This window comes from Pseudomonas sp. Kh14 (assembly GCF_900291005.1).
GTDB lineage: Bacteria > Pseudomonadota > Gammaproteobacteria > Pseudomonadales > Pseudomonadaceae > Aquipseudomonas > Aquipseudomonas alloputida.
The window spans coordinates 168,916-226,586 of sequence record NZ_OLKJ01000029.1; the positions used below are offsets into that span (position 1 = coordinate 168,916).

At 58.4% G+C, this 57,671-nt stretch carries 44 protein-coding genes and 2 pseudogenes (1 of these 46 running past the window's edge); 35 read left to right on the top strand and 11 right to left on the bottom strand.

The genetic code is table 11. The annotated features are described in order from the left end of the window. On the bottom strand, positions 1 to 672 hold the 5' portion of the coding sequence (locus FQ668_RS15575) for an AAA family ATPase (protein WP_256677204.1). The gene continues 2,007 nt to the left of window position 1, outside the view; only the first 672 of its 2,679 coding nucleotides appear in the window; its start codon is at positions 670 to 672; the stop codon falls past the left edge of the window. A gap of 309 nt (positions 673 to 981) precedes the next feature. On the opposite strand from FQ668_RS15575, the gene FQ668_RS15580 reads away from it, so the two are divergent. The 3 genes from FQ668_RS15580 (at position 982) to FQ668_RS15590 (ending at position 10,085) form a co-directional block, all read left to right on the top strand. Then, complete coding sequence (locus FQ668_RS15580; RefSeq protein ID WP_026031835.1) at positions 982 to 4,947, top strand: DUF4365 domain-containing protein; 3,966 nt, start codon at positions 982 to 984, stop codon at positions 4,945 to 4,947. 322 nt (positions 4,948 to 5,269) lie between these two features. After that, complete coding sequence (locus tag FQ668_RS15585; RefSeq protein WP_019437131.1) at positions 5,270 to 8,236, top strand: DEAD/DEAH box helicase; 2,967 nt, start codon at positions 5,270 to 5,272, stop codon at positions 8,234 to 8,236. Positions 8,237 to 8,684: 448 nt separating this feature from the next. Continuing rightward, positions 8,685 to 10,085 (top strand): hypothetical protein, encoded by a 1,401-nt coding sequence (locus FQ668_RS15590; protein WP_019437132.1) that lies wholly within the window; start codon positions 8,685 to 8,687, stop codon positions 10,083 to 10,085. 439 nt (positions 10,086 to 10,524) lie between these two features. Here FQ668_RS15590 and FQ668_RS15595 read toward each other — a convergent pair whose 3' ends face one another. Next, the gene (locus FQ668_RS15595; RefSeq protein WP_019437133.1) at positions 10,525 to 11,433 is read right to left on the bottom strand and encodes a carbohydrate kinase; all 909 of its coding nucleotides are present in this window, start codon (positions 11,431 to 11,433) and stop codon (positions 10,525 to 10,527) included. Positions 11,434 to 11,593: 160 nt separating this feature from the next. After that, positions 11,594 to 13,159 carry a carbohydrate porin gene (locus tag FQ668_RS15600; RefSeq protein ID WP_019437134.1) on the bottom strand — a complete coding sequence of 522 codons (1,566 nt, stop codon included), beginning with the start codon at positions 13,157 to 13,159 and terminating at the stop codon, positions 11,594 to 11,596. Between the two features lie 169 nt (positions 13,160 to 13,328). On the opposite strand from FQ668_RS15600, the gene FQ668_RS15605 reads away from it, so the two are divergent. The 9 genes from FQ668_RS15605 (at position 13,329) to FQ668_RS15650 (ending at position 22,190) form a co-directional block, all read left to right on the top strand. Then, complete coding sequence (locus tag FQ668_RS15605) at positions 13,329 to 14,603, top strand: ABC transporter substrate-binding protein (RefSeq protein ID WP_019437135.1); 1,275 nt, start codon at positions 13,329 to 13,331, stop codon at positions 14,601 to 14,603. Positions 14,604 to 14,624: 21 nt separating this feature from the next. Continuing rightward, entirely contained in the window at positions 14,625 to 15,587 is a 963-nt protein-coding gene (locus FQ668_RS15610) for a carbohydrate ABC transporter permease (protein WP_014590924.1), read from the top strand. After that, positions 15,584 to 16,426 (top strand): carbohydrate ABC transporter permease, encoded by an 843-nt coding sequence (locus FQ668_RS15615; RefSeq protein ID WP_014590923.1) that lies wholly within the window; start codon positions 15,584 to 15,586, stop codon positions 16,424 to 16,426. The genes FQ668_RS15610 and FQ668_RS15615 overlap by 4 nt, the downstream gene beginning before the upstream one ends. A 27-nt stretch (positions 16,427 to 16,453) precedes the next feature. After that, positions 16,454 to 17,599 (top strand): ABC transporter ATP-binding protein, encoded by a 1,146-nt coding sequence (locus FQ668_RS15620; RefSeq protein ID WP_014590922.1) that lies wholly within the window; start codon positions 16,454 to 16,456, stop codon positions 17,597 to 17,599. Next, positions 17,596 to 19,098, top strand: a complete 1,503-nt coding sequence (locus FQ668_RS15625; protein ID WP_178095699.1) for a sucrose-6-phosphate hydrolase — start codon at positions 17,596 to 17,598, stop codon at positions 19,096 to 19,098. The genes FQ668_RS15620 and FQ668_RS15625 overlap by 4 nt, the downstream gene beginning before the upstream one ends. Before the next feature lie 75 nt (positions 19,099 to 19,173). Continuing rightward, a complete protein-coding gene (locus FQ668_RS15630; RefSeq protein WP_041166969.1) occupies positions 19,174 to 20,166 on the top strand; it encodes a LacI family DNA-binding transcriptional regulator in 993 nt (330 codons plus the stop codon). Positions 20,167 to 20,634: 468 nt separating this feature from the next. After that, on the top strand, positions 20,635 to 20,937 hold the full coding sequence (locus FQ668_RS15635) for a hypothetical protein (protein ID WP_014590919.1): 303 nt from the start codon (positions 20,635 to 20,637) through the stop codon (positions 20,935 to 20,937). Positions 20,938 to 21,049: 112 nt separating this feature from the next. Beyond that, complete coding sequence (locus tag FQ668_RS15640; protein ID WP_041166968.1) at positions 21,050 to 21,553, top strand: CinA family protein; 504 nt, start codon at positions 21,050 to 21,052, stop codon at positions 21,551 to 21,553. Positions 21,554 to 21,788: 235 nt separating this feature from the next. Then, the gene (locus FQ668_RS15650; RefSeq protein WP_076403087.1) at positions 21,789 to 22,190 is read left to right on the top strand and encodes an ACT domain-containing protein; all 402 of its coding nucleotides are present in this window, start codon (positions 21,789 to 21,791) and stop codon (positions 22,188 to 22,190) included. A gap of 45 nt (positions 22,191 to 22,235) precedes the next feature. Here FQ668_RS15650 and FQ668_RS15655 read toward each other — a convergent pair whose 3' ends face one another. Then, entirely contained in the window at positions 22,236 to 23,687 is a 1,452-nt protein-coding gene (locus tag FQ668_RS15655; RefSeq protein ID WP_019438166.1) for an efflux transporter outer membrane subunit, read from the bottom strand. 83 nt (positions 23,688 to 23,770) lie between these two features. On the opposite strand from FQ668_RS15655, the gene FQ668_RS15660 reads away from it, so the two are divergent. From FQ668_RS15660 to FQ668_RS15680, 5 genes are all read left to right on the top strand, one after another. Further along, positions 23,771 to 24,385 (top strand): TetR/AcrR family transcriptional regulator, encoded by a 615-nt coding sequence (locus FQ668_RS15660; protein ID WP_010954179.1) that lies wholly within the window; start codon positions 23,771 to 23,773, stop codon positions 24,383 to 24,385. Positions 24,386 to 24,462: 77 nt separating this feature from the next. Beyond that, positions 24,463 to 25,566, top strand: coding sequence for an efflux RND transporter periplasmic adaptor subunit (locus FQ668_RS15665; protein WP_023389487.1), 1,104 nt, complete (start codon positions 24,463 to 24,465; stop codon positions 25,564 to 25,566). After that, the gene (locus FQ668_RS15670; RefSeq protein ID WP_019438168.1) at positions 25,563 to 28,655 is read left to right on the top strand and encodes an efflux RND transporter permease subunit; all 3,093 of its coding nucleotides are present in this window, start codon (positions 25,563 to 25,565) and stop codon (positions 28,653 to 28,655) included. The genes FQ668_RS15665 and FQ668_RS15670 overlap by 4 nt, the downstream gene beginning before the upstream one ends. Before the next feature lie 72 nt (positions 28,656 to 28,727). Further along, positions 28,728 to 30,020: a beta-ketoacyl-ACP synthase II gene (fabF, locus tag FQ668_RS15675; protein ID WP_023389486.1), complete on the top strand. Its 1,293-nt coding sequence runs from the start codon at positions 28,728 to 28,730 to the stop codon at positions 30,018 to 30,020. Next, the gene (locus FQ668_RS15680) at positions 30,017 to 31,255 is read left to right on the top strand and encodes a multidrug effflux MFS transporter (protein WP_014590912.1); all 1,239 of its coding nucleotides are present in this window, start codon (positions 30,017 to 30,019) and stop codon (positions 31,253 to 31,255) included. Before fabF ends, FQ668_RS15680 begins: the two co-directional genes overlap by 4 nt. A gap of 152 nt (positions 31,256 to 31,407) precedes the next feature. Here FQ668_RS15680 and FQ668_RS15685 read toward each other — a convergent pair whose 3' ends face one another. Then, positions 31,408 to 32,391 carry a TerC family protein gene (locus FQ668_RS15685; RefSeq protein WP_019438170.1) on the bottom strand — a complete coding sequence of 328 codons (984 nt, stop codon included), beginning with the start codon at positions 32,389 to 32,391 and terminating at the stop codon, positions 31,408 to 31,410. Positions 32,392 to 33,194: 803 nt separating this feature from the next. Here FQ668_RS15685 and FQ668_RS15695 point away from each other — a divergent pair. From FQ668_RS15695 to FQ668_RS15740, 9 genes and pseudogenes are all read left to right on the top strand, one after another. Further along, the gene (locus FQ668_RS15695) at positions 33,195 to 33,575 is read left to right on the top strand and encodes a hypothetical protein (protein ID WP_014590910.1); all 381 of its coding nucleotides are present in this window, start codon (positions 33,195 to 33,197) and stop codon (positions 33,573 to 33,575) included. Between the two features lie 111 nt (positions 33,576 to 33,686). Continuing rightward, positions 33,687 to 34,214, top strand: coding sequence for a (2Fe-2S)-binding protein (locus tag FQ668_RS15700; RefSeq protein WP_014590909.1), 528 nt, complete (start codon positions 33,687 to 33,689; stop codon positions 34,212 to 34,214). Continuing rightward, positions 34,211 to 35,212, top strand: coding sequence for a xanthine dehydrogenase family protein subunit M (locus tag FQ668_RS15705; protein WP_019438171.1), 1,002 nt, complete (start codon positions 34,211 to 34,213; stop codon positions 35,210 to 35,212). Before FQ668_RS15700 ends, FQ668_RS15705 begins: the two co-directional genes overlap by 4 nt. After that, positions 35,209 to 37,407 carry a xanthine dehydrogenase family protein molybdopterin-binding subunit gene (locus tag FQ668_RS15710; RefSeq protein WP_019438172.1) on the top strand — a complete coding sequence of 733 codons (2,199 nt, stop codon included), beginning with the start codon at positions 35,209 to 35,211 and terminating at the stop codon, positions 37,405 to 37,407. The genes FQ668_RS15705 and FQ668_RS15710 overlap by 4 nt, the downstream gene beginning before the upstream one ends. 250 nt (positions 37,408 to 37,657) lie before the next feature. Continuing rightward, positions 37,658 to 38,122 carry a hemerythrin domain-containing protein gene (locus tag FQ668_RS15715; protein ID WP_019438173.1) on the top strand — a complete coding sequence of 155 codons (465 nt, stop codon included), beginning with the start codon at positions 37,658 to 37,660 and terminating at the stop codon, positions 38,120 to 38,122. A 188-nt stretch (positions 38,123 to 38,310) separates the two neighbouring features. After that, the gene (locus tag FQ668_RS15720; RefSeq protein WP_019438174.1) at positions 38,311 to 38,556 is read left to right on the top strand and encodes a hypothetical protein; all 246 of its coding nucleotides are present in this window, start codon (positions 38,311 to 38,313) and stop codon (positions 38,554 to 38,556) included. A 78-nt stretch (positions 38,557 to 38,634) separates the two neighbouring features. Continuing rightward, positions 38,635 to 38,877, top strand: a pseudogene (locus FQ668_RS15725) (hypothetical protein); the annotation flags it as partial. Positions 38,878 to 39,020: 143 nt separating this feature from the next. Then, positions 39,021 to 39,254: a PLD nuclease N-terminal domain-containing protein gene (locus FQ668_RS15735; RefSeq protein WP_019438176.1), complete on the top strand. Its 234-nt coding sequence runs from the start codon at positions 39,021 to 39,023 to the stop codon at positions 39,252 to 39,254. A 35-nt stretch (positions 39,255 to 39,289) separates the two neighbouring features. Continuing rightward, positions 39,290 to 40,618, top strand: a complete 1,329-nt coding sequence (locus FQ668_RS15740; protein WP_019438177.1) for an SDR family oxidoreductase — start codon at positions 39,290 to 39,292, stop codon at positions 40,616 to 40,618. Positions 40,619 to 40,712: 94 nt separating this feature from the next. Here the strand turns inward: FQ668_RS15740 and FQ668_RS15745 are convergent, their stop codons facing one another. Further along, the gene (locus FQ668_RS15745) at positions 40,713 to 41,420 is read right to left on the bottom strand and encodes an IclR family transcriptional regulator (RefSeq protein ID WP_019438178.1); all 708 of its coding nucleotides are present in this window, start codon (positions 41,418 to 41,420) and stop codon (positions 40,713 to 40,715) included. Positions 41,421 to 41,662: 242 nt separating this feature from the next. After that, positions 41,663 to 42,952 (bottom strand): OprD family porin, encoded by a 1,290-nt coding sequence (locus FQ668_RS15750; protein WP_230678109.1) that lies wholly within the window; start codon positions 42,950 to 42,952, stop codon positions 41,663 to 41,665. A 265-nt stretch (positions 42,953 to 43,217) separates the two neighbouring features. On the opposite strand from FQ668_RS15750, the gene FQ668_RS15755 reads away from it, so the two are divergent. Together FQ668_RS15755 and FQ668_RS15760 are read left to right on the top strand one after the other, a co-directional pair. Next, positions 43,218 to 44,138: an SMP-30/gluconolactonase/LRE family protein gene (locus FQ668_RS15755; RefSeq protein WP_019438180.1), complete on the top strand. Its 921-nt coding sequence runs from the start codon at positions 43,218 to 43,220 to the stop codon at positions 44,136 to 44,138. Positions 44,139 to 44,183: 45 nt separating this feature from the next. Beyond that, complete coding sequence (locus FQ668_RS15760) at positions 44,184 to 45,509, top strand: MFS transporter (RefSeq protein WP_019438181.1); 1,326 nt, start codon at positions 44,184 to 44,186, stop codon at positions 45,507 to 45,509. A 4-nt stretch (positions 45,510 to 45,513) separates the two neighbouring features. On the opposite strand, the gene FQ668_RS15765 is transcribed toward FQ668_RS15760, so the two are convergent. Then, positions 45,514 to 46,740 (bottom strand): MFS transporter, encoded by a 1,227-nt coding sequence (locus FQ668_RS15765; protein WP_031307340.1) that lies wholly within the window; start codon positions 46,738 to 46,740, stop codon positions 45,514 to 45,516. A gap of 86 nt (positions 46,741 to 46,826) precedes the next feature. Beyond that, complete coding sequence (locus FQ668_RS15770) at positions 46,827 to 47,504, bottom strand: RraA family protein (protein ID WP_019438183.1); 678 nt, start codon at positions 47,502 to 47,504, stop codon at positions 46,827 to 46,829. Positions 47,505 to 47,739: 235 nt separating this feature from the next. On the opposite strand from FQ668_RS15770, the gene FQ668_RS15775 reads away from it, so the two are divergent. The 6 genes and pseudogenes from FQ668_RS15775 to FQ668_RS15800 all read left to right on the top strand — a co-directional run bounded on the left by FQ668_RS15775 (position 47,740) and on the right by FQ668_RS15800 (position 54,621). Next, the gene (locus FQ668_RS15775; RefSeq protein ID WP_019438184.1) at positions 47,740 to 48,717 is read left to right on the top strand and encodes a hydroxyacid dehydrogenase; all 978 of its coding nucleotides are present in this window, start codon (positions 47,740 to 47,742) and stop codon (positions 48,715 to 48,717) included. A gap of 82 nt (positions 48,718 to 48,799) precedes the next feature. Next, positions 48,800 to 50,128 carry an MFS transporter gene (locus FQ668_RS15780; protein WP_019438185.1) on the top strand — a complete coding sequence of 443 codons (1,329 nt, stop codon included), beginning with the start codon at positions 48,800 to 48,802 and terminating at the stop codon, positions 50,126 to 50,128. A 104-nt stretch (positions 50,129 to 50,232) separates the two neighbouring features. Then, a pseudogene (locus FQ668_RS29030) lies at positions 50,233 to 50,400 on the top strand (cysteine hydrolase); the annotation flags it as partial. A 341-nt stretch (positions 50,401 to 50,741) separates the two neighbouring features. Continuing rightward, on the top strand, positions 50,742 to 51,656 hold the full coding sequence (gene folE2, locus FQ668_RS15790) for a GTP cyclohydrolase FolE2 (protein ID WP_019438187.1): 915 nt from the start codon (positions 50,742 to 50,744) through the stop codon (positions 51,654 to 51,656). Between the two features lie 137 nt (positions 51,657 to 51,793). Then, positions 51,794 to 53,884, top strand: coding sequence for a TonB-dependent siderophore receptor (locus FQ668_RS15795; protein ID WP_019438188.1), 2,091 nt, complete (start codon positions 51,794 to 51,796; stop codon positions 53,882 to 53,884). 14 nt (positions 53,885 to 53,898) lie between these two features. After that, on the top strand, positions 53,899 to 54,621 hold the full coding sequence (locus FQ668_RS15800; protein WP_019438189.1) for a DUF4198 domain-containing protein: 723 nt from the start codon (positions 53,899 to 53,901) through the stop codon (positions 54,619 to 54,621). A gap of 131 nt (positions 54,622 to 54,752) precedes the next feature. Here FQ668_RS15800 and FQ668_RS15805 read toward each other — a convergent pair whose 3' ends face one another. Further along, the gene (locus FQ668_RS15805) at positions 54,753 to 56,069 is read right to left on the bottom strand and encodes a cation:dicarboxylate symporter family transporter (RefSeq protein WP_019438190.1); all 1,317 of its coding nucleotides are present in this window, start codon (positions 56,067 to 56,069) and stop codon (positions 54,753 to 54,755) included. 158 nt (positions 56,070 to 56,227) lie between these two features. After that, entirely contained in the window at positions 56,228 to 56,641 is a 414-nt protein-coding gene (locus tag FQ668_RS15810; protein WP_010954206.1) for a VOC family protein, read from the bottom strand. Between the two features lie 101 nt (positions 56,642 to 56,742). On the opposite strand from FQ668_RS15810, the gene FQ668_RS15815 reads away from it, so the two are divergent. Continuing rightward, a complete protein-coding gene (locus FQ668_RS15815; protein ID WP_019438191.1) occupies positions 56,743 to 57,615 on the top strand; it encodes a LysR family transcriptional regulator in 873 nt (290 codons plus the stop codon). Positions 57,616 to 57,671 lie beyond the last annotated feature (56 nt).

Sequence of the window (57,671 nt, forward strand, 5' to 3'; positions counted from 1 at the left end):
CACCTTTGGACGAATTTCGTAATCTTGATCGGCCCTCAACCCCAAGAGTTGGCAGGTCTGCGAAATCGCAGCGTACAGATCTGTCCTGTGCTTGCTACGCAGTTGGCCAAGTTCTGTTCTAGCGCGTTCAAGGTTCGTCAGGGCCTCGGCCTGGTCGGCACGCATGAATGCCTTGAGCGTAAAGCTGTCAGGGCGAACGAAACGAGAAATGACTTCCTGAAGCTCTTCCAGGCCGAACAAGGTCGCCAACACATCACTTTCGCCACTGCCTGTGTCTTTGGAGCCCAAGAGCGAAAACTCCTGAAGGCGATTGCGATCAATAAAGCAGCTCGACCAACTGATACTGGGCGCAATTTTGAGCTTATTCGTTCCCAGGAGAGCGAGCTGGGGCTTGGTTTCCCCTCGCGCAATGTACTGCTTGAGCTTGGTCTTGCGCCTAGCGGCTTCCTTGATGTCCCCAGTGGTGCAAATTTCGATGGCTTCACAGAGCGATGATTTACCGCCGCCATTGGGTGCGTAGAAAATATTTTTCAGCTTACTGAATCGAATGAACGTGCCTTTGTCGTCGGCACCAAACTCGCCAAAGCCCCGGAAATTCCTGACGCGCAGGTAATCCAACGCCCCCAAGCCCGAGGGGGGTGTCCGATCCAATTCAGGCCTTTTATCGAGCACTTTCTTGAAACGAGCAGCGACCCGCTGGTAAAAGGTACTGACTCATTGCGCCTCCTCCCTGTTACACATCAGCGTAACCGGACTGGCATCAGGAAGCCATTACCGAGCGCTTTGGATGAGCCGGGCCTCGGAAAAACTTTGGGCAGTCTCGTACAAAACAGGCACGCACCCAACCTGACTCACACCTCCAGATACAGAGATATTGATCCCAAGTGCGGTTTGGGGGCCTGTATACTCAGGACAAATAGTGCTGCATCAGAACGCAGTTCGAGCCTCCAGCACCCATTTTGATAATACCGAGGAAGCACCATGCCAGTTGACGGGCCTCTACCTGGGACGGGTGATCAGCACGACATCAATGCCGATGCAACACGTTGCCTGATGGCTCGACATCCCAAGGATTGGCGAGTGCAAAGCCTGGAAGGGACTGACGACTATGGCTATGACTTCCAAGTGCAGACCACGCCGAATCAACGCGCGACGGATATTTTCCGTATCCAACTTAAAGGCACCCGCTCTCCGAGCCTGACGGCGGATGGCGAATACATTTCAGTATCTCTGAAAGCCACCACTGTCCGCTATTACGCCCGTGCCGTAGAACCGGTGCTCTTGGTGATCTGCGACCTATCGGTGAACGAAGATCCTGTCGACTGCCCCCTCTTCTATGTTTGGCTCAGGGATGAGCTGAGTCGCATCTCGGTCGACGATCTGTCCGCCGAACGCAGATACGTCACCCTTCGTGCGCCCACAAAGAACGTACTAAAAAGAGCTACGGATCTCTCAAAGGACATTCGCCACCAGAACGAACTGTCTCGCATGGGGCATATCCTGAGTGAGCGCACAGAGCAAACACACCCAGGGATGCAAGCAGATGACCGCTTAACCCTGGTTCAGGGCGTGGTAAAAGGCGTGGCTGCACGAGGCTCCGCACTGATGAACGCCTTGGCAGGCCCAACGGAAGACTACTGGGTCAACCCAGCTCGCGGCACGCTTGCCTGGAACTTGACTCAGGCCAAGGCAGATCTACAGGTCACCGCGCTGGATCGAGCGAAGATCCAGCTCGATGAGGCAGAGCCAAAACTCGAAGGGTCGGCCACCCTTGAGCGCGCAGAATATTGGCGCCTACGTGGCAACTGGCAGGTTCAAACGGGAGATAACAAAGCGGCAGTCTCTTCCTACCAGAACGCGTACGAGGTAACGCCGCTCCCCAAGTTCCAAGCAGCCCAGGTGGAAGCGGAGATCCGCATCCGATTCGAGAACGATAGCGACTCACTTGCAGAGCTACATGATTTACTGGAAGGTGAAGATCCAGCCATCATTGCCATTCGCTCCCGGCTGCATGCCGTGCAAGGGCATTACGAGTTGGCCGTTGAGCAGGCGAATTTGCTTGCGGAACCTCAACGGTCTTTCGCCAGAGCGTTTGCACATTGGCTGTCTGAAGAACCGGCAAATGCCCTGACGGACTGCGAGGCGGGCCTTGAAGCCTGTGACGCGTCCGATGACATTCGTGAACTGTTGCTGTTGCTTAGGGCCCGAGCCAAATTTTCCCTCGCAGTGGCCACCGCCACTACGCCGCGACGTGAATCTATCCCACCCGCAGGTCTTCCGGGTGTAGACCTTCAAAAGCTCGAGGAAGCTTGGGTTGCGATTAACGATGCTGTCCTGTCCATAAAAGCATCTGGCTGGGGCTCCAACATAGAGCAGCTCGTCGACATCTGGGGGGCCACAGCATCGGCCCTTGGCAAGGCAGAGTCGATACTTGCAGACCTGAAGGATGCTGCGCAGAAGCGTCCGGACTTGCCCCATATCCATGAGGTCTTACGCGGCATTGCGGGTCAGTTGGCAGACTTCACCCTCGCGTTGTCGGCAAATGATCAGTTGCCCGACTCACCTGACAAGCAGCTCTGGAGCACGCTTTTGCTCTATGAAACCCGTAAATTTCGGGCATGCTATCAAGGCTTTGGCGCATACGTCGGTAACGTGGGTCGCAGCCATCCCCTGTTTGGGTCGGCTGTCACCGCAGCCTCAATTTCGGCTCACAAATCAGTTCAGACCGGCCTTGTGAACCAGTGGATGGGGCTGCTCGAAGCAGATCCTGCTCTGGCCCCCGAAGCCGCCCTCGCACAGTTTTACCTCCAGTTGGAAATCAGCAGGTTGGCCAAGGATGAGGCGTTGAGGACGCTGCAGGCCAGGTATGAGGAACTGGATCGGCCCGTCAGTATTGCACTCACCCTCATCCACGAGCTTGACCCCACCGATCCGCAAAGCGCGCAGGCGTGTGTTCAACTCTCCGAAAGGATCACTGAGCACTATGTCCTCTCGCCTGCGGTGGCTGCGCGGCTTGGTTTAGCCTTGGTGACTTTGAAAGATTGGCAAGGCCTCGTAGAGCTGTGTCAAAGCAATCGAGTCCGAGTTGAGCCTGGTGATCGAATGGGGGCCTTCGAGGCGTTGGCACTTGATCACTTGGGCGAAACGGAAAAGGCCCGCGATCGGTTGTTGAAAATTGTAGCCACAGGATCTGACGACCCACTGGCCCTGAACACCTATGCGACGATTGCCACACGTTGCGGATACGTCGATGACGCCGTGGAGGCAGCGGAAAGAGCACTCGAAACTGCGAGATCCAAAGGGGAACAATTGGAGTTCGTGAAATTACTGTTCTTTCTCATCCAGTTTTCCGACCCAACGAGCGACCGGCTACTGGAGCTAGCCCTACGAGCAGGCGAATTGGTAGATCAGAGTGTAGAGAGCCAGGAAGGCACCTACTTGATGATGCACCTGAGCGGCACTCTGGGGGGACGCAGTGACATCGAACTTGCCAGGGATAGAGAGCAGTTCCGAACACGCGCTGAAGCATTTTTCAGGAATTTCCCGAATTCCCGGATGCTCTGGAGAGGCGAAATTCGAGAGGGCGCCTCTGGCACGGAGTTGGTGGAAAGCCTGAAAGTACTGACTGGAATGACGCCCGACAGAGAAGCGTTCCAGAAACGGATGGAGCGATCCCTACAGCAGGGATTAAACACCGTCCCTTTCTCGTGGCGCCCGCGGCTGGTGCTGTCTTACATTTCCGATATTGTACACCTGTGGGAAGTTGCCAAGGTGTCCAGCCGGGATGATCGCCAGTATCACTTGGTGATGGTCAACGATACGGGGTGGCAACCGATCGGTGCCGATGCCCTGCGCAAGCGAATGCCTTTGCTGGATTGGACAGCGCTGTTAGTCCTTAACGACTTGGGGCTGATCGACGCCGTCATTACTTTCTTCGGTCAAATTGCGGTTTCCAGGGCCACGATGGAGGAGCTTGCCGAGTTCACGAACCCCGTATTTGGAAGCCCAAAGCGAAGCAAATGTTTGGAGCTACAGAACGCTTTGAAACCCCATCTAGCCTCGATCCTCCAGCCCTCCCCTCCAGAGGAGGCAAGCGAAGCATCGCCCGCCAGGGTCATTGGGCGCAGCAACAGTGAAATGGTGGAGATACTCGGCAAAGAGCCGGAACGGTACCGGCTCTATTCTGATGACGAGTCGCTGCGGATATTTTGTGCCGCAGGTTCCGAGGTCGATGGTTTCTGCACGCTTGATGTCCTGGCCGCACTGACAGAGGTTGGGCAGCTCTCCCCCATTGAAAAAGCCGGCAAAATTGCGCAGCTGTGCGAATGGAAGGTCAGGGTAATCGTGCAGCTGTCCGAGATTGTACGGCTGCTTCCCCCGGCTGCCTTTACTGCACGAACCGTACGTCAAGCCGTAGAAATCCTTGACGCAGAACCCAGGTTCATCTCAGTAGTCTCGGCGCTCTGGGATTACCGCGCGACCTTTGAGAAAGTGTTGGAGCATGCCGCATCGGTGCTACGTATTCTGGTGGATCAGGCTTTGCTTCCTGAGATTGGGCTAGCAGCGCTGATGCGACACTGGCATGTCAAAGCAGCCATGAAAAGTGATGCCCCTGATCAGGCCCTTGAGACCATTGTCATTTTGATCATCGCCGCCGCACTCAGGGGGCATTTGGCAAAGGCCAGCGCTAAAGGACTCTGGGCGGTTTACAGGCTGTTAGTCGAATCTCATCATGGTGACCAGATGGACGAGCGTCTTGAGAGGGTTGCTATCCGGTTGCTGGGTTCGAAATGTGCTCAGTTGGAATCCGTAGCGGCTAGCGAAGGGTTGCGAATCTATACCGAGCTTAATGAGAGCCTAACGAGGGGCACAATTGACCAGTCCGAGTTCGCCAACGCCTACACCACAGCACGAATAGCGGCGCAAAGACCCAAATTCGGAGGATGAGTGCGGCGCCGCAAGCGCTGGACTGTGCGCGGCTTTGGCGTGGCCGAGCCTGAGGGGCACCATTTCTCTACAAAGACTGGTCCGGAAGCTGCTCTGACGATGTGGGCCTGGGACAAGATCCCAGTAGAGGTTTGCGAGCTGCAGCCCTGGAATTGCGTCGCGTCTATTGGAGACCAGTGGCGATTCACGGGTGGAACCTCAGTCCCCATGCCTGCTGAAGCAAGCAGAAGCTAGGAGATGCTGAAAGAAATTTGTACCTTCACCACTTGTTTAAAGTCCGTCGCACATTACGATTGGTTAGAAATATCCAAGGATGGTCGAAATGGCTGGCTTTTTCGTAGAACAGGCGGGATCACTCAACCTTCTTCAGCAAGCTGACGCGCCTAATAGCGGCTTCAGGCCGGGCCAGCTTGGCGCAATGCATGCAACATTGGCCCATTTCTCTGTGCAAGACGATCCCGCGATCATCTGCCTGCCCACTGGCTATGGAAAGACATCATTGATGATGTCGCTACCGCTTCTGCTTGGAGCAACCCGGATCCTCGTCGTCGAGCCATCAAGTGCTCTGCGCAAACAGGTGCACTCGCATTTTTCCACCCTGTCAACACTCAGGCGCATCGGTGCGCTACCTGAAGATGGGCCGCTACCTTCCGCTCACTTGCATTCGGGGCGGCCGATAACACCCGAGGCTTGGGAACAGTTGCGGGAGTTCGACGTCGTGATCTCAACCCCCGGTAGTTCTTCGCCAATGATTGCCCCAGGCGCAGCGCCCGACCTCTTTGACCTGGTAATTTTCGATGAAGCTCACCATGCGCCGGCGGACTCTTGGGCAGCGTATCTTGATCACTACTCGACCGCTCGATTTATATTCTTGACAGCAACACCCTTCAGGCGCGATGACCGCGTTATTCCGGGCAAGCTAGTCTACCGATATCCTGTGATGAGAGCCGTATCTGAAGGGGCGTTCGACCCTATCGTCTTTAGGGAGGCCCCAATAGATAACGAGCTTGATGATGAGCATGTTGATCGGGTGATTGCCCAAACTGCAGTGGCACAGCTCGAAGAAGATATTGCTAACGGTTTTGATCATAGGCTTTTCGTACGCGCCTCGACCATATCTTCCGCGCAAGCGCTCGTCCCGATCTACGAGCAATTGGGCGTTTCCGTCGCCGCCATAAGCAGCCGACTGACCAAACGACAACAGGACTCAATTGAAGCAAAGCTCATTTCTGGTGAATTGAAGGCCATCATCTGCGTAGACATGTTTGGCGAGGGCTATGACTTCCCAAAACTGAAGGTCGCCGCGTTGCACGCACCCCACAAATCACTGGTACCCACAATCCAGTTCATCGGCAGATTCGCTAGGATCGACAACGCCACGGGACGCCCAACCCTCATTGCACCGGCATTCAGATTGCGTGAGGCGACCGCGACTCTGCTCAGAGAGGGAGTCGATCTGGCTCAGATGATTGATGATGCCGCGCTTGCTGAGATCCAGGGCGCAGTTGAAGCCCAAGAATTCATCGAAAGCTTGCCGGTGCGTCGGATGACTGAATCTGACTATGAATCGGTGTCTGCGTTGTCCTTCAATTTGTACGCGCACGTCCGAGGGTTTCACTGCAGTCGCAGGCCGGATTTCGACTTGCTAGGAGAAAAGGTCGGTCGAGTGCTTCGGATTGTGAAGCAGTGGGGAACGCCAGATGGCAATCTGTCTCTCGTATTGACAGCAGATGAAGCACCTCCGAACTGGTCGACCTCAAACACGCTCACTGATATTCGGCACGAGGCCTTCTTGCTGATGTATTTTCCTGAATCGAGCTATTGCTTCATCGGCTCAACCCTCAGGACAGAGAAGCTGTACCTGACCATCATGGATATCGTTTGCCGTGCCGGCAGCCGAGGGTTGAGCTATGAAGAAACGAGCCGAGCGAGGGCCGGACTGGAGGAGATGAGGTTTTTTGCTGTTGGCTTGCAGAACACGACCTTCAATTCGCAAGTCGAAACTTATCGAACCCTAACTGGCCCTCAAGCCGAGCGCGCGGTCACTGCCGGTGACAGCCGCGCTTACGCTCAGGGTCACTACTTCGGAAGTGGCATGAACGGCCAGGTGCGTGAAACCATCGGAGCCAGTAGCAGCTCCAGAATCTGGAGCAATCAGCGCCTATCCGTTCCTGACTTCTTTGCTTGGGTGCAGACGCTTCATGGGCGCATCGTAGGAGATGCTGCGTTTAGCCAAACACACCTCGACTTGGTCAGAACCACTACGACTCTTCGGGAGCTACCAGAAGCGGTGATGGCAGCCAACTGGTCGCGGCAAGGCCTCACTCGCAATCCTCGTATTCACTTCAGGACTACGCAAGAACAAGAATTACAAACCTCTAGGCTTGTGGAGTGGGATATACAGGACTTTGAGTGCGATCCACAAGCCGGGCACTTGGATTTTTCGATCGTTCATGCTGAGGGGCAGATCCGTATGCGCCTGAGTCTTGAGGGTGGCCAACTGATTCGCTGCCTGGAACCAGATGCCACAATGACGATCGAGTCTAGCCAGGATGGCTGGATGCCATTGGCCGATTGGCTTAGTGAGTACCCTCCTATTTTCTATGCAACAGATAAGTCTTCGTTTGAAGGGCTAAACAAAATCGCTGCCCCTCTTCTCAGATCCCTCGCACTTGCTCCAGGTGATGCGGAGTCAATCGATTGGACAGGTTGCGCGATCGAGGTGGAGTTCCTGCCGAACAATCAGGAGCCTCGCACACTGGCGCGACGTGCAGAGCTCAATGGCCAAGCAACTGTGCAGGAGCACTTGGAGCAATACCTTCTGACGCTTCCAGATCTCCGGTGTTTGTATTACGACCATCGCTCAGGCGAGGCCGCCGACTACATCTGCGTTACTGTCAATGCAGCCCATGAAGTGAACGTAACCCTCTATCACTGTAAAGGTGCAGGAGGGCCAGCTAATGGAGGGCGAGTTGGTGATGTGTATGAGGTTGCGGGACAGCTGGTAAAGTCAGCTTACTTCTGCAACGTCGCGACCTTGCTGCATCATATGGAAGATCGCATGCATCGCAGACACACATCTCCTTCGTACTTTGTCAGCGGGGACTGGGATGAAACCTACAAGTTGCTGCGGTCAACACCTGCAACAGCTCTTACCTTCACGGTGGTAGGCGTTCAACCTGGCATTCGGCGCACCATGGTTGATGAGCGCATGAGCGATTTGATGGCGTTCTGCATAGGCTACGCACGTCAGGGCGCGGCAAAAGCTTACTGGCTAGTGAGTGAGTAGCTGTAGCGGGTGCTGGAAGATGCGATGTGTCGAGGTTTCGCACCGCCCGGCCTGAGGGTGAACTTAAATTCTACTTGGCACTACCACAGATCGGCGCCCAGCCATTGCATTGCAATGGCTAGCAGTTATCAAGATGCCTCGAGAATTATCCAAATGCACTCAATGGATCGCTGCCCTCCCCGATTCATCGCTGGTTGCTCGACGTATTTCTTTTGTATTCCAGCACCTGATGTCAATCCGATCGTGAATGGCCCAGCATAGTCGAGCCCATCCACTTGATTACACGCTCAAGCGCGTATGAACTGCGCCAATGAGCGTGCAGTCGAATAAGGCGCTTCACCTGCGCCAAGACCATGCTCCATGGTTCGCGAAGACTGCCCGTCGAATATAGCCACCATCCAATCTCAGTGGTTATAGTCTCAGCCACACTAGGATGGGCAATGAATACATGACCTACGCACTGATAGACAACGCCACCCTCACTGCCGTCCAGCGCGCCACCGGCGCGGTTGCGGTCAAGACCAGCGATACGATCAATGGAGACCTGTGCGCGTTAGAGAATTTCCTGCAAGGCAACCTCTTTTACGACGACCTCCTCTGTATAGACAACTACAAAGCAGATCACAGAGAAAGCCGCAAGCAACAATTCCCCTACCTCAGGTTCTTGTCGCCTTCCGAGTTCGGGCTGGACGGGGTTGATACGCTCGCTCAAAAAGAAGCATCGCTGATTCGTCCTGAAATTCGCGGCGGCGAGTTCGTGGATGAGGACTTTAGTGCCCTTTTGGAGCAACTGAAAATGAACATGGTCTGCACCTGGGATCAAGCCTCCAGTGTGTATTACCTAACCATGAGGATGCTGGGCTACCGTGCGTCCGACGACTATGGCAAATACAGTGCCCTAAGCGCAGCAATCTTCGCAGAGTTAAGCGATGCCAGTGAAACGCGCGGACGTTGGTCGAAAGATGTCAAGCTAGTGGGTTCGGATGGCCACGAATTCAGCAAGTCAGAGTTCACTAGAGAGTATCCTGGTGCCTACGGAGGTCCCACCAAGCAACTCGAGATGTTCGTCGCCTCGCTGAACTGGCTCGCGTACAAATCAATTTATTACACGACTGCAGCCAAACACCTGAAAGCAGACTCATTCATTCATCCCATCAGGCATGCCTATCAAGTGCACTGGATGAAGAAATCCGGCGCCTTCGGCCATGACTTCACCGCCCGCCTCCTGGCAAACCTCTCGGACAAAACCAGTACGAGCATTTCGGAAATCCGGTCGCACGGAGCAACTCAGACCGTTGCTTTGGACCTGCCCTTGTTTTCGGCATGGCTGACTCAATCCGCCGGAAGCGTTTCCAGTGCGATCGAGGCAGCTCGACAGATCCGCAGCGAAGACCATTTCGTAACGATGCGTGAAACCCTAAAGGCCATTCGAGTTGCCTTCGACGAGCAAGGGCTCGCGAGTGGAAACAAGCGCATCACCAAGCTCATGGATGATGTCGACAAGATTTGCGGCGACCTTAAACGCAGCTACGGTCTCAGGTCTGCCCAAGGTATCCAGGGGAGCTTTCTAATCAAGGCGGCAAGCTCTGTTACTAGTCTATTTGGGGTTTCGTTACCCGACCGGGATTTCGCTCTCTCCACTCCCGAGTTCTTGAAGTCAGAATCGACTAAGGCGTTTACAACGGTTGTCAAGGACATCACCAAGGAACTCACTGCCATGGAGCGCTTGGGGGGGGTGCGGGATCTGATGGCCAGGTGCTTCAAGATTGAAGGTGAAGACTTCGGCGGGCCGAAGGTTCAAGAGCCAAAGTTCCGATGGGTGAAGTCTGGGTGGCAGATGCCTATGTGAAGTAGAGTCACCTGCGTATTTTAGGGGCTAATCCGTCATACGAAACGAATGGGACTTTACGAAACCCCAAGAAACCAATCGACGCCCTTCGAAAATTGAAATTCGGTAGGGTTCCCAGCCATCTACGGAAAGGAATTTTGTGATGGCAAGCCCCCAATGCGACTCCCTGCCCGGTACCGCAGCGTCCTCACCGCTGAGGAGCTGCCAAAGTTCGCATCGACCAGACGAGCGGAAAATCTCGTCAATAAACATGGATCTATGAACAATCGCATTCGTTTTGAGCTATTGAGCCAAGTGCAGTGCGCTGGAGAGCGTCTTATGAACATCTGACATCGCCCACTTGTTAAATGAGATGCTACGTCAGAAATGCTCTTGAGCTCCCTTGGATTCGGCGCCGCGTCTTTTTACTTAGACGACTCCTCGGCGCCAGCAACCCTGATCAAGTATGTTTTAGCAGTTGCAGCAAACCCTCCACATCAGCTAACGCTGGAGCATGGGCTCCGGCATGGCGGCAAGATATGGATGCGCAAGCCGCTGAAAATTGCAGGCGCTCTCTCAAGTCCGCGATCCCCAGTAGCTCCGCCGCCAGCCAACCAGCCATACAAGCGTCTCCTGCTCCAACCGTGTCCTCCACCTTCACGGCAATCGCCGGCTGTTCGAGCTGGCTGTCCGGGGTATGGAGAATCATCCCGTGTTCCCCTCGAGTAAAAAGGATCTGCGCCTGAGGATTAAGAGCGCGAAGCTCATCTATTGCCTGGTGTTCTGTCAGCCCTGGATAAATTTGCCGAAGGTCTTCGTCGGAAAGCTTAACCATGTCAGCAAGAGTGGTCATCTTAGGGAAGGTCTGCTCCCGATAATGGCTATCCATTAAATTGCGCCAGTTCGGATCATAGCTAATCCGTTTACCGACTTCTTTGGCCTGCTGAGCAATTTTAACCAGCCTGTCTGCGAGTGGCTGTCGAGCCAAACTGATGCAACTGAAATGGCACAGCTCTACCTGGTTGATCCATCCTTCTGGCATCAGATCCGGATCAAAAAACAGATCGGCATCTCCAGCAAAAAAGTACCTTGGAGGACGGCTGGATGGAATGATGGCGACCAAAGGATCTCGCTCTACCCGTTGGATAAACCTCATATCCAATGCTGCCGCTTCCGACTGCGAAACGATCTCGTCACCCAGTGAATCCATGCTCACCGACCCAGCAAAAGCGCTGCTGACACCCAAGCGACTTAGCGCTCGTGCAACGTTCCAGGGAGCACCACCCGGGTAGCCCATCCACTGTCCAGGAGTGCCTTGGACAAGATCGGTCAGGGCTTCACCAAACACTACTGCGCGAGGCAATACCATCGTCATTTCCTCAATTTTTTGTCGTAGGGAACTGCTGGGTGATCAGACTCGACCGGTAATCACTTACTCAGTGCGCTTTGATGAAAGGCAGGGTTTGTTGAGGTTAGTGAAGTTCTCATAGCCAACCTCAAAGCAGATGTTGGCCGCACGCGTTCATACATTAAAACCAGGTTTCCATTTGTATACCGTATTGCCATACACCTCCGGCTTCGAAGTCCGTCATGCCAAAGGAGTCTGTGGTACTGAATCTGTCCAGATCCGAAGACCAGCTCATGAAGCTTGCGAACACTCGCAGTTCGGGACGTGTAAGAAGATCTCCAACCTCAGGTTTGAATGTCGGGGCGACAGTGAATTTCCAAAAGTTACCGTCGACCGCATTACGTTGTAGGTAGTCCTTCGGGTCCAGGTTCATGGTTTGCCAGCTTATTTCGTAGGCCATCTCGAAATTTCTGTTGATTTTATTGGCCAAGCGCACATTCAGGGTCAGCCAGCGGTAGTCGTCACCCTCGACGTATCTATCCTTGCTCTGTTCGGCCAGCACGCTGGGGCCGATACGCCAGTCGGGCGCAAGGGATGTCTCACCGTAAAGTGCCAGACGCAGAGCGCGGGCATCGTCTATGAGTTCGCCATCTGAGCCGATGTTCTTGACCTCTGCCCCCAGACCTTGCCCATAGAGCAGCGCCGTTTTGAAGAAGCCTTCCCTGCCGAAAAAGTTTTTCTGGTGGTTGGCCACCATGCTGTGCAAGCCGGAGTCCGCAGGCTTCAGGCCCGCTTCATTGGTGCGAGTGCCGAAGTCGTTTTTCTTTGAGCCAATGCCATTGAACATCCACTGCCACTGACCATTATCGAAGAACTGGTTGGAGGTGAGGATGTAGCTTTCCACATCGGCATTGAGACCGCCCTCACTGAAATCCCCGTAGTTACGCCCGATCAACGAGTAATTCGAGCGCCAGTTCTTTTTCATCTGTACGTCGTAGATACCACCCCCGGTGCCGGCCAGAAAGACGACGTCCGAGTCCAGCCAATGGATATCGAAGTTGTCCCTGTCGAATCGCTTGCCTGCCCACAGGGTGGCGTTCTCGAACATCGAATTGCCCTTGAATGCGGCGAGATGATCGAGTTCCGCAAATACCTGGCGTACGTTCAGGTTACTTTCAGCGGCCGTCCAGTCATTGGAGCTTTCCACGCCATCGGCGATGGAAACCGTGAATTTGGAATGAGTGCCGTTCTGCGCATAGGCTTCTTTCGACAGGTCTATACGCATGTAAGTATCGTCTTCATTACCCAGTCGCCCGACTGCGCCACCGACTGAACCGGCAGGCGTTGTATAAGGACCGCCCCGCCCGCCCCCCAGGCCATCGTTGATCAGCAATCCGGAGCGGGCGTAACCCTTGAAGCTGAACCCGTCGGTGAGGTGCCCGGTACTGCCCTCCTTCTCCATACTTTGCTGACGGGCTTCGAGTTTTGCCAACCGCGTATCCAAACTGGGCATCACAGTGGTGGTCGCAGTGGACGCAGCAGGCTGCAAGGCGGCAGTGGACTGTTTGAGCTGCTGCAGTTCCCTGGCGAGCGCCTGGGTTTGTTGTTCGGCGGCGGCTGCACGTTTTTCCGCAGCGGCGGCACGGGCTTCAAACGCGGCCATGCGCTCTTCCAAAGTCGCGGCCTGAGCGTTGGCCGCCGAGGTGCCGAGTACGCCTGCGAGTACCCAGCTTGATGCTTTCTGCATGGGGGGATTTCCTGTTTTGTTTTTATTTTTTGTCCTGCGACCGGCCTCTTTTTTCGTGAAATGTTGATTGTCAAAATCAAGAAAAAAAAGGATGCCTCATCGCTAATACGCTGCTACATTTGGCGATGTTAACGTTAACTTTTCTAAAAACAAAAATAAAGAGGGCTTTATGAAACAGCTCAAAACACTCTTTCCAGCAGCACTGCTTGCCCTTTGCGCCGGGCTTCCATCCCTCTCCAGCGCAGGCAATCTGACGATTTCCTGCGGTGCGGTGGGCGCGGAATTACAACTGTGCAAAGAGGCCGTCGAGGCGTGGTCTCAACAGACCGGCAATCACGTCGAGGTGGTGTCCACGCCTAACTCGGCAACCGAGCGGTTGTCGTTCTATCAACAGATCCTCAGTGCGCAGTCCAGCGACATCGACATCATTCAGATCGACATGGTGTGGCCGGGGATGCTGGCCAAACATCTGCTGGATTTGCGCGAGGTGCTGCCCGCCGATGCAACCCAAGGCTACTTCCAGGCGCAGGTGGACAACGCCACGGTGAACGGACGGCTGGTGACGATGCCGTGGTTCACCGACTCGGGCCTGCTGTATTACCGCAAGGACTTGCTCGAGAAATACAACAAACAAGTCCCCCAGACTTGGGAGGAAATGACCGCAACCGCCAAGGATGTACAACAGGCCGAGCGCAATGCCGGCAACGCCAACGCCTGGGGGTACATCTTTCAAGGGCGTGCCTACGAAGGCCTGACGTGTAACGCGCTGGAATGGATCAGCAGCCAACCGGACGGCGGGCTGGTCAATCCACGAGGCGACATCGTGGTCAACAGCCAGGCCTCAAGAGCGGCGTTGACCCTGGCCAAAAGCTGGGTAGGCGACATCTCCCCGCGTGGCGTGCTCAATTACACCGAGGAAGAAGGACGCGGCGTATTCCAGTCGGGCAATGCGCTGTTTATGCGCAACTGGCCGTATGTCTGGGCCTTGGTGCAAAGCCAGGACAGCGCCGTAAAGGACAAGGTCGGGGTCGCTCCCCTGCCCCGCGGCGGCGAGGCCGGCAGCCATGCATCCACCCTCGGAGGCTGGGGCCTGGCGATATCGCGCTACAGCGCCCATCCCAAACTTGCCGCCGAGCTGGTGAGCTACCTGACCAGTGCCCAGCAGCAAAAACATCGTGCCCTGATAGGCGCCTATAACCCGGTTATCGAGTCGCTGTATCGAGATCCCGAGCTGCTCGCGGCCATGCCTTATTACGCTCAGCTGCACAGCATTCTCAACGACGGGGTCATGCGCCCCGCTTCAATCACCGCCGCTCGCTATCCACGGGTCTCCAATGCGTTCTTCGATCGAGTGCACGGCGTGCTGGCAGGCGAGTTGCCCGTCGATCAGGCGCTGGTCGAACTGGAAAGCGAACTCACACGCATCAAACGCCGGAACTGGTAGGCCACAAGGAAGAAAATCACCATGCCTGTCTCTACTACCCATGCCTCCTGTGACGAGCGCCTGCTCACCAGGGAAACGCCCATACAGAGTCGCCGAGTACGCGCCGCCTGGCTATTTCTGACACCGATGTTGCTGTGTCTGACCCTGGTGGCGGCATGGCCGCTGCTGCGCACATTCTGGTTCAGCCTGACCGATGCCAGTCTGGCGGACAGCAGTGGCGGTTCCTTCGTAGGCATGAGCAATTACCTGTTCCACGACGGTTCCAACTGGTCGGGCATCCTGGTCGATCCACAATGGTGGAACGCTGTGCGCAACACGTTGTATTTCACTGTGGTGTCGGTGGGACTGGAAGTCATCCTTGGGCTGTCGGTGGCGTTGCTGTTGAACATCCAGTTCACCGGCCGTTCCCTGGTGCGTGCGTTGATTCTGATTCCCTGGGCGATTCCGACCATTGTCTCGGCGAAGATATGGTCATGGATGCTGAACGACCAATTCGGCATCATCAATCACCTGATGCTGAGTCTCGGCCTGATTGACGCTCCTCTGGCCTGGACGGCAGATGCGGATCTGTCGATGTGGGCAGTGATCATCGTCGACGTGTGGAAGACCGTCCCTTTTGTCACGCTGCTGATGTTGGCGGCCTTGCAGATGTTGCCGAGTGATTGCTACGAAGCCGCCAGGGTTGATGGTATTCATCCGCTGAAAGTGTTCTGGCGTGTCACGCTTCCCCTGTTGATGCCTGCATTGTTGGTGGCCGCGATCTTCCGCATCCTCGATTCCCTGCGGGTATTTGACGTCATCTATGTGCTGACCTCAAATTCTTCTAGCACCATCAGCATGTCGGTCTATGCCCGCCAACACCTGGTGGAGTTCCAGGATGTTGGCTACGGCAGCGCGGCCTCGACTCTGCTGTTTCTGGTGGTTGCGGTAATCGCCATGCTTTATCTCTACCTCGGACGCCGTCAAATGGAGGTTCGATCATGAGCCAGCGCCTACTGAAAAAATCGCTGTTGCGCCTCGGATTCTGGTGTCTGATCGGAGTTTTGCTGCTGTATGCGGTCTTCCCTTTCTACTACGCCATCGTGACTTCGCTGAAGCCGTCCAGCGCCTTGTTCGAAGTGAGCTACTGGATCGAACACCCCGACTTCTCCAATTATGCGGCGGTACTTCACCAAGCCTCATTCCTGCGGGCAATTGGTAATTCGCTGGTGGTTGCGCTGTGCGTGGTGACGCTGGCGCTGTTCCTCAGCCTGACCGCTGCCTATGCCTTGGGCCGGGTGAAATTCCGTGGGCGTGGGACAGTATTGATGATGGTCCTTGGCGTCTCCATGTTTCCCCAGGTCGCGGTGCTGTCGGGGCTGTTCGAAGTGATCCGCGCCCTGGGCCTGTACAACACGTCCTGGGCGTTGATCCTGAGCTACACGATTTTCACCCTGCCCTTCACCGTCTGGGTGCTGACCACGTTCATGGGGCAATTGCCCCATGAACTGGAAGAAGCGGCAATCATGGATGGTGCTTCGCCCTGGGTCACGCTGACCCGCGTGCTGTTGCCGCTGCTCTGGCCCGCCCTGGCCACTACCGGTTTATTGGCCTTCATCGCAGCGTGGAACGAGTTCCTGTTTGCCCTGACCTTCACCCTCACCGACACCCAACGCACTGTGCCGGTCGCCATCGCCTTGATTTCCGGCGGCAGCCCCCATGAGCTGCCTTGGGGGCTGTTAATGGCCGCATCGGTGCTGGTCACCGTCCCGCTGGTGATTCTGGTGCTGATCTTCCAGCGCCGAATCGTTTCCGGCCTCACTGCCGGCGCGTTAAAGGGTTGATGCCCAACAAATACAAGGAACAGCATCGTGATCAAATTGAAACTGGACAACGTGAACAAACAACTGGGTGGCGTGCGGATTCTTCGCGACATCAACCTGGAGATCGCTGCGGGTGAATTCGTGGTGTTCGTCGGCCCGTCGGGCTGCGGAAAGTCGACCCTGCTGCGACTGATCGCCGGACTGGATTCGATCTGCGCCGGCGACCTGCTGATCGACGGGCGACGGGTAAACGACCTGGAGCCGCGCGAACGTGGCGTCGGCATGGTGTTTCAGTCATATGCGCTGTACCCGCACATGAGCGTTTACGACAACATCAGCTTTGGTCTCAAACTGGCCAAGACCGAAAAGACCAGCCTGCGCGAGCGCGTGCTGAAAACTGCGCAGATCCTGCAATTGGACAACCTGCTGCAACGCAAGCCAAAGGAACTGTCTGGAGGCCAGCGTCAGCGTGTGGCGATGGGCAGAGCCATGGCGCGGGAACCGGACATCTTGTTGTTCGATGAGCCACTCTCCAACCTGGATGCTTCCTTGCGGGTGCAGATGCGCAACGAAATCGCCCGGCTGCATGACCGACTGGGCTCGACCATGATCTACGTCACCCACGATCAGGTGGAAGCAATGACCCTGGCCGACAAAATTATCGTGCTCAATGGCGGTCGCGTGGAGCAGGTCGGTTCACCGCGCGAGCTCTATGAACGCCCATCGAGCCGCTTTGTCGCCGGTTTTCTCGGTTCGCCGAAAATGAATTTTCTACCGGCACGCCTGCATGCCCCGGGCGAAACCAGCCTAGTCGATACTCCCGTTCTGGGTATGACCGCCCTGCCCTTCGACAGCTCGGATCTGGCGGCGGGCACGCTGCTGAGCTTGGGGATTCGCCCGGAGCACGTATCGCTCAAAGCGGCGGAAGAAACCGCCGGCATCGTCGTGATGGGGGTCGAGTACCTGGGTAGCGAAACGTATGTGCACCTCGAAACAGGTCAGGACGAGCTTCTGACTTGTCGTTGCGAGGTCAACGCCGGATGGCAGGCAGGCGATCGGGTCGAACTGCAACTGGACACAGACCACCTGCACCTGTTCGACGCCGACGGCAGGGCCTTGAAGCGCCACCCACAAGCCATTGAAAACCTGCCGAATGACATTTCTCTGCGTTCAGTCCGAGCACGCGCCCTATGACCTTGTCTTTGAATACCATGAGCGACCCGATGTCTTCTTCCCTTGAACTTGCGCAGCGTGCACTGAGTGAGGGTATCTCGCGCGTCATCCACGATTATCGCCCGGGCTATCATATTGCGCCGCCGGCAGGCTGGATGAACGACCCTAACGGGGTCGTGTACTTTCGTGGCGAATATCACGTGTTCTATCAGCATTACCCCTTCGACGCGAAATGGGGCCCGATGTATTGGGGCCACGCCAAGAGTGCCGATCTGGTTCATTGGCAGCACCTGCCCATTGCACTGGCACCCGGCGATGACTTCGATCGTGACGGTTGTTTTTCCGGTAGTGCCGTGGTGTGTGGCGATACCCTGGCCCTGATCTACACCGGGCACACCTGGCTGGGGGAAGTGGGTGACGAGCGCTTCATCCGTCAAGTCCAGTGTCTGGCAACCAGTAGCGATGGCATCCATTTCGTCAAACATGGCGCCGTCATCGACACCGCGCCGCACAACACCATCATGCACTTTCGCGATCCCAAGGTATGGCAGGAGGATGACTATTGGTACCTGATTGCCGGCGCACGTCTGGGCGATGTGCCGCTGCTGCCGTTGTACCGCTCCACGGATCTGCACGTCTGGGAGTTCCTTGACTATGTGTCCGGCGGCAGCGAGGGTGATGGCTATATGTGGGAATGCCCGGATCTGTTTCGACGGAGTGGGCGCGATGTACTGCTGTACTCGCCCCAAGGCATGCAAGCCGATGGTTACGACCGCCTCAACAAGTACCAGACGGGTTATCGAGTAGGCCGACTCGATAGCGAATGGCACTTCACGGGAGGGCCTTTTATCGAGCTGGATAACGGCCATGATTTCTATGCTGCGCAAACGCTACTGGCCGCTGATGGTCGGCGCCTTGTGTGGGCGTGGCTCGACATGTGGGAAAGCCCGATGCCGAGCCAGGACCATCACTGGTGCGGCATGCTCTGTTTACCGCGCGAACTTGAACTGTGCGCCGATCGCCTTTGCGTGTATCCGGCACGGGAGCTCACCGCCCTACGCAAGACGCCATTACCGAGTACGCCCTGGTGGGATGAGACGGGGTCCCGGTGGGTGCCGGACGTGAAAGGCGATATGCTCGAAATCCACGTGCATCTGGACTTGCTCGGCTGCACCGACGGCCACCTGGGAATTGCATTGCGCTGCAGCGACGATGGCCGTGAAGAAACCCTGCTCTACTACGATGCATCACTGCATCGCCTGGTGCTTGACCGTAGCCGCTCGGGTGCGCAAGTCACAGGCCAGCGCAGCGTATCGATAGACCCGACACAAGAGCGACTTGAACTGCGCGTGTTCCTCGATCGCTCCTCCATCGAGGTATTCGACGAAAACGGGCACTTCAGCCTCAGCAGTCGCCTCTATCCGCGGCCCGACAGTCTGGGCGTGAAGCTTCTGGCTAGCGGGGGTGGTGGGCGTGTCTCGATTCCCAAGGCGTGGTCTCTCGGTTCTGGATGGCTGTGAGACAGCTCATTCGAGTCGCGAGAAGTCCGGGCAATGTGTCATGATTCGGCGTCAACCTGACCGATTTCGCCTCACATGACTTCAGTGAAAGACGTTGCACAGCTGGCCGGCGTGTCCCTGATGACGGTTTCTCGAGCGCTCAACACTCCGGAAAAACTGAGCGCCGAAACCCTTCTGCGGGTGCGTCGTGCCATTGATGAACTGCAATTCGTACCGAGCCTGTCGGCGCGCAGGATGCGCGGCGACAACCTCCAGTCGCGAACCATCGGTGTGTTCGCGCTGGACACTGCGACCACACCATTTGCGGTCGAGCTGCTGCTGTCCATTGAGCAGACCGCGCAGCAAGCCGGCTGGAATGTCTTTATCCTCAACCTGTTAAGCAACCCGCCCACTGACCAGAACATCGACCTAATGCTGTCGCACCGTCCGGACGGCTTGATCTTCAGCGCCATGGGGTTTCGCCAGGTGTGCATTCCCGAGCGGTTGAAGAGCAAACCACTGGTACTCGCCAATTGCCTGACCGATGACAGTCGCCTGGTGAGTTATGTGCCAGACGACGAAAAGGGGCAGTATCGAGCCGTACATCACGCGTTGAGCCAAGGCTATCGGCGCCCGCTGTGTATCAATCTGCCAAAACAGAGTCTGGCTTGGGGCTTGCGACAAAAAGGCCTGCAACGTGCCTGTCAGGAATTCGGCCTAGCGCCTGGCGCACTCCTGCAATACGACCTTTCCGATCATGACGCCTATGGTGAAACCGCAGCCATCCTCGACCGACATATCATCGAAGGTCGCCCCCAATTCGACATTCTGATCTGTGGCAATGACCGTATTGCCTTTTGTGCCTATCAGCTGTTGTTGGGCCGTGGCCTGAAGATTCCCGCCGATGTCGCTGTGCTCGGCTATGACAACATGATCGGCATCGCCGAACTGTTCATCCCACCGCTGACCACCGTGCAATTGCCATATTACGAGATCGGTCGCAATGCTGCCCGGCACCTGATCCAGGCCCTCGAGGTATCGGGAGCCCAGCCAGTTGATTGTCCGTTGGTGGTCAGGGCATCACTATAAGAATCAGTAAAGCGAACAGGCGCTCATGAATAAGATCAGCAGTGCCAACGGCGTTGATCCACCAGTCAGTTGACCAGATACGCAGATTTCCCCAGCCAAGCCCACGCAGTAATGCTCCCGCCGCTTGTCTCTATCGCGCGCCGTAGCACTGTGATGGTAATGCGAGGTCGCTGGCCTGTTCTTATGAACCCAAACGGATGAACATTTCAACGGCATTAGCCCACAATCCCTCAGCAAAGCAATGCGCCCGCCCACTTATGAACAAATGACATCGCCCACTTGTTAAATCAGGTGCTAGGTCAGACATATTCATGTGTCAGCGTTTACTGATCGATATGGCGAACCCGTCTTGCATAATACTGCGTCGCCTACGGTGAACAAAAGCAGTCGCACTGTTGTCTTAGGGACATCTGGTGCCCCACAGCTTATGCGGGGGCTTTTATCAAGGCTCGCTGTTGGGGTTGCGTGATGGGCATCAAGCCTTTCGTGGGCGCGCTGTTAATGCTCTCTTCCGTTGTTGGCTTGGCTGTCGCTGATCATCGCCATGAGAAACGGGAAGACGAGTACAGGGACGGTCCGTGTCACGTCAAAGAGGTCTCGGACAAGGGCGACTACAAGCTGGAAGTCAAATGCCCGGATGGGCGTGGCAGGACTTGGCCTCGGGGTGAATGGAAGGAGGAATACTGGGACGGTCCGTGCCGGGTGAAGGTCGAAGCCAAGCGGGACGAATACAAGAAAGAAGTAAAATGCGAAGGCCGTGACGATGACTGAAAACGAGGGAAATAAAGTTCAGTTCAAAAAACAAGGCGAAGCTGCGCTAAACCGGTGAACCATTTACATGGCCGACACGTCCACCACAAAAGAACAATGAGTCGACATAAAAATGGCAACGGATCCCGTATTGGCCGTGCTCGGCTACCTCAAAGACCACCATCTGGTACTTACCACTGCCGAGTCCTGCACAGCAGGCTGCATGGTCGCTCTGCTAGCGGCATTCCCAGGCACAGGCGAGGTCCTGGAAAGCGGCTACGTCGTGTATTCGCCCTCCGCCAAGAAGCGTCTGCTAGGTGTAAGCGCGGAAACCATCGAACGGTACGGGCTGACTAGCGAACCAGTCGCATGGGAGATGGCCCTGGGGGCGCTGAAGGACAGCGATGCCAATGTCGTTATCGCAACTACAGGTTTAGCCGGGCCTGACCCAGCAGCTGGGGTTCTACCCGGCACGCTTTGCTTTGCGTGGGCTTTTGCCGGCGAACCGATAGCCGTGTTTACCCGTACCCAGCGTTTTTTTGGTGAGCGAGCGCAAGTCATGCACGACGGTGCCGTCTATGGACTGACGCGCCTGATCCATTATCACGAGCGCTGGCTTCGTGGGGAGCGCGCTTGAAGGGGGCAGGTAATGACAGGCAAGAAGGCGACTTTCGACATCGAATACTGCAGGTGAACCCCTCGACTACCCTCCTCCACCTTTTGCGTAAGCACTTGGATCATGCGGATTCCAAAGACGCAGACTTAAAGCCCAAGCTTCGGATCAGATCACGTGCCGCTTCGAAGAACATTGGCTTGAGGTTTGAGGTTTGAAGGCGGCGCAGACTTCTGCCACTATTTTTTGGAGGTGAGACATGGCGGGTGAAAAATCTATCTCTGCCCTACTACGCGGTATGAGCCCAATCCTCAACGAAGGTGAGTACGTCTTCTGCACTGTCGCTGACTTCGCAGGACTGAGCCCGGACGACTTGGTGGGTAGCTTCAAGGAGAAAGAAGGCTTGACCTTGATCATCGAGCGAAACCGAGCAGAAACGCTCGGGCTGAAGTTTGATTTCGTCGCTGCGTGGATCACCCTGACCATCCATTCGGCCCTCGATGCAGTTGGCTTGACTGCGGCGTTCTCGACTGCTCTGGGCCAAGCAGGGATCAGCTGCAATGTGATCGCAGCCTATTTCCACGATCATGTCTTCGTAGGTAAAGATGATGCGCAAAAAGCAATGAAGGTGCTGAACACCCTTTCCCAGGCTTCTGAGTGAAGCCGGTCGAGACGCCTTATCGCTCAAGGCATTTACGCAGCCCCATCATCGCTGTGCCACATCTGAGTCACTTGACCACCCGCCACCCAGGGCGAGGTAGGCAGCAATAGCAGCACGCGCCGCTTCAGTTTGCGCAACTGCTCGGGAATCTGATGTCCTGAGAAGCTGCTGATCTGCGTTCAGAACGTCTATCAAACTGGCTACACCGTTCTGGAATGCTACAAAGGACGAACGTCGTGCTCGCTCCAGGGATGCCTCACCGCGTTTGAGCGACTGTGCCTGCGCTTGCCGATTGATCAATGCAGACAAAGCTGTTTCAACATCTTCCGAAGCCTCCAGCACAGACTGCCGATAGAGGGCCAGGGCTTCGGCTTCACGTCCTTTGGCCTGGTCTATCTGCGCGTTGATACGGCCAAAATCAAAGAGTCGCCACCTCAAGCCGAGCAATACGGCTGATTGGTTGGCATCGCCCGTGAAAAATGGTCCGCCAGAGGTAGACGCGCTGCCGATCAGCCCGCCTATTGAAAATTTTGGGTAGTACTCACTGATCGCACTGCCGATCATGGCATTGGCAGCCATGAGCCTGCGCTCGGCGGCGATCAGGTCGGGCCGACGGCGGAGCAGATCGGAAGGTTTGCCGATTTGCGCAAGCGCAGGCACCTGAGGGATTGACGAGGCCATTGCCATTTGGGCTCGGTGGGTACCTGGCGCACTGCCCAGCATGACATCCAAAGCGTTGAGAGCCGCATCCAGGCCCGCACGCAAAACCGGCACGGTTGCCTCGACTTGAGACAGTTCGCCCTCGGTTTGACGAACCTCGTAGTCAGGCGCCAGACCTTTGCGGTTGAGCAGGTTGACTTTGGCCAGAAGGTCTTGCTGTGTCTGCACCTGGTTCTGAGCAATGGCCAGACGCGCCTGCAGCCCCCTCACGGTAGTGTAGATATCTGCTGTTTGCGCGGCGACGGCAAGACGAGTTGCGATTGCCACCGCCTCAGAAGCCTGGTACTCACCGACCGCGGCTTGCCGATCACGACGAAGCCCGCCAAACAAGTCGATTGCCCAGCTTGCTTGCAGATTGAGTTCATAGCTGTTGCCGTAGCGGTCATAGTCAGGCGTTGAGTTCAGCAGCTGGCCCAAGGGCGCTTCAACGGATTGCCGTGAGCGTGCAGCTTGGCCATTGATACCCGCGGACGGCACAAGCGCCGCGGTCGCTGAGCCCAGCGCTGCGCGAGCCTGAGCTACACGGGCCTGTGCCTGCGCCAACTGCAGGTTTTGCCCCAGCGCCTCGGTCACAAGCCTGCTCAACAAAGGATCCCCAAATCCTTCCCACCAGACATCAAGGCTGCCGACCGATGTGTCGCTTGCGGTCAACGGCTGTGCATCCGTGACGTAATGATCGGCCAGCGCAACCTCTGGCTGTTTATAATCCGGGCCAACCATGCACCCTGCAGTGAGACTGGCGCTCAACAGCAGAGCAATCGTTCGGTAGGGAAGCATGATGATTCTCATAGACCAAGAGGAGGTGTGACCATATTATATTTTGGTCACACTCTGTCAATCAGTTCCAGGATGCTTCAAAAATGAGTAAATCTTCTCCACCCTCGCCGGCGCGCGGACCAGCCGACCACGACGTGAGGGATCAGATCATCCAGGCTGCCATGGAGCACTTCGCCCATTATGGGTACGACAAAACCACTGTCTCTGACTTAGCCAAATCGATTGGCTTTTCAAAGGCCTACATCTACAAATTCTTCGAATCCAAACAAGCGATCGGAGAGGTGATTTGCTCCAGTCGGCTTGCGCTGATCATGCAGCGCATTGCGACGGCCACCAGCGACGCCCCGACTGCATCGGAGAAGCTGAGACGTCTATTCCGAGCGATCGCTGAAGGCGGGGCTGACCTTTTCTTCCACGACCGGAAGCTCTATGACATAGCGGCAGTGGCATCGCGCGACCAATGGTCGTCGGTCAAGTCTCATGAAGCCAATATCAGTAAGGTCATTCTGGAGATCCTGACACAAGGCCGCGACGCAGGAGAATTTGAACGCAAGACACCCCTGGACGAACTGACGCTGGCGATTTTTCTGATCATGAGGCCATACGTAAATGCCGCGCTCCTTCAGCACAACCTGGACACGCTTCAGGATGCGGTCGTCCAACTGCCGGCTTTGATACTCCGAAGTCTCGCCCCCTAGCAGATTGTGACCATTGACAATATTGGTCACTGGTAGAAAAATGGGATTCCTATATCGCCTTTTGAGAAAGGGATCCCATGCGCCTGCGTCCTGCCGCCATAGTCGGTTGCTTACTCCCACTCGCCCTTGTCGCTTGCGGGGACTCTTCACCTGGAAAAGACCCGAGAGACACACCGCCGGTCGTGAAAGCGGTCTCAGTACAGGACGCGTCAGCCCTTGCACGTTCGTTTTCCGGAGTAGTGGTCGCTCGCACACAGAGTGACCTCGGCTTCCGAGTATCCGGAAAAATCTTGCAGCGCCTGGTCGATACCGGACAAACAGTCAAACGCGGTCAGCCCTTGATGCGCCTGGATCCGGCGGATCTGAATCTGCAGGCGCGCGCGCAGCAAGAGGCAGTAACTGCTGCTCGGGCACGGGCCAAGCAGACCAGTGACGACGAAGCTCGCTATCGAGGGCTGGTGGCCGAGGGCGCGGTCTCGGCATCGTCCTACGACCAGATCAAAGCTGCGGCTGATGCCGCCAAGGCGCAACTCAGTGCCGCGCAAGCTCAGGCTGACGTTGCCAGGAACGCCACTGAATATGCGGTCTTGCTAGCCGACGCCGATGGTGTGGTGATGGACACGCTGGCCGAACCGGGCCAGGTCGTCAGTGCTGGTCAAGCGGTTGTAAGGCTGGCCAGGGCCGGGCAACGAGAAGCTGTCGTCTACTTGCCAGAAACACTCCGACCTGCGCCTGGCTCGACTGCGCTCGCCACGCTATTTGGCAAGCCTGCGCAGGCCGTACCCGCCAAACTGCGCTTGCTTTCGGATGCAGCAGACCCCATCACGCGCACATTCGAAGCCAGGTACGTGCTCACTGGGCCTTTGGCGAGCGCGCCACTGGGTGCAACCATTACGCTTGAGATTCCGGATACCGATACGGATTACGGAGCTAAGCAGATACCCATCGGCGCGCTCTTTGACCCGGGTAACGGAGCAGGGGTTTGGGTGATAGCTGGCCAGCCGGCCAAGGTGTCATGGCGCGCGGTGGAAGTGCTTAGTGTCAGTGACGAAAAAGCGGTCGTGAAGAGTGACCTGCACGCTGGCGATCGGATCGTGGCACTGGGTGCGCATCTGCTGCGCGATGGCGTCGAGGTCATGGAACAGGCTCAAACAGCTCAGGTCATGGGGCACCAACCATGAGCCAGCTTCGTTTCAACTTATCGGCGCTCGCAGTACGCGAGCGAGCGATCACCCTCTTCCTGATTGTGCTGATCGCCTTCGCCGGCACGCTGGCCTTCTTCAAGCTGGGCCGAGCAGAAGATCCGCCCTTCACCGTCAAGCAGATGACGGTTATCACTGCCTGGCCCGGCGCCACTGCGCAGGAAATGCAGGATCTGGTGGCCGAACCGTTGGAAAAACGCATGCAAGAGCTGCGTTGGTATGACCGTACCGAAACCTACACCCGGCCTGGGTTGGCGTTCACGATGGTATCGCTGCAAGACAAGACCCCACCTTCGGCGGTTCAGGAGGAATTTTACCAGGCCCGCAAGAAAGCGGGTGATCAGGCCAAGCTCATGCCAGCGGGCGTCATTGGCCCAATGCTCAATGATGAGTTCTCGGACGTGACATTCGCGGTCTACGCGCTCAAAGCCAAAGGCGAACCGCAGCGCCAGTTGGTACGCGACGCCGAAACACTGCGCCAGCAGCTGCTGCACGTGCAGGGCGTCAAGAAGGTCAACATCATCGGGGAACAGGCTGAACGGATATTCGTGTCCTTTTCCCATGACCGCCTGGCCACGCTCGGAATCACGCCACAGGACATTTTCTCGGCCCTTGACAACCAGAACGCCCTGTCACCGGCGGGCTCGGTCGAAACGCAGGGGCCACAAGTGGTGGTCAGGGTTGACGGCGCCTTCGATCAACTGGCAAAGATTCGCGAAACCCCTGTGGTCGCCCAGGGCCGCCCCCTGAAACTGTCGGATGTGGCCGACGTTGAACGCGGCTATGAAGACCCCGCGACGTTTCTGGTGCGTAACGATGGCGAGCCAGCCTTGCTGCTTGGCATTGTCATGCGCGAAGGCTGGAACGGCCTCGACCTTGGCAAAGCCCTGGAGGCCGAAACAGCCAAAATCAACGAAAGCATGCCCTTGGGCATGACGCTCAGCAAGGTCACCGATCAGGCAGTGAACATCACGTCCTCCGTCGACGAGTTCATGATCAAGTTTTTCGTTGCCCTGCTGGTCGTGATGCTTGTCTGCTTCCTCAGCCTGGGCTGGCGTGTCGGCGTTGTCGTCGCAGCCGCGGTGCCATTGACACTGGCGATCGTATTCGTAGTGATGGCCGCAACAGGCAAGAATTTCGACCGGATTACGCTGGGTTCGCTCATCCTGGCCTTAGGGTTGCTGGTCGACGACGCGATCATCGCCATCGAAATGATGGTCGTGAAGATGGAAGAAGGTTACGACCGCATCAAGGCTTCCGCATATGCCTGGAGCCACACGGCAGCCCCCATGCTGTCTGGCACATTGGTTACCGCCATCGGATTCATGCCTAACGGTTTCGCCCAGTCCACTGCCGGCGAATACACCAGCAACATGTTCTGGATTGTCGGCATCGCCCTGATCGCATCCTGGGTGGTGGCGGTAGCGTTCACCCCCTACCTGGGCGTGAAGTTGGTGCCTCGGATCAAGACGGTTGAAGGTGGTCATGCCGCTATTTACAACACCCGTCATTACAACCGATTCCGCGCGTTGTTGGGCTGGGTGATCGCACATAAATGGCTCGTGGCAGGCACCGTGGTTTCGACATTTGTGGCCGCCGTGCTTTGCATGGGATTGGTAAAGAAGCAGTTCTTCCCGACCTCAGACCGGCCCGAAGTGCTTGTGGAGCTACAGATGCCTTATGGCACCTCCATCGAACAGACACATGCCACTGCGATCAAGGTGGAGTCCTGGCTACGTCAGCAAGAGGAGGCAAAGATTGTCACCACTTACATCGGCCAAGGCCCGCCCCGCTTCTTCCTGGCAATGGCCCCTGAGTTGCCCGACCCGTCCTTTGCCAAGATTGTCGTCCTGACCGAAAACCAGGGCGCTCGTGAGGCCCTCAAGCTTCGTCTTCGGGAGGCGGCCTCCGAAGGTCTGGCACCCGGCGCTCAAGTGCGGGTAACACAACTGGTATTCGGGCCCTACTCCCCCTACCCGGTCGCCTATCGGGTGATGGGCCCGGATGCCTCGCAACTGCGCCAGATTGCAGCACGCGTCCAAAGCGTGCTGCAGGCGAGCCCCATGATGAAGACCGTCAATACGGACTGGGGCCCGCTTGTTCCCACGCTTCACTTCTCCCTGAATCAAGATCGCCTGCAGTCGGTTGGCCTGACGTCCGCCTCGGTGTCGCAGCAGCTTCAGTTCCTGCTCACCGGTGTGCCGATCACGTCGGTCAGGGAAGATATCCGCTCTGTGCAGGTTGTAGGGCGTGCCGCTGGCCAGATCAGACTCGATCCTGCCCAGATCGAGAATTTCACCCTGGTAGGCTCGAACGGTCAGCGCGTTCCGGTTTCGCAGATCGGTGATGTGAGCATTCGCATGGAGGACCCCATCCTCCGTCGCCGGGACCGAACGCCCACCATGACAGTGCGGGGTGACATCGCGGAAGGGCTGCAGCCGCCTGATGTGTCCACGGCGATCTGGAAAGACCTCCAGCCCATCGTCACGCAGCTGCCTGCGGGCTACAAAATCGAAATGGCAGGCTCTATCGAGGAGTCGGCCAAGGCCAGCCAGGCTATCGTCCCTCTCCTGCCTATCATGATCGCCCTGACTTTGTTGATCATCATACTGCAGGTGCGCTCTATCTCGGCGATGGTCATGGTGTTTCTGACTTCACCGCTGGGGTTGATCGGCGTAGTACCCGTATTACTGCTGTTCGGCCAACCGTTCGGCATCAACGCGTTAGTCGGCTTGATCGCGCTCTCCGGGATTCTGATGCGCAACACCCTCATCCTGATCGGGCAGATTGACCACAACCAGCTTGAAGGACTTGCGCCCTTCGACGCCGTGGTCGAGGCCACAGTGCAACGCGCACGCCCGGTCTTGCTCACGGCATTGGCAGCCATCCTGGCCTTCATCCCCCTCACCCATTCGGTGTTCTGGGGCACCTTGGCCTACACCCTGATCGGAGGCACGTTCGTGGGCACGATCATGACCTTGGTGTTCCTGCCGGCGATGTATTCCATCTGGTTCAAGATCCGCCCCAATAGCCGCATTGCCAAGCCAGAGGCTGCACATCGCGCCTGAGTAGACATTGCCTTCAACCCGTGCGTGCCCGATGCAATTCGAGGTGCGCTCATGATCCAACGAGAGGTCGAAATGACTCACAACGTTAATCAAAAACGCATCGTGGTGACCGGCACCGGCGTTGTCAGCCCGCTGGGCTGCGGCGTAAAGGAAGTCTGGCGGCGATTGCTGGCTGGGCAGTCCGGGATTCGCGCGCTTGCTGGCGATGTCGTCGAAGGCACTGGCGTGTCAGTGGGCGGCAGCGTGCCCACATTGGCCGAGGATGCCGTGGCAGGCTATCAACCCGAGCGGGTCATCCACGCCAAGGAACGCAAGAAGATGGATCGGTTCATCGAGTTTGCGCTGGTAGCAGCGGATGAAGCATTGCAGCAAGCCGGCTGGCATCCCGAGCGTCAGGCTGAACGCGCACGCACCGCCACCATCATCGCATCAGGCGTCGGAGGCTTCGGCGCCATCGCAGAGGCGGTGCGCACCACTGACGCACGTGGCCCTCGCAAGTTGTCGCCCTTCACGGCGCCATCGTTCCTGGCCAATATGGCAGCGGGTCATGTCTCGATACGCTACGGGTTCGAAGGCCCACTTGGGGCCCCCGTCACAGCTTGCGCTGCGGGGGTGCAGGCCATTGGCGACGCCGCTCGGCTCATCAGAAGCGGCGAAGCGGATATTGCGATCTGCGGTGGCGCCGAAGCGGCAATCGATCGTGTGACGCTAGGCTGCTTTGCGGCTGCACGAGCGCTCAGCACGGGCTTTTCGGATAGCCCTGAGCAAGCCTCCCGTCCTTTCGATAGCCAACGGGACGGGTTTGTCATGGCTGAAGGGGCTGGCTTGCTGGTGATCGAGTCGCTGGAACATGCGCTGGCCCGTGGCGCCAAGCCCCTGGCCGAACTGGTCGGCTACGGAACGAGCGCTGATGCCTACCATCTGACCGCTGGTCCCGAAGACGGGAGCGGTGCCATGCGTGCCATGCAACTCGCGCTGCAACAGGCGTCGGTAGCGCCTGGGGACGTGGACCATATCAATGCGCATGCGACTTCGACCCAGGTTGGCGACAAGGGTGAACTTGCAGCGATTCGCGCCGTATTCGGTAGCGGCAGCGGCGTGGCGATTACATCGACCAAATCGGCCACCGGCCACCTCTTGGGGGCGGCAGGCGGTGTCGAAGCCATTTTCACGGTGTTGGCGCTGCAAGATCAGATCGCTCCACCAACGCTCAACCTGACTCAGGTCGATGATGCTGCGCTTGGCCTTGACCTGGTTGCACGAGTAGCCCGTGAAATGCCCATCGAATATGCCTTGTCCAATGGTTTCGGATTCGGTGGGGTGAACGCCAGTGTGCTGTTCCGTCGCTGGGAGGCCAACGTATGAACAGCCAACTCGAAACACACGCCAACGAAGCTGATGGCGATGCTCAGAAGGCCAACGTCCTGACGGCCAAGGTCATCCTGTTACTGGCAGCACTCGCTGCCATCAGCAACTTGTCCACCAATATCATCCTGCCCGCTTTTCCTGAAATGGCCCGACAGCTCAACGTCTCATCCCAGGAACTCGGGCTGACGCTCTCCAGCTTTTTCATTACGTTCGCCTTCGCCCAATTACTGGTAGGGCCGCTTGCCGATCGCTATGGCCGCAAGCGGCTGGTAGTAGGTGGGCTTATGATTTTCGTGGTGGGTACGTTTTGGGCGGCTAACGCCACCACACTCGACATGCTGATCCTCGGACGGGTAATCCAGGCCGTTGGCGTGTGTGCCGCCGCGGTTCTGGCCAGAGCCATCGCTCGCGATCTCTATGAGGGTGAGAACCTGGCACGCGCGTTATCGCTGACGATGATCGCTGCCGCCACAGCGCCAGGCTTCTCACCTTTGATCGGCAGTATGCTGAACACCACTTTGGGTTGGCGCGCACTTTTCATAGCCGTCGGCATGTCGGCAATCCTTATCGCGCTGTTCTACCTCAGAGGGATAGGTGAAACCCTTCCTGCCCATCGTCGGGTGACTCAATCAGTACCTGCGATCCTGATCGCATACGGCAAACTGGCGTCCAACCGCCTCTTCATTTTGCCCGCACTCGCGACCAGCCTGCTGATGAGCGGCTTATTCGCCTCGTTCGCCGCTGCGCCGTCAATCTTGATGGAAGGCATGGGGCTCAGCTCGCTCCAGGTGGGCCTGTATTTCGCGGCAACTGTCTTCGTGGTCTTTGCCGCTGGCTTGGCTGCTCCTCGCCTGGCTCACCGTTGGGGTAGCCGCGCCATTACTTTGTCAGGCCTCGCGACTGCGTGTACGGCAGGTGCATTGCTGCTGGTCGGCCCAAGCAATCCAAGCTTGGGCTGGTACTCATTGTCGATGGTGCTTTTCCTATGGGGTATGGGTATTGCCAATCCGCTGGGAACGGCCTTGACCATGACACCGTTCGGGAAAGAAGCAGGACTGGCGTCAGCCCTTTTGGGGTTCCTGACCATGGCGATCGGAGCAGTGTCGACCTGGATGGTTTCCACGCCGAAGTTTCCCACGATTGCCGTCCTGGGAGCTACTCAAACCTCGGTGTGCGTTCTGGCAATGGTGCTTTTCGCTTGGTATGTCAAACGAAAGGCAATAGTCAGGTAGGAGTATGTCTGCATGAGGTTTGCTCCTGCTTCGCCTGGGATGTGCAATATCAACTGCATGGCCTGGGCAGCACCGGAGGCGACCGCCTTCACGCCTTGAATCCTGGGCGATCCGGTCATCGCGCTCACGCAGCAGCCAGCGGCCGTAATTATTCAAGAAGCATTAGCGGACGCTCGGGTTTTCCAAAGCGAAAGCAACACGCCGCCAATCAGCAGGCCGATTGTAATGCTCAACGATATTTCGGCTGGCACTTTACCCACAATGTCATGAAGGAAAATTTTCGAGCCGATAAAGACAAGCACCAGAGCCAGCGCATATTTAAGGTAAACAAAGCGACTGATCATGGCAGCCAATGCAAAATAGAGCGCTCGCAAACCGAGAATGGCAAAGATATTCGACGTATAAACGATGAACGGATCCTGTGTGATAGCAAAAATCGCAGGCACGCTATCAACAGCAAATACCAAGTCTGCACCCTCAATCAAAATAAGTGCAAGGAAGAGCGGTGTCACCCATAGAATTCTTTTTCCTGACGCATCGGGCAAGCGAACCACAAAGCGTTGACCGTGCAATTCTTTGGTGATGCGTAGGTGGGTGCGCAGGTAGTTGACGAAACGGTTGTTTTCCAAGTCAGGCGCATGATCGACGCGAGCGAATAGCATCTTGACCCCGGTGAAGACCAGGAAAGCGCCAAAACAGTAAAGTATCCAACTGAACTGGGCGATGAGCGCAGCCCCTAGGCCGATCATGATAGCCCTCAAGACGATGACCCCCATGATCCCCCAAAACAATACTCGGTGCTGGAACTCCCGAGGAATGGCCAGGAAGCTGAATATCAGCGCAATAACGAAAACGTTATCCATTGACAGGGATTTTTCAATCAAGAAACCTGTCACATAGTCCATGCTGGCGTCGCTGCCTTTCTGGAAATACACCCAGACCGCGAACAGAAGGCCCATACTGATGTAGCCCGCAGACAGCAACAAGCTCTCTTTGACTCCAATCTCCCGATTCCCGCGATGGAGCACACCTAAGTCAAGCGCCAACAGTGTTAGCACAACAGCGAAAAAGGAAAGCCAAAGCCAGAGATCAGTACCAAGAACCTCTTGGTTCAGATACACACTAAGGGCAGACATGAGCCCCTCCTGTATAGTCGTAGTTGAACAACTATGACTCCGACATGGCGGCATAACCGTCAGAGGGGCCCGGCGTCACGAAGAAAGAATTTATCGGGCGCGAGTAGGCCGCAAGTAGAAAACATTTACAAATCGTGTCCATGACAAGCTAAAACGCTTGCAGTGAAAAACTAACTTCGCACACCTGATTGCACCAGCCTCATCGGTGCCCCGCACGTTATCAACGCCTTCATTGGAGCAAAGCGCCGCTCGCTCGCGTCGACCTGATGCAGCGCCTTCCGTCGGTCAGAAGGCACCCTCCCACGCACGCCAGGCCGAACATAGGGTGAACAATCCAAAAAGGCGTTTCACCATGACACCAGCAAAACCTTTTACGTTAATGCTTGCACTTTGCCTGGGCTGCGCTTCAGCACTTGCTTCGGCCGCCACAGACCTGAACCATCAGCGCGCCCCAGGCATGCAATCGAACGACAATGGACAAATGAACGGCCAAGGCGGAGCGACTGGCTCGGGAACACCCGGCGATGGCATGGGTACGGGTGATGGCGGCACTGACGACAATGGGACGGACAATACCGGCGGTGACGGTACCGACAGCGGCTCGGGAACCGGCAGTCATGGCTCTGGTAGTAGCGGCACAGACGCGGGTGGTGTTAGCAGTGGCTCAGCCGGAAGTGGATCTGGCGCAGGTTCCGGCAGTTAGCTGAAAGGGCCGATCGACACGGATCACCCGTCCATCACCGGGTGCGTCAGTTCTGTCCTGGTTTTCAACGGTTCATGCAACCCACGCAGGAGGAAATACCATGCCACGCGGGGACAAAGACAAGTACACGGACAAGCAGAAACGCAAGGCCGAGCACATCGAGCAATCTTACGAGGACAAGGGCGTGGGCAAGGATGAAGCCGAAGCGCGCGCCTGGGCCACCGTCAACAAACAATCGGGTGGCGGTGAAAAGCACGCAGGCTCGGGAAGCAGGACACCGTCGCACGTGAAGAAGACCGCACGCTCGGATTCGGCCAAGCGCGCCGCTGAATCTCGCCAGGGGCATTCGCGGACGTCGCACGCGTCGCTGGAATCGCAAAGCAAGGAAAGCCTTATGAAAGAGGCACGCAGCAAAGACATCAAGGGGCGCTCGACCATGACCAAGGCCCAGTTGGTGGAAGCCCTGCAAAAACACGGGTGACGGCCAGATGTGATCGGCAACTTGGCAAGCCGGCTGAACGTTTGCTCAACCGGCCCGGTCGCACAACAGAGACGCAGCCGGCTGCGCGAACCCTGACCGTGAGGACCTACCATGAGCGCGATCTCTCCCAATGGGGCTGTAGAACACCCCATCGGCCTGACCCTGAATGGTCAGCGCCTGACCCTGCAGGTGAATCCTTGGACCACACTCCTCGACCTTCTGCGCGAGCAGTTGGACCTGGTCGGCACCAAGAAGGGTTGCGACCATGGCCAGTGCGGGGCCTGCACGGTGCTGCGCGATGGCAAGCGCGTCAATGCCTGCCTGACCTTGGCCATCATGTGCGACGGGGCCGAACTGGTGACCATCGAAGGGCTTGCCAGCGGCGAGGTTCTGCACCCCGTGCAGCGTGCATTCATTACCCACGATGCTTTCCAGTGCGGTTACTGCACCCCGGGACAGATCTGCTCCGCAGTCGGACTTGCCCGCGAAGGGCGCGCCTACACCCGCGAGGCCATTCGCGAACAGATGAGCGGCAACCTTTGCAGGTGTGGTGCATATAGCAACATCGTCGCTGCGGTGGAAGAAGCCCTACCGTTGATGACGGACCTGGCCCCGCCACAACGAGGGCCGCATCCATGACGCCTTTCAGCTACCACAAGCCCGCATCAATCAGCGAAGCCGTGAGCCTGGCTGACGCCAGCTCGCACTTCATTGCCGGCGGCACCAACCTCGTCGACCTGATGAAAGAAAACGTGGTTCGCCCCAAGCGCCTGATCGACATTTCCGGCCTTGGGCTGAACGGCATCCACCCCACGTCGAACGGTGGCTTGTGGGTCGGTGCATTGGTAAGCAACGCCGACCTGGCCTGGCACCCGATGATCGAGCAGCACTATCCATTGCTGTCGGACGCCATCCTGGATGGGGCATCACCGCAGTTGAGGAACATGGCCAGCACCGGTGGCAACTTGCTGCAACGCACCCGTTGCTACTACTTCTACGACACCGGCACCCCCTGCAACAAACGTGAACCCGGCAGCGGATGCCCGGCGCGTACAGGCTCGAACCGTATCCACGCGATTCTTGGTGCCAGTGATGCCTGTGTCGCGACCCATCCCTCGGATATGTGCGTGGCATTGGCAGCGCTCGAAGCCGTGGTGCATGTGCAGGGGCCGCGCGGAGAGCGCCAAATACCTTTTGCGGCATTCCATCGCCTCCCCGAGGACACCCCGGAGCGAGACAATCAGCTGGCAGTCGATGAACTGGTGGTCGCCATCGAGCTGCCGCCCCCGGTGTTCGAAAAACATTACCGTTATCTGAAAATTCGCGACCGCGCCTCCTACGCGTTCGCGCTGGTGTCGGTCGCCGCAGCCTTGAGCTTTGATGGCCAGGTGATCCGGCAAGCTCGCCTGGCGCTGGGCGGCGTTGCCCACAAGCCGTGGCGAGACCCGGTTGTGGAGCGCATGTTGGCCGGCCAGACGCCTAGCGAAGCGCTGTTCACCCAGGCCGCAAAAACGTTGCTGCAAGGTGCAAAACCTCTGAGCCACAACGGTTTCAAGGTCACGCTCGCGCAACGTGCAATTGTGCGGGCATTGGATGACGCGGCGCGCCGCGCCGCTGACGGAGGGACACGAGCATGATCAAACCCACACCGGTAGCCGGCACGTCCCTGGACCGCGTAGACGGCGTGGCGAAGGTCACCGGGCAGGCGCGTTACGCGGGCGAATATCCCGAAGTAGGCCTGCTCCATGGCAGCGTGGTGTCCAGTACCATCGCCCGAGGTCGGGTACTCAACATCGACAGTACACAGGCGATGCGCGTGCCCGGGGTGATCGCCGTGCTTGATCATGGCCATCGTCCACATATTTCCAGTTATGACGACGACTACAGCGACGCCGACGCCGCGCACGGGGCGCCGTTTCGGCCCTTGTTCGATGATCGAGTGCTCTACAACGGTCAACCGTTGGCGCTGGTGGTTGCCCAAACCCTCGAGCTGGCCCGGTATGCAGGTTCGCTGATCAGGATCGAGTATGCCGAGGAGGCCCACCAGACCGACCTTGGCGCATGCCAACAGTCGCATGCAGCACCCGCCAAGACACCGGCGCCGCGTGGTGACTTTGCCGCGCAGTTTGCCGGTGCCCCGGTGCAGGTGGATGCCACCTACCTGACAGCCAACGAGTACCACAACCCGATGGAGCCCCATGCGTCAACCGTACTCTACAAGGGCGACGGCACGCTGGAAATCCACGACAAGACCCAAGGCACGCAAAACTGCCAGGACTACTTGCACAAGGTGTTTGGCCTGCCCAAGGCAAACATCCGCGTGCGCGCGGCATTCGTCGGCGGTGCCTTCGGCTCGGGCTTGCGCCCGCAGTACCAGTTGCCGCTGGCAGTGATGGCGGCGTTGCACCTGCAGCGCTCGGTGCGCGTCACGCTGACCCGCCAGCAGATGTTCACCTTTGGCTACCGGCCCCGCACCGAGCAGCGCCTGCGCCTGGGTGCTGACGCAAACGGGCAGTTGCTGGCGATCGCCCACGATGCGCTTGGCCAGACCTCTCGCGTCGAGGACTTCACCGAGCACGTGGTGGAATGGAGTGGCATGCTCTACCAGTGCAACAACGTTGCCCTCAGCTATCGCCTGGCCTCGCTCGATGTGTACACCCCGCTGGACATGCGTGCGCCTGGCGCCGCGTCGGGGATGATTGCCCTGGAATGCGCCATGGATGAGCTTGCCTGTGCAGCGCAGATTGACCCGCTTGACCTGCGCCGGCGCAATTTCGCCGCCAGCAATGCCAACGAGGGCAAGCCCTACTCCAGCAAGGAACTGCTGGCGTGCTACCGGCAAGGTGCCGAACTTTTTGGCTGGCAAAACCGTAATCCGCAACCGCGCAGCATGCGCCATGGCAACCAGCTGGTCGGCTGGGGCATGGCCGGCGGCGTCTGGGAAGCCATGCAGATGAAGGCCAGCGCCAAAGCGAGCTTCGATGGCCAAGGCCACCTCACCGTCTGCAGTGCCACCACCGATATCGGGACCGGCACCTATACCGTCATGACGCAGATCGCAGCCGACGCGGCTGGCGCCAGGGTGCAGGATGTCACCTTCGTGCTGGGTGACTCTTCACTGCCCACCGCACCGCTACAGGGAGGTTCGTTCACGGTGTCGTCGGTCGGCTCGGCCGTGCGCCAGGCCTGCCAGGTACTGCGCACCAAAGTGCTGGAACATGCACGCAAGATGTACCCCCAAGTGGCCAGCACGGCCCGGGAGCAGATCATTTTCGCCGATGGCTACCTGCACGCGGGCAGCCATCGCCTGGCCTTGGCGGACATCATCGCCAGCGCCCCGGAAGGTGAGTTCGAAGTGCAAATCGACGCCGAGCCCGGCGCCAGGCGCCAACCGTTCTCCACCGCCACGCATTCAGCGGTATTCGTGGAAGTTCACGTCGACGAGGACCTTGGCACAATCAAGGTAGTACGGGTAGTCAGCGCCGTAGCGGCCGGACGGGTAGTCAACCCGAAAACCGCACGCAGTCAGATTTTGGGAGGCGTGGTCTGGGGGGTGGGTATGGCCCTGCACGAAGCCGCGTTGACCGACCATCGGCTGGGCCGCGTGGTCAACCACAACCTGGCGGAGTACCACATCCCGGTCAACGCAGACAGCGGGGATATCGAGGTGATCTTCATTGAAGAGCACGATGACATCGTCAACGAACTGGGGTCCAAAGGGGTCGGCGAAATCGGCGTCGTTGGGGTGGCTGCCGCGGTGGCCAATGCGGTCTACCATGCCACCGGCAAGCGTGTGAGGGAGTTTCCGATCACGCTCGACAAAGTGCTGTGATCGGGCGGGGACCAAGCCCCCACTCTCATGCCTGGGTTTAGACGGGACCCTTGGGAAAGCGTTCGATTGGTAATGGAATGCGCATCACTGCGGTTCTTTGAGGGGACACCCCATAGTTATATGTCGCGCTCATTCCTTTACCCCTGAGGTTGCGGGCCGGTGCGCTGAGCAGCTGAGTTGAACCCTACTGCTTGTGGCCCACTCCACCCAAGGCAACCGTGATTTTTCCCTGCCCTTCAAGGAGTGACTCATGAACGCAATCGAACTGTTGATCCAGGACCATCAATTGGTGAAGAAACTGCTCGAGGAACTGTCCTCGACCACTGAGCGTGCCGTGAAGAAACGGGCCGAACTGCTCGAACGCATCAAGCAGGAATTGAGCATCCACACGGCCCTGGAGGAGGAGATCCTGTACCCGGCGATCAAGCAGGCGGGCGGCAAGGAAGAAGCGAAGTTGTATTACGAAGCCAAGGAGGAGCACCGCACGGTCGACTCGCTGGTCATTCCTGACCTGCTGCACACCGAGACCGGGACCGTGGAATTCGCCGGCCGGGTCAAGGTAATGAAGGAGCTGCTGGAGCACCATATTGAGGAAGAAGAAACCGAGCTGTTCCCCACCGCCCGCAAGCTGTTGGGCAAGCAGGAACTGGAGGAGATGGGTCAGGCCATGGAAACCCAGAAGAAACTGCTCAAGGGTGAACAGCGCGCAGCCTGATGCACGCCCGCGCGCTCACCCGGGCGCGCGGGTCCAGGCCTACTCGGTGGTGATTCGACCAGAGTGGGCAAGACGGATGGGCGCGAAGCTCCCTAAATCCGGCGGCCGCGAGTGTCGGCCAAGCGTTCTGAACCAGGGTATGTGTTCGCCAGTCCTACTTCCAAACGCAATCAGTTGGGTACCGCGTGATGAATGACTGGATCGACTTTCTCGAATGGCCTGCCATGGTCCTGACCGTGCTAGCTGCCTGGTGCATCGGCTCAGGGCGCCCAGGCCGGCGCAAACTGGGCTTCTGCTGCTTCATTGCCAGCAATGTGCTGTGGGCAACCTGGGGATGGCAGGCGCAGGCCTGGGCGCTGATCATCCTGCAGGTTTGCCTGTGCGCGATGAACCTGCGGGGCTGGAAGAAAAACGCCGCGATGCAACCGGGCTGATCGCCTGAACTTTTTCCTACCTCTTGGCTTCCCCTGCATTACCAATCACGGAAATACATGGCTGCAGGAGCAAACTCCATGAGCGCATTGGCCTACCACGGCGCAAACGATGTCAGGGTCGATACCGTCCCAGCCCCCATCATTCAAGATCCGGACGATATCATCCTCGGGGTAACCGCAATCGCCATATGCGGCTCGGATCTACACCTTTATCGGGGCAAGATCCCGCAGACCGAGGATAGCCATCTATATGGAGGCATCCGGAGGGCAAGCCGATTACGTTCGAGTGCCGAAGCCAATGTTGGCCCGTTCAAGGTGCCAACCGACTCGCCCTGGAGGAAGCGACCATGGGCTGCAAGCTCTTCGACCAGAAACAGGACAACTGCCGCAAGGTCATTCTGGTTCCCGACGCAGCATCCGGCACCTTGGGCCCCGATTACGTGTAAGCCATAGGAGACAAGCCTATGAACGACCCTGCCATGTATTTCTGGATTGCAGTGGCGGCAATTCTGCTGCTCATCGACTTATGGGCCATCGTTAGTGTGTTCAGAAGCGACAAGTCCGATGCCAGCAAAGCGCTATGGGCCTTGGTGATCGTCCTGCTACCGCTCGTGGGCCTGGCAATCTGGGGCGTTGCCGGGCCGCGCGGGATCAAGCGCGGCACCGGGCCGACATCCGACGAACACAGCAAAGGTTGAACGTTTTGCAGCACACATCGAAAGGGGTTATTACCATGATCGATCAAGCGACAGGCATGAAACCAGGCGAACGTTACTGCGTGGAGAACGTCGAGCGCGCCCATCAATTTCCCGGTTTCTTTCTGGACGGCAGATATTACCTTGGCCCTGAACTGCTGACGGCTGTCGGCTGGCTCGAAGGCACGAAGTTCATCTATGACAGCCTGGATGCGGAAGGTGAGCCCGTCTTCCCCGATCGGGTGGCCGGCACCATCGAGGGGTTGAAATTGGTGCTGATCGACGGCACCGCCCTGGAGCTCTCGAGGATAGAAGCCAGTGCTTTCCTCGGGTCTGCGACTGACGAGTTCGAGCAAGATCCGCTGCCAGCCGAGCCGTCACGCCCAACACAGGTAAAAGGCCCCTTGCGCGGCAAGGTCGTGGTCATCACCGGCGCTTCAAGTGGCATAGGGAGGGCCACCGCGCATGCGTTTGCCTGCAAAGGTGCTCGCCTGGTCCTGGCCGCACGGGATGAAGAAGCGTTGTTCGAGGTGCTGGACGAGTGCACCGATTGCGGGACAGACGCCGTGGCAATCACCACCGACGTCACCAGCAGCGACCAGATGCAAGCGCTGGCCGCGCAGGCCGCCGAATTTGGCCATGGCCGGATCGATATCTGGGTCAACAACGCCGGCGTCGGCGCGGTCGGCAGCTTCGAGGAAGCGCCACTGGAAGCCCATGAACAGGTCATTCAAACCGACCTGGTCGGTTACCTGCGCGGCGCTCATGTGGCCCTGCCCTACTTCAAGGCGCAGCGCAGCGGCACCCTGATCAACACGCTGTCATTGGGCAGTTGGGTTGCCCAACCCTATGCAGCAGCCTACTCGGCAAGCAAATTCGGCCTGCGTGGCCTGACCGATGCGCTGCGGGGAGAGTTGACGGAATTTCCCGATATCCATGTCTGCGATATCTATCCAGCGGTCATGGACACGCCAGGGTTCAGGGATGGCGGTAACTACACCGGCCACGCGCTCACCCCGCCTGGGCCGGTCTACGATCCAGAGTGGGTGGCAAAGGCCATGGTCGCATGCGCCATTTCCCCTCGTGCACACACCACGGTCGGCACCGCCGCGCGCCTTGCCCACCTGGCCAGCTTCCTCGTTCCAGGTCTACCGCTGCTTTCGGGATGGCTGACACGCTGGGGCATACACCGCAGTCCCACTGCAGCGATTTCCTCGGGCAACCTGTTCGAACCACCCAGTGGCCGGCGCAGCGTGGACGGCGGCTGGCGAAGCCGCAAAAACAACACACCATTGTTGGTGAGTGCAGCAGTCCTCGGCATTATTGCCGGGCTAGTCATTACCCGCACGCAACGCAGGCGCCGCTGATGTGAACCGCTGAACATCCAGCGAGGACGACTGTATCAGACCTGTGCCCTGTCCTGAGGCCGTCCGCCATACGCCTGACAAAGCGTTTCCTGGGTCATGCGGACTCCAAAGAAGCAGACTTAAAGCCCAAGCTTCGCATCAGGTCACGTGCCGCTTCGAAGAACATGGGCTTGAGGCTTTCGGCGTACTCTTCAGTTAAACGACTCGCAGGCCCTGAAATCACAAGGGCGCCCATGAGTTCCTCTTGGGCACCGTAGATGGGCAGCGCCATCGAAGCCGCATGAGGGTCCGTTGCGCCTTTGGAGTAGTAAGGTTTTTGCAAGGCAATGCCGATTTGATAGGGAGCGCGCAAGGCCTGCGCACCCGCTGCTTCATCCATCGGACGCATGTCACCAGGCTGCAGGTTCAGACGCAGTCGATGCGATGAATTGACCCGATATTGGCACATCCGATACGCACCGTGACGCACATAGAAGGAAGCGGTTTCACCCGACTGTTCAGCCAGATAATGCAAACGGGGCATCACGTGCCTTTCGAGGTCTAGCGCCTCCTGATACACAGCGTTCAAACGCATGACTTCGCTCGCCAACTGATAGCGACCATCAGCCATGCGCGTAATGAACCCGTGGTTCTCCAAAGACACCATCAAACGCATGATCGTGCTCTTGATGAGCCCGGTACGCTCAACCAGCTCGACAAGGCTCAGCGCAGAGTCGCCTACCTGAAAAGCGGTAAGCACGGTCAAAACACGGTCTGCCGATGCCACACCATTCACCGCTGGACGCGGCCGCGCTTTTGCCATTTGCAAAACCTCACACGATTGAGGCCCTCCATTCAACGCGAGGGCAGAAAAACCTCATTATCCGACAACGGTCGGCCCCCGCCAACGTAGCATGCGCCGTGGGCCAGGTAAAAACGCCAGCAGGGCAATGCCTGCGCCTGCTGGCAAGAGGTCAATCGTGATCGTATGAGGGTGTGTTCATCGCCTTGAGGACAAAGGCGTCTGCACTCTCCCCGTGGCCAAAGGCAAGCCGAACTGGACGCTCAGAACAGCGGCAGAGTGTAGTTGATGATCAGACGATTCTGGTCACCACTGCGCGCTACCTCGCTGTGCGACTTGCCGTTGCGCCAGGTCACACCAAGCCCTTTGAACGTGCCGCCCTGAATCACGTAATCCAGCGAGAAGTCTCGCTCCCACTCTGACTGTTCGGCGCCGCCGGCGGTCTGGATGTGGTCGCCTTTCAAATACATCACCGAAGCTTTCAGCCCCGGTATGCCGTTGGCAGTAAAGTCATAGCCATACTGGGCAAATCCGGTACGCTCACCAGCGCGCGTGAAGCTGAGCAGCATCTTGTCGGTCCACAGATACAGGCTGCTGCCGCCAGCCCCCTTGTCGATCGAACCCTGGTTGATCTGCACGAAGTTGCTATCGTCGGAAACGCTCTGATACCCCAGGGTCAGCGAGTGGCCCCGCAGGCGATAGGTGAACGCCGCACTCCACAGGTCATTATCGATCTCGCCATCGCCACCCTCGGTGAAACCACCGACGGTATAGCCCTGGCTACGCCCTGAGCTGCTGCCGTTGGCACCGTCCGAACGGGTGCGGAAATAGCGCAGGTCAGTGGTCAACGAGCTGTCATCGGTCAACACCAGCCTGTGATTGAGGCCGGTGAACTGCTGCAGGTAGTAGTCTTCGAGTTGCCCGGCGTAGTACTGCACCAGCAGGGAATCGGTGACACGGTAATCAGCACCGGCAAAGTTGAAGCGATCACTCTCCTGGGTGCCACCGCTTACGCCCATGCCGGTGAGGTCAGTCGATGCTCGCCCCCTGGCGCGGTTCAGGGCGCCGCCGATCAGCGTCAGGTTTTCGATGTCCTTGGACTGCAGTTGCACGCCTTGGAAGGTCTGCGGCAGCAACCGGCCATCAGAGGCCACCAGTATCGGCAACTTGGGCATCAGCTGCCCCACGCGCAGCTCGGTCTGGCTCATTTTCATCTTGGCGGTGACACCGGCGCTGCTCCAGCGGTCAGCTGCGCGATCGCCATCGGAAGGAATCATGCTACCGCCCTGATGCCGTCCCCTGCCGCTGTCTAGCGTCAGGCCCAACATGGCCGTGGCATCCACGCCGAACCCTACTACACCCTCGGTATAGCCCGAGCGCAGGTCGAGAAGAAAGCCTTGCGCCCACTCCTCGGTTTTAGAGGGCTCCGCCGTGCCTTCACGGTTGTCGCTGTTGAAGTAGAAATTGCGCATCGACAGATTCGCATGGCTGTCACTGATCACGGCGGCTTGAGCAGACAAGCCGATGACACTGCCGCAGGCTGCCAGAGCAATGCGACAGATCGAACGTAGGGCTTTCAAGAAAAGAGACTCCAAGGCATAGCTGTTGTTTTTTTTGAAATGGCATTTCTTTTATATGGACTCAGATTACCCTGAATTCGTCAATAGGTGAGGTAAATCGCCGATAGACGCCAGCATAACGCGCAGCGTCCGCTTTCCCATTCGTCGGAATATGGTTTATTTTGCAACATCATTTCATTATATAAACCAAAACAACAATCGGACGCCTTGCCGTCCCCCGGCCCTACAGGAGCGCTCCATGAGCTTCTTTGCTGCCCCGCCAACCGTGGAAACTGCGGTATTCACCCGCCTGCCCGACCGCTTCCGTGACCCGCGCCCGACAGCCTGGGCCAATGCCAACCGCCAGGGCCGTGCCATCGACTCGTTCCTCGAAGGCCCATCGTTCGATCGCCAAGGCCACCTGTACGTGACCGACATACCCAACGGGCGAATTTTCCGCATCTCGCCCCAAGGCGAATGGGAGTTGGTGTGCCAGTACGATGGCTGGCCGAACGGCCTGAAGATTCACCAGGATGGGCGCATCTTCATCACCGACTACAAGCGCGGGATCATGTTGCTCGACCCGCAGACAGGCGCCATCGAGGCGCTGCTCGACTCGGCCGGCTCCGAGGGCTTCAAGGGTGTCAATGATCTGGTGTTCGCCCCCAATGGCGACCTGTTTTTCACCGACCAGGGTCAGACCGGCCTGCAAGACGCCACAGGCCGGGTGTACAGGCTCGACGCCAGCGGCAACCTGACCTGCCTGCTAGGTACCATCCCCAGCCCCAACGGCATTGTCTACGACCCCCACCTCAACCACCTGCTGGTGGCCGTGACCCGTGCCCAGCAGATCTGGCGAATTCCCCTGGGCAATGGCTCGATCGTCGGCAAGGTCGGCGTGTTCGCCCAACTGCACGGCGGGCTGGGCGGGCCTGACGGCCTGGCCTTGGATGCCCAGAGCAACCTGTACATCGCCCACACCGGTTTCGGTTCGGTGTGGAAGCTGTCGAAAGTCGCCGAACCACTAGAGCGCATCGTCTCCTGCGCCGGTATCAGCAACACCAACCTGGCCTTTGGCGGCGATGACGGCCAGACCTTGTTCATCACCGAATCCGAGACGGGCAGCATCTTGCAGGTCAGGACCAAGGCCCCAGGCCTTGCGATGTTCTCGCACCGCTGATAACGCCCAGCCTCACTGACAACAACTACAAGAAGACCAGACGACATGAACAACCAAAATCTCAGTTTACCCCCGCTGAGCGAGGCCGAAGGCGAACGCCTGATGCACCGCGTGCTGTGGCGCCTGCTACCGTTCATTTTCTGCTGCTATGTCATCAGCTACCTGGACCGCACCAACGTCGGCTTCGCGGCCATCTCCATGAACCAGGACCTGGGCCTGACCGCCACCATGTTCGGCTGGGCGGCCGGGCTGTTCTTCTTCGGCTATTTCATCTTCGAGCTGCCCAGCAACCTGCTGCTGCAACGCTTTGGCGCACGAGTGTGGATCGCCCGCATCATGGTTACCTGGGGCTTGCTGTCGATGGCCACGGCGTTCGCTACCGGGCCGATCAGCTTCAGCATCCTGCGCTTCATGCTGGGCGTTGCCGAGGCAGGCTTCACCCCTGGTATCTACCTGTTCTTCACCTACTGGTTCCCGGGCAAGTGGCGCGCCAAGGCTACCGCTGCGTTCCTGCTGGGCATCCCCACCGCCAACATCATCGGCTCGCCGCTGTCCGGCTGGCTGATGCAGCAACACGACGTGATGGGCCTGAAGAACTGGCAACTGCTGCTGGTCACAGAATCCTTGCCGGCCGTGCTGCTGGGTATCGCCTGCCTGTGGGTGCTGGTCGACAGCCCCGCAAAGGCCAAGTGGCTGAGCGAGCGGGAAAAGCAATGGCTGGGCAACAGGATTTCGCAAGAGCAGCAGGCGATCGGCGCGAACCATGGCCATACACTGCGCTCGGCACTGACCAACCCAAAGGTGTTCACCCTCGCCGCGATCAACTTCTGCTGCATCGTGGGCTCGGTCGGCATCGGCATGTGGTTGCCGCAGATCATCAAGGGGCTGGGCATCTCCGCAGGCACGCTGGGCTTCGTAGTCGCATTGCCTTACATCCTGGGCGCCATCGCCATGACCCTATGGGCACGCCTGGCCAACCGCAGCGAACAACGCCTGCCCTACGTGGTCGGCGCGCTGGGGATGGCCGCCCTGGCCTTGGTCACAGCCGCGCTAGTCGCAGACCCGCTGGTCAAGATCGGTGCGCTGTGCATCGCAGTGGCCAGCATCCTGTCCTTCCAGGCTACCTTCTGGGCCATCCCCTCGACCTTCCTCACCGGCCGCGCAGCCGCCGGCGGTCTGGCGATGATCGTCTCGATCGGCAACCTGGGCGGTTTCACCGGGCCGTTCATGATCGGCCTGATCAAGGACGCCACCCACAGCTTCGTCATACCGTTCTTCGCAGTGGCGGCCATTCTGGTGATCGGTATCATCCTCATGATCTGGCTGGGCGACCCGGCCAAACGGCAAGCCCCCCAGGGCCAGGCCATCTGAGCACTCAATGGCGGCGATACCTGATGTACTGCCCCGACAGCCCCAACATCAGCACCGCGCCGGCGATCCCCAGTGTCGCCGGTGCGCCCCATCGAGCGGCGATCAAACCTGCGGCCATGCCGCCCAAAGCCTCGAAACCAAAGCGCATGGCAATGTAGAAGGCGATGACCCGGCCGCGCAAATGGCTCGGCGCGCCGCTCTGCAATTGCATGTTGGTGCTGACGTTGCTCAAGGTGATACCAAAACCCAATACCGCCAACCCCATCAGTGCCAGCGGCAGCTCCCCCGCCAGCCATAAGCCAATCAAGGCGACCGCGCACGAAAGCGCACCGGCATCGGTGAACTGGCGCAGCCGCGGCAAGGCGCCGCCCACCGCCAACACCAGCGTCGCCACGAACGCCCCCGCACCTGCCGCCCCCCATAGCCAACCCAACACCCGCGCGTCACCGGCGAACACCGCCCTGGCCAGGATGGGTAGCAGTGCTGCGTAGCAGGAAGCCAGCAAGTTGACCATGATCACGTTGACCAACAGCTGGCGCACGTTGCGGGTCTGCCACATATAGTCCAGGCCCTCGCGGAACACCTGCGCGGTTGAGCCGCCGGCCTTGGGGCTGGCAATGCCGCGGACCTTCAGCAAGCCACCCAACAGCGCGAGAAAAGCTACGGCAGTGAGCAGGAAACACGCTGCTTCACCGGCAAAGGCAATCAGCGCCCCAGCCAGTGGCGGGCCGACGAAGCGCGCGGCATTGATCAGCATGGCATTGAGCACGAGCGCATTCGGCAGGTCGCCCGGATTGTCGACGAAGCTGCCGATCAGCGCCTGGCGCAGCGGCGTTTCAAGGGCGTTGAGCAGGCCCAGCAGCAGGGCCATGCCAGCGATGAACGGCCCGTCCACCCAGCCCAGCCAGGTCGCGACGCCCAACACCAGCGACTGCACGATCAGGATCAGTTGCACGATGATGAGCAGGCGGCGTTTGTCGTGGCGGTCTATCCAGGCTCCTGCTAGCGGGCCGATGAGCAGTTGCGGCGCCAGCGAAAGAAAGGTGATCAGCCCCAGCAGCACGGCCGAACCGGTCAGGTGATAGGCCAGCCAAGCCAATGTTACCTGCTGCACCCACTTGCCCAGCGTGGAAACACCCTGGCCGACGAAATAGATCTGGAAATTGCGATGAGAGAGCGCCCGCACAGCGGCGGGCCAGCGCGTGCGATACGGTGGTGATGAATCGGACAAGTCTGCGAAACCTCAATAGACCCGCGACCGATACCGAACCATCAGCCACTGCGCACCCCATCGCAAGGTGCACAGCTGATGCTGGTTCAGCCTGGCAGCAGGCAACCTTTCTTCTTCAAGGACTCCAGGACCCAGGAGCGGTCGTTGGTGCCTTGGGCAATTTTTTCCATCTGCGCGGTTTCGGCAGCGTGTTTGGCGGTGGCGCCCGCGTAGACCTCGGCAACATGGTCGTAAGGCACGCACAACAGGCCATCGTCATCACCGATCACCAGGTCGCCCGGCTCGATCACCATACCATCAATGGCGATCGGCACGTTGATCTCGCCCGGGCCATCCTTGTAAGGACCACGGTGCGACACACCTGCAGCGAACAACGGGAATTCGCCCGCGCCGATGTTGGCAGCATCGCGGATGGCGCCGTTGATGACGATACCGGCCACGCCACGCTTGACCGCGTAGGCCACCATCATTTCACCGATCAGGGCGTTGGTCAGGTCGCCGCCGGCATCGACCACGATCACGTCGCCCCGCTGAGCGATGTCGATCGCGTAGTGCAGCATGAGGTTGTCACCTGGACGGGCTTTGACGGTCAAGGCCGGACCGCACAGCACGCCTTCGTGATGCATGGGGCGCAGGCGGGCACCACCTGCAGTCATGCGGTTCATCGAGTCGCTGACATTAGCGACCGGAACCTCACGGTAGCGTGCAACCCACTCATCGCCGACTTTACGTGCGCGCTCAAGTACTTGGAAGCCAATGCTCATGTGACATACCTCTCTTGGTGTTATTCGATGGAATCGGTATCTGCCGAATCTGTTTTTAGAATGTCATTTCATTGTCCGTATATCAATGGATTTTTTGAGGCCTATGATTGCGGCTCGACAGAGATCTGTCTTATTTTCTTGCAACAGCGTTTCATTATGATAGGGTTTAGACCAATGCCACAGATACGCGGCAGACCGCCCCTGAATTGCCCCTGACAAGAACAAGGTAACCACGATGTCCCGTACCATTCTGCTGACCGGCCCCGAGCTCGCCGCCGAGGCCATGAACCTTGCCGCCGAACAGGGCGTCAGAATCGTCCCCACTACGCCCTACCTGCCGGCCGAAGAACTGGAAGCGATCATTCGCGCTGAACAGCCCGATGCCATCGTGGTACGCCAGGGCAACCTGACCCGCGCCATGATCGAGGCTTCGGACAAACTGAAAGTGATCGCAAAGCACGGCGTGGGCTACAACACCATCGACATCCAGGCCGCCGCAGACCGCTGCATCCCGGTCTCGATCGCCGTAGGCGCCAATGCCCAGTCGGTGGCCGAGCTGGCCTTCGCCCTGATGTTCAGCGTGGCCCGCCAAACCGCACTGCTGGATGCGCGCATGCGTGACGGGCATTGGGACAAGGCCTCGGCCAACGGTATCGAGCTGTCGGGCAAGACCTTGGGCCTGATTGGCCTGGGCTCGATCGGCGGCATCCTCATGGACCTGGTGGCGCCGCTGGGCATGAAGGTCAAGGTGTTCGACCCCTACCTCAAGCAGCTGCCAGAGCGCCCGCACGTCGAACGTGAAGAGGATTTCGATTGCCTGCTGGCTGACAGCGATATCATTAGCCTGCATTGCCCACTGACCGAGACCAATCACAACCTGATCGGCGCTGCCCAGCTTGAGCGCATGCGCCCAGGCGCCATCCTGATCAACACCGCCCGTGGCGAGCTGATCGACACCAACGCCCTGGTGAAAGCGCTCAGCGAACGCCGCATCGCCGGTGCCGGCCTGGACACCTTCAATCCCGAGCCGCCGCCTGCCGACAGCCCGCTGTGGGGCCTGCCGACCTTGGTCGCCACACCGCATGTCGGCGCCAACACCACCGAGGCCCGTGACCGTGTAGGCCTGGTAGCGTTGAAACAGATTCTCGATGCCTGGGCGGGCAATGCTCTAGACCCACGTTGCGTGGTCAATCGCCACCTGTTCGCCAACTGATCGCCCCCTCTCGCGCGCCGCTTCGCGAGAAGGGGCACGCTCCCGACGCGTCACTCCAGAAAAAAAACAATTGGAGAGCACCATGACTTCAGCAACACCCCTGCCGGACGATCTCGAACGCAGCACCATGCACCGTGTCGCCTGGCGCCTGCTGCCATTCCTGATCATCTGCTACCTCATCGCGATCATCGATCGCGGCAACATCGGCATGGCATCCCTGCAGATGAACGAGGACCTGCAGCTCACGGCCAAGGTCTTCGGCTTTGCCAGCAGCCTGTTCTTCTTTGCCTACTTCTTGGTGGAAGTGCCCAGCAACCTGGCCATGCAACGTTACGGCGCACGTATCTGGATCGCCCGTATCATGATCACCTGGGGCCTGATCTCGGCAGGCACGGCGTTTGTCCAGGGCGCCAACTCTCTGTACGTGATGCGTTTTTTGCTCGGCGCTGCCGAGGCCGGTTTCTTCCCAGGTGTACTGCTGTACCTCACCTACTGGCTGCCGTCGGCCTACCGTGCACGCATGGTGGCGCTGTTCATGGTGGCGATCCCTGCCGCCAACTTCATCGGTTCGCCGCTGTCGGGCCTGCTACTGAGCCTGGACGGCTGGATGGGCCTGCGTGGCTGGCACTGGCTGTTCATTCTCGAAGGGATACCTGCCGTACTGCTTGGCGTCGCCTGCCTGTTCGTGCTCACCGATCGCCCCGAGCAGGCCAAGTGGCTGAGCGACGAGCAGCGCGGCTGGCTCACTCGGCGCCTGGCTGATGAAGCCTCGAAAAAGACCGCCATCGGCCATATCTCGCTGTGGAAGCTGCTGCGCCACAAGGACATCTGGGTGCTGGCACTGATCTATTCGGGCGCTTCCGCCGCTGGCAGCACCATGAGCGTGTGGGCCCCGCAGTTACTGAAAACCTTTGGCCTCAGCGCCATGGAGATCGGCCTGGTCAACGCCATCCCTTACGGCATTGCCTCGGTGCTGATGGTCATCTGGGGTCGCAGCTCCGACCGTACCGGCGAGCGTCGCTGGCACACCGCGATGACCATGCTGCTGATCGCGGCGGGCCTGCTGATGACCTTGTTCACCTCGTCTCTGCCGGCAACGGTGGTGATGCTGACCATGGTTCTGGTGGGGGCGTATTCGATGAAAGGGCCGTTCTGGGCGCTGGTGTCGGGTTGGCTGTCTTCGTCGACCGCTGCTGCGGGCCTTGCAGCCGTGGGCGCCATGGCCAACCTGATCGGCGGAGGCCTCATGGTCAATGCCTACGGCGCCATTCACGATGCCACTGGCAGCTACTCTCTGGCGCTGATGCCATTGGCCGCGCTGTGCACCGTGGCCGGTGTCGCGGTACTGGTAATCGGCCGAAAGCGCCAGCGCGAGCAAGCTGAAACAGCCGGTGCCGTCAGCGCAAAATAAACCGCACAAGCCGCACTTCGATGCCCACTTTCCTGCCCAGGGAATGTGGGCATCGTCATTTCACAACCACCAGAAGCTGTCGCCTCCAAAGGTGCCATTGCCGATGCCGTGCAGCGCGTGATCTTGGTTTCGATGCGGTACTTGTCGCCGACGGTCACAGCTGTTCGGACACGCCAGTGATGAACGCTAAGGACATCGTTTCTCATCACAATGCAACGCTTGACGGGCCGTTCTGCCATCTAGTCCGGGCTGAGGAGTGGAGCTTCCTGTAGAGCCCGAAACTGAGGATCTGCGTCGATCTTGTCCAGCAGTTTATTCTCCCGCTCCAGCAGCCCCAGGCGAAGCGGCTTCCCGCCTCTGCCTGCTCAAGCGTAAGGGCGTGACTTGCAGCTTGCTCTTAATGTTATGTTATAACTAAGCGCATTAAAAGTTACCTCTGGCTCGCCTGCGAACCGGCCATGGCCGGCAACGGGTACCAGGCCGGGGCCGTCGTGCGATGCTGACCGATGAGGAAATGGCCCAGGAATCGCAAGCTGGCAGGCCCCTTCCCCGGCTGGAACTGATTCATACCCCTTGCTGCCACGTGCAAGGCTCCCACCAATGGATATACATGATGAGCTCAGCATTACCCGACGTTTCCGTCACCGACCTGGCCCCCAGCCTAAGCCCGTTGCAATGGGTCGGCATGCAGGGTATCGACCTGCCGGTAAGGATCGAAGAACCGACCTACCAGCGTGAACTGCACGCCCGGGCGGATGTCCAGGTCGACCTGCCGGCACCACACGTCAAAGGCATTCACATGTCCAGGCTGTATCGCCTGCTGGACGCCTGGGGACAGGCTGCGGCGGTGTCGCCGGCAAGCCTCTTTGCGCTGTTGCAGGAGATGATCGACAGCCATCAGGATTGCGAAAGCCGCAATGCCAGGGTGCGCCTGGATTTCGACTTGCTGGTTCGCCGCCCTGCACTGGTGACCGAGGGCCTCTCTGGCTGGAAGTCGTACCCGGTTCACGTGCTCGCCACGAAGGTCGGCGGGGCACTGAACCTGAGTATCGAAGTCAGGATCGGCTACTCCTCGACCTGCCCCTGCTCTGCCGCTCTCTCCCGGCAATTGATTGAGGACGGCTTTCTGCAAACCTTCCAGGACCAGCCACTGCTCGAAGCCAGCGCCGTTGCGCAGTGGCTGCGCAGCAACGCGTCGCTGGCAACGCCGCACAGCCAACGCAGCGAAGCTCGGGTGCGTGTCGCGGTACCTGCCGACGCCCCTGATCTCGGTTTGCTGGCCCTGATCGACCAAGTCGAAGGCGCCTTGCGCACGCCGGTTCAGACCGCCGTGAAACGGGCTGACGAACAAGCTTTCGCGGCACTCAACGGGCAAAACCTGATGTTCGTCGAGGACGCTGCGCGGCGTATTCAGGTAAGCCTGCAGGGTTACCGCGATAGCCAAGTGCACGTTCGCCATCTGGAAAGCCTGCACCCGCACGACGCCTCGGCCTGGTCCGCCCCGCAGGCCTCTGCGCATCACTATTAACTAGCGTTACGTTATTACATCCAATAACATGCGCGAACCAACACATGAAAATTTCCTCACCAGGACTCATTTGTCAGGCCTGGCGCCAAGACGCACCCAACACTGCAACGTTATAGCGTGAAAAACGGAGACTTTACGTGAACCCTCGTGCCCCCCTTCTGGCCGGCCTGACGCTGGGCTTGTTCGGCCAGCCGATTTCAGCGGCACAACCCTTGCTGCTGAACGAAACCTCCATCACCGACGCCTACCTCGAAGAGCGCGCTGACGGGCCGGTGCAAGGCTATCGTGCCAACCGCTCTGCCACGGCCACCCGCACCGATACCGACATCCGCGACACGCCGCAGAGTATCGATGTAGTGCCCGCGCAGGTGATCAAGGACCTCAACACCACCCGCATCGACCGCGCCCTGGACTTTGCCGGCGGCGTGTCGCGGCAGAACAACTTCGGCGGCCTGACTTTCCTCAACTACAGTGTGCGCGGCTTCACCACGGGCGAGCTGTACAAGAACGGTTTCGCCATCAACCGCGGCAGCTACAGCTCGCCGGACACGTCCAACATCGAGCGCATCGAAGTGCTCAAAGGCCCGGCGGCCAGCCTGTACGGCCGTGGCGACCCTGGCGGACTGGTCAACATCGTCACCAAGCGCCCCCAGGCCGAAGCCTTCAGTACCCTCACCCTCAGCGCAGGCAGCTGGGACCGCTACCGCACCGCCCTGGACGCCAACTCGCCACTGGACAGCGAAGGGAATCTGCTGGGCCGGATCAACCTCGCCGTCGAAGACAACGACAGCTTCCGCGATCATGTCGGCAGCGAGCGCCGTATCGTCAGCCCCTCCCTGAGCTGGCAACTGTCACCCGACACCCGACTGATGATCGACACCGAGTTCTCCCGCACCGAGTCGGTGTTCGATCGCGGCATTCCGGCGGTCAACGGCGAAATGGGGTCGGTCAAGCGCTCGACCTTCCTTGGCGAGCCGAATGACGGCGATATCCGCAACGACAACCAGACCCTCGACGTGGCGCTGGAACACGTGCTCAACGACAACTGGAAGCTGCGCCTGGCCAACCACTACACCCAGGGCACGCTCAAGGGCAGCAGCTCCGAGCCCCAGGCCCTGGTGGGCACCACCATCACGCGCTTCTATCGCGAACGCGACTTCGAATGGAACGACAACATCACCCAGGCCGAGCTGCACGGGCAGTTCGAGCTGGGTGGCTGGCAGCATCAGACCCTGGTGGGGCTGGAGTACGAAAACTACCGCAACAGTCAGAAGTACCCGCAAAGCGCCACCTCCGCAGCGTATGGGCTGGATATCTACAACCCGGTATACGGCAAGCCGAAGCCAGCCATCACCCGTGCCAACGACTTCTTCGAGCACACTGAAAGCTACGCGATCAACCTGCAAGACCAGATCGCCTTCACCGAGCGCTTGCGGGGGTTGCTTGGCGTACGCCTGGAGCGCTTCGAGCAGACCTCGCAGAACCGCACCACGGGTCTTAGCAACAGCCAGGAAAAGGACGTTGCCACACCGCGCATCGGGGTGTTGTACCAACTGACCCCGCAAGTCGGCGTGTTCGCCAACGCATCCACTTCGTTCAAACCCAACACCATCGGCACCCAGGGCCAGGTGTACAAGCCTGAAAAGGGCTTGGGTTACGAGACCGGGGTCAAGCTCGACCTCCTCGACAGCCGCCTGGGCGCGACCATCGCCCTGTTCCATATCGACAAGGAGAACGTCATCACCACCGACGCCCTTGGCGAGAGCGTGGCGGCGGGTGAAGCGCGCAGCCAAGGCCTGGACCTGCAGTTCAGCGGCCAGCTGACCGACGCGTTGCGAGTGATCGGCGCCTACGCCTACATCGACGCCGAGGTCACCAAAGGCGACGCAGCCCTGCCCAAAGGCAGCGACTTGCTCGGCATCGCCCGTAACAGCGGCAGCCTGATGGGCGTGTACGAATTCCAGGACGGTGCCCTGCGCGGCTCGGATGTGGGCGCAGCGGTGAACTACGTCGGCGAACGCTCCGGCCAGGCCGGCAGCGACTTCACCCTGGACGCCTACAGCACGGTCGACCTGCTGGCGCACTACAAGGCCAGCGAACAGGTCACCGTCGGCCTTAATCTCAACAATCTGTTCGACCGCAAGTACTACGAACGCTCGTACAACAGCGCTTGGGTGCTGCCCGGGGAGCCACGCAACTTCAGTGTCAGCCTGACCCTTAGCCTTTGAACCGAGGAACCATCATGCATCCATCGTTGAAAGTCGCGTCCCTGTTGACCCTGATGGTCAGCGTCCACGCAGGCGCCCACGGCCTGTGGACCGAGGAGCGACGTGGCAATATCGAGGCCGTGTACGGCCACGGCGCCGAGGATAACGCCTACAAGGCGGAAAAGATCAAGCGCGCCTGGGCGTTCGACGCGACCGGGAACATGGTCCCGGTCACGGTCGAGCGGCTGGCGGATCATGCCGTGCTGCGACCACTTACCCCGCCTGCAGCACTTGCCGTGCTGCTGGACAACGGGCCTTGGTCGCAGCGCCCGGACAAGCAATGGGTCAGTCAGGATCGCACCCACGTCAAGGATGCGATCGCCTCCACCCACAGCTTGAAATACAGCCTGGCGATCTACCAGCGCGGTGCTCGCCTGCCGAAACTGGACATGCTGCGTTTGGCGATCGTTCCCCTGAGCGACCCTCTGCAAGTCGGGCCAGGCAAGACGCTGGAAGTGCAGGTACTGCTCGATGGCAAACCGGCTGCTGATATCCCGCTGCAGGGCGATTATCGGAGCGCCCCTCACCAGGTCAGCGCCACCACGGACAAGCAAGGCCGGGCACGGATCACCGTACGCAATGAAGGACTCAACATCATCGCGGCACAGGCTACCCTGCCAATGGCAGACGGCAGCCCCGTGGCCCAGCAGAGTCTGTTCAGTTCACTGACATTCCTGGGTGAGCCGCACCACGAGTAACATAAGTGACCTACCTCGGCCGTGACGGCCGAGGTATGGCAGTTAGAGACGTTCGCAATGAGTGCCTGCAAGTCGATTACCTGCATGATGGGCACTTGCATTACATGCAGGGCGATCATGTCGATGACACACTAGGTCGTTTTTGCCGAGCCCCCAGCGCCAAGTGAACAGGTCAACACTTGCGGGCGCTCCTCGGGAACTACAACCGGAGCAGCAGGCATCCGGTATTGGTTCTCCCACTTCGCCACAACCAGAGGCGCCAGTGCGTTGCCCAAGACATTCAGCGCCGTAATCGGCATGTCCATCAAGCGATAGACTCCGGCGATGAACGCAATACCTTCCACCGGCAGACCTGCACTGGTCAGCGTAGCGGTCAAGATGACGAACATGGCACCCGGGACGCCGGCTGCGCCCTTGGAGGTCAGCACCATGATGATGATCAGCATCGCCTGGTCAGCCAAGCTCAGGGGAATTTCATAGAGCTGCGCGATGAACAGCGTGCCGATGCCCACGAACAGCGATGCGCCATCCAGATTGAAGGAATATCCCGTAGGGATAACCAACGTCGCAATCGAACGCGGCGCACCGTAGGCCTCGACCTTCTCAATCAGTTGGGGCATGACAGTCGCCGAGGCGGCGGTACTGAACGCCAGGATCAACTCATCCTTGATCGCCTTGATCAGGTCGAAGATGTTGATCCCTGCAACCTTCGCGATGCCGCCCAGCACGACCACGCCGAACAGAATGACCGCGACGTAGGTGACGGCAATCAGTTTTGCCAGAGGCAGCAACGCGGAAAGCCCGAAGTTGGCTACCGTCACGCCGATCAGGCCAAAGATCCCGATGGGCGAGTAGTGCATCACGATATGCGTCACCTTGAACATCGTCGCGGAAATGGCATTGACTACCGCGATCAACGGCATTTTCTTCTCTTTGTCCAGAGCACTTAGCCCAAAGCCGAACATGACCGAGAAGAACAGGACAGGCAGCAGCTTTCCTTGCGCCATTGCACCGACGATATTGTCCGGGATGATGTTGAGGATGACTTGACCAAACCCTGTGTTCTCCGAGGTAGACGGAAGCGAGAGCGTTTGGGTGTTTGCCAGGGTCGTCAAGTTGGCACCTACGCCTGGCTGCGCAAGATTGCCAACCAGCAGGCCACACACAATTGCGATGCTGGTCACGACAAAGAAGTAGAACAAGGCTTTCACCCCGACCCGCCCTATCGCCTTGCTATCACCATTGCCTGCGATCGCGCCGACCATGCACGCGAATACGAGGGGTATGACAATCATCTTCATCATCTTGATGAAAATGTCGCCGACGGGTTGTAAAAGGCTGCTGATTATCCAGGCTTTATACTCGGGAAAGAAATTGAGAAGTGCCCCCACTACAACCCCGAGCACAAGACCTGCAATAATTCTAGTCACCAGACTAGTCTTTGCCATACGTCCTCCAGTTATTATAATTTGGACTGTACATTGGCCAGCAAAAATGCCAAACACATCGTTGGAGCCTGTTATTTTTATTGAGTGGCCACTCACCGATACACGCCTCTTATCTCACGCAGACAAAGCGGGAGGCGCGTCCCGAAGGTTTATGCCAATCAGGTGGCAAATACACCTTCAAAGTCCTTGAACCCTTTGATCTCGATCGGGTTGCCACTGGGGTCCAGGAAAAACATCGTTCGCTGCTCCCCAGGTTGGCCCGGGAATCGTACAACCGGCGGTATATCGAACTGCACGCCATGAAGCGCCAGGCGGTCTGCCATCGCGAACCAGTCATCCAGATGCAGCACCAAGCCGATATGCGGCATCAACACTTCATGGTCGCCGACTTTACCAGTACGGGTAGTTGGAAAAGGCACACCTTTGTGAAGCGAAATCTGGTGACCGAAGAAATCGTAATCCACATAAGTTTCACTCGTGCGGCCTTCTTTGCAGCCGAGAATGTTACCGTAGAAGTTACGAGATGCTTCGAGATCTGTAACATGGTATGAAACATGAAATAACGATTTCATAACTGCCCTCTTTGGTTTCTGATATAACTTTTTGGAAGGTTAGCGTAGCCTCGCGCACGTGCTAAAGCGCATTTTTCCATCTCTCAGCAAAAGGAAATGTTTTGGACACTCGATTTCTCGAAAGCCTGATTGCGGTGATAGAGACTGGCTCGATTGCAGCGGCTGCTCGACGGGAAAACCTGACCGCACCTGCAGTCAGCCAACGTATACAAGCACTCGAGAAATCGCTGGCGTGCGAACTCCTGAACCGAAGCGCACACGCTGTCGAACCTACCGAGAAATGCCTGTCGTTGTTGCCGAAAATTCGAGATCTGATCCAGGGGGCAGCAGAGCTGAAAGAGGATCTGGACACCAGTAGCCTGACCGGGTACCTCAAGATCGGCGCAATTTCTACAGCGTTGACAGGCCTATTGCCGGAGGCCATGAATCAGCTATCAAGTATTGCCCCGCAACTGAGGCTACGCATCACGCCAGGAGACTCGCGCAGTCTTTACGAACAAGTAGCCTGCGGAGAGCTCGATGCGGGAATCATGGTATGTCCGCCCTTCACCGTCCCCAAAACCATTCGTGTACAGGTGCTTCGCGAAGAACCCCTGATGCTTTTGACCAAAGACCCGATTGACAAGCGCGACATCCGATCGACGATTCTTGGTCGAAACCTGATTCGATATGACTCAAACGCCTGGGGTGGGCAGATTGCACAGCAGTACTTGAATGACAATAACCTGCAACCCGATGTCCTCTGCAATCTGGATGCGCTAGATGCAATCTACATCATGGTCGCAAAAGGTATGGGGGCCTCCGTCGTCCCGCTATGGGCGGGATTGAAAACTGACGACGTACAGGCAACGCCAGTGTCGGACGCTGACCGCTACATGCGCCAGGTAGTCCTGCTTTACAAGTCCAACCCCAGAAGGCCTAAAGCGGTGGAGGTTTTGAAGGAACAGCTTATGAATAACTGCAGCTTCCCATAGATCACTCGCGCTCTGCGTTGACTGCCTCAGCCATCATGCTTGAACTGACTCGGGGC

Bases quoted from the DNA above. Each gene is read 5' to 3' on its own strand.
- FQ668_RS15640 (WP_041166968.1), top strand. From the start codon at position 21,050: ATGGCAACGGATCCCGTATTGGCCGTGCTCGGCTACCTCAAAGACCAC.
- FQ668_RS15735 (WP_019438176.1), top strand. From the start codon at position 39,021: ATGAACGACCCTGCCATGTATTTCTGGATTGCAGTGGCGGCAATTCTG.
- FQ668_RS15635 (WP_014590919.1), top strand. From the start codon at position 20,635: ATGGGCATCAAGCCTTTCGTGGGCGCGCTGTTAATGCTCTCTTCCGTT.
- FQ668_RS15805 (WP_019438190.1), bottom strand. From the start codon at position 56,069: ATGGCAAAGACTAGTCTGGTGACTAGAATTATTGCAGGTCTTGTGCTC.
- FQ668_RS15770 (WP_019438183.1), bottom strand. From the start codon at position 47,504: ATGAGCATTGGCTTCCAAGTACTTGAGCGCGCACGTAAAGTCGGCGAT.
- FQ668_RS15710 (WP_019438172.1), top strand. From the start codon at position 35,209: ATGATCAAACCCACACCGGTAGCCGGCACGTCCCTGGACCGCGTAGAC.
- FQ668_RS15755 (WP_019438180.1), top strand. From the start codon at position 43,218: ATGAGCTTCTTTGCTGCCCCGCCAACCGTGGAAACTGCGGTATTCACC.
- FQ668_RS15775 (WP_019438184.1), top strand. From the start codon at position 47,740: ATGTCCCGTACCATTCTGCTGACCGGCCCCGAGCTCGCCGCCGAGGCC.
- FQ668_RS15745 (WP_019438178.1), bottom strand. From the start codon at position 41,420: ATGGCAAAAGCGCGGCCGCGTCCAGCGGTGAATGGTGTGGCATCGGCA.
- fabF (WP_023389486.1), top strand. From the start codon at position 28,728: ATGACTCACAACGTTAATCAAAAACGCATCGTGGTGACCGGCACCGGC.
- FQ668_RS15685 (WP_019438170.1), bottom strand. From the start codon at position 32,391: ATGTCTGCCCTTAGTGTGTATCTGAACCAAGAGGTTCTTGGTACTGAT.
- folE2 (WP_019438187.1), top strand. From the start codon at position 50,742: ATGAGCTCAGCATTACCCGACGTTTCCGTCACCGACCTGGCCCCCAGC.
- FQ668_RS15615 (WP_014590923.1), top strand. From the start codon at position 15,584: ATGAGCCAGCGCCTACTGAAAAAATCGCTGTTGCGCCTCGGATTCTGG.
- FQ668_RS15740 (WP_019438177.1), top strand. From the start codon at position 39,290: ATGATCGATCAAGCGACAGGCATGAAACCAGGCGAACGTTACTGCGTG.
- FQ668_RS15720 (WP_019438174.1), top strand. From the start codon at position 38,311: ATGAATGACTGGATCGACTTTCTCGAATGGCCTGCCATGGTCCTGACC.
- FQ668_RS15625 (WP_178095699.1), top strand. From the start codon at position 17,596: ATGACCTTGTCTTTGAATACCATGAGCGACCCGATGTCTTCTTCCCTT.
- FQ668_RS15715 (WP_019438173.1), top strand. From the start codon at position 37,658: ATGAACGCAATCGAACTGTTGATCCAGGACCATCAATTGGTGAAGAAA.
- FQ668_RS15585 (WP_019437131.1), top strand. From the start codon at position 5,270: ATGGCTGGCTTTTTCGTAGAACAGGCGGGATCACTCAACCTTCTTCAG.
- FQ668_RS15630 (WP_041166969.1), top strand. From the start codon at position 19,174: ATGACTTCAGTGAAAGACGTTGCACAGCTGGCCGGCGTGTCCCTGATG.
- FQ668_RS15695 (WP_014590910.1), top strand. From the start codon at position 33,195: ATGCCACGCGGGGACAAAGACAAGTACACGGACAAGCAGAAACGCAAG.
- FQ668_RS15800 (WP_019438189.1), top strand. From the start codon at position 53,899: ATGCATCCATCGTTGAAAGTCGCGTCCCTGTTGACCCTGATGGTCAGC.
- FQ668_RS15700 (WP_014590909.1), top strand. From the start codon at position 33,687: ATGAGCGCGATCTCTCCCAATGGGGCTGTAGAACACCCCATCGGCCTG.
- FQ668_RS15660 (WP_010954179.1), top strand. From the start codon at position 23,771: ATGAGTAAATCTTCTCCACCCTCGCCGGCGCGCGGACCAGCCGACCAC.
- FQ668_RS15600 (WP_019437134.1), bottom strand. From the start codon at position 13,159: ATGCAGAAAGCATCAAGCTGGGTACTCGCAGGCGTACTCGGCACCTCG.
- FQ668_RS15595 (WP_019437133.1), bottom strand. From the start codon at position 11,433: ATGGTATTGCCTCGCGCAGTAGTGTTTGGTGAAGCCCTGACCGATCTT.
- FQ668_RS15780 (WP_019438185.1), top strand. From the start codon at position 48,800: ATGACTTCAGCAACACCCCTGCCGGACGATCTCGAACGCAGCACCATG.
- FQ668_RS15670 (WP_019438168.1), top strand. From the start codon at position 25,563: ATGAGCCAGCTTCGTTTCAACTTATCGGCGCTCGCAGTACGCGAGCGA.
- FQ668_RS15650 (WP_076403087.1), top strand. From the start codon at position 21,789: ATGGCGGGTGAAAAATCTATCTCTGCCCTACTACGCGGTATGAGCCCA.
- FQ668_RS15655 (WP_019438166.1), bottom strand. From the start codon at position 23,687: ATGCTTCCCTACCGAACGATTGCTCTGCTGTTGAGCGCCAGTCTCACT.
- FQ668_RS15590 (WP_019437132.1), top strand. From the start codon at position 8,685: ATGACCTACGCACTGATAGACAACGCCACCCTCACTGCCGTCCAGCGC.
- FQ668_RS15580 (WP_026031835.1), top strand. From the start codon at position 982: ATGCCAGTTGACGGGCCTCTACCTGGGACGGGTGATCAGCACGACATC.
- FQ668_RS15810 (WP_010954206.1), bottom strand. From the start codon at position 56,641: ATGAAATCGTTATTTCATGTTTCATACCATGTTACAGATCTCGAAGCA.
- FQ668_RS15760 (WP_019438181.1), top strand. From the start codon at position 44,184: ATGAACAACCAAAATCTCAGTTTACCCCCGCTGAGCGAGGCCGAAGGC.
- FQ668_RS15705 (WP_019438171.1), top strand. From the start codon at position 34,211: ATGACGCCTTTCAGCTACCACAAGCCCGCATCAATCAGCGAAGCCGTG.
- FQ668_RS15610 (WP_014590924.1), top strand. From the start codon at position 14,625: ATGCCTGTCTCTACTACCCATGCCTCCTGTGACGAGCGCCTGCTCACC.
- FQ668_RS15605 (WP_019437135.1), top strand. From the start codon at position 13,329: ATGAAACAGCTCAAAACACTCTTTCCAGCAGCACTGCTTGCCCTTTGC.
- FQ668_RS15665 (WP_023389487.1), top strand. From the start codon at position 24,463: ATGCGCCTGCGTCCTGCCGCCATAGTCGGTTGCTTACTCCCACTCGCC.
- FQ668_RS15680 (WP_014590912.1), top strand. From the start codon at position 30,017: ATGAACAGCCAACTCGAAACACACGCCAACGAAGCTGATGGCGATGCT.